This window comes from Neisseria sp. P0024.S006, from assembly GCF_051956595.1.
Classification (GTDB): Bacteria; Pseudomonadota; Gammaproteobacteria; order Burkholderiales; family Neisseriaceae; genus Neisseria.
This window is the reverse complement of sequence record NZ_JBQCXH010000003.1, coordinates 224,449-282,119: the sequence shown is the minus strand read 5'-3', so window position 1 is coordinate 282,119 and position 57,671 is coordinate 224,449. Positions and strand designations below refer to the sequence as shown.

Annotated in this window: 47 protein-coding genes and 3 tRNA genes (2 of these 50 only partly in view); 30 read left to right on the top strand and 20 right to left on the bottom strand. The window is 48.6% G+C overall.

Translation table 11 applies throughout. The features are described from left to right. Positions 1 to 562: the 5' portion of a glycoside hydrolase family 65 protein gene (locus ACTHUF_RS07410; protein WP_440407419.1), read on the bottom strand. Its footprint begins 1,697 nt before the window's first position; 562 of the gene's 2,259 nt are visible here — the first part of the coding sequence; the start codon lies at positions 560 to 562; the stop codon falls past the left edge of the window. Between the two features lie 74 nt (positions 563 to 636). Further along, on the bottom strand, positions 637 to 1,989 hold the full coding sequence (locus ACTHUF_RS07405) for an SLC45 family MFS transporter (protein ID WP_107810734.1): 1,353 nt from the start codon (positions 1,987 to 1,989) through the stop codon (positions 637 to 639). Between the two features lie 336 nt (positions 1,990 to 2,325). Between ACTHUF_RS07405 and ettA the strand changes: the two genes are divergently transcribed. Next, positions 2,326 to 4,002 carry an energy-dependent translational throttle protein EttA gene (gene ettA / locus ACTHUF_RS07400; protein WP_036493894.1) on the top strand — a complete coding sequence of 559 codons (1,677 nt, stop codon included), beginning with the start codon at positions 2,326 to 2,328 and terminating at the stop codon, positions 4,000 to 4,002. Between the two features lie 63 nt (positions 4,003 to 4,065). On the opposite strand, the gene mtrR is transcribed toward ettA, so the two are convergent. Next, complete coding sequence (gene mtrR, locus ACTHUF_RS07395) at positions 4,066 to 4,701, bottom strand: multidrug efflux system transcriptional repressor MtrR (RefSeq protein ID WP_440407418.1); 636 nt, start codon at positions 4,699 to 4,701, stop codon at positions 4,066 to 4,068. A 226-nt stretch (positions 4,702 to 4,927) separates the two neighbouring features. Between mtrR and ACTHUF_RS07390 the strand changes: the two genes are divergently transcribed. The 3 genes from ACTHUF_RS07390 to ACTHUF_RS07380 are packed head-to-tail and all read left to right on the top strand — an operon-like array spanning position 4,928 to position 10,883. After that, on the top strand, positions 4,928 to 6,196 hold the full coding sequence (locus tag ACTHUF_RS07390; RefSeq protein ID WP_440407417.1) for an efflux RND transporter periplasmic adaptor subunit: 1,269 nt from the start codon (positions 4,928 to 4,930) through the stop codon (positions 6,194 to 6,196). An 11-nt stretch (positions 6,197 to 6,207) separates the two neighbouring features. After that, the gene (locus ACTHUF_RS07385) at positions 6,208 to 9,420 is read left to right on the top strand and encodes an efflux RND transporter permease subunit (RefSeq protein ID WP_440407416.1); all 3,213 of its coding nucleotides are present in this window, start codon (positions 6,208 to 6,210) and stop codon (positions 9,418 to 9,420) included. A gap of 56 nt (positions 9,421 to 9,476) precedes the next feature. Next, positions 9,477 to 10,883 carry an efflux transporter outer membrane subunit gene (locus ACTHUF_RS07380; RefSeq protein WP_107791983.1) on the top strand — a complete coding sequence of 469 codons (1,407 nt, stop codon included), beginning with the start codon at positions 9,477 to 9,479 and terminating at the stop codon, positions 10,881 to 10,883. 70 nt (positions 10,884 to 10,953) lie between these two features. Here ACTHUF_RS07380 and ACTHUF_RS07375 read toward each other — a convergent pair whose 3' ends face one another. Next, positions 10,954 to 12,291: a GTPase/DUF3482 domain-containing protein gene (locus ACTHUF_RS07375; protein ID WP_049343940.1), complete on the bottom strand. Its 1,338-nt coding sequence runs from the start codon at positions 12,289 to 12,291 to the stop codon at positions 10,954 to 10,956. 572 nt (positions 12,292 to 12,863) lie between these two features. Then, entirely contained in the window at positions 12,864 to 13,325 is a 462-nt protein-coding gene (locus ACTHUF_RS07370) for a winged helix-turn-helix transcriptional regulator (RefSeq protein ID WP_003747450.1), read from the bottom strand. 216 nt (positions 13,326 to 13,541) lie between these two features. Here ACTHUF_RS07370 and alr point away from each other — a divergent pair, with 216 nt between their 5' ends. Then, positions 13,542 to 14,600, top strand: a complete 1,059-nt coding sequence (gene alr / locus ACTHUF_RS07365; protein ID WP_440407415.1) for an alanine racemase — start codon at positions 13,542 to 13,544, stop codon at positions 14,598 to 14,600. 59 nt (positions 14,601 to 14,659) lie between these two features. Here alr and ACTHUF_RS07360 read toward each other — a convergent pair whose 3' ends face one another. Beyond that, a complete protein-coding gene (locus ACTHUF_RS07360) occupies positions 14,660 to 15,403 on the bottom strand; it encodes a pseudouridine synthase (protein ID WP_004520512.1) in 744 nt (247 codons plus the stop codon). 330 nt (positions 15,404 to 15,733) lie between these two features. Between ACTHUF_RS07360 and ACTHUF_RS07355 the strand changes: the two genes are divergently transcribed. After that, positions 15,734 to 17,815 carry a carbon starvation CstA family protein gene (locus ACTHUF_RS07355; RefSeq protein ID WP_440407414.1) on the top strand — a complete coding sequence of 694 codons (2,082 nt, stop codon included), beginning with the start codon at positions 15,734 to 15,736 and terminating at the stop codon, positions 17,813 to 17,815. Continuing rightward, on the top strand, positions 17,805 to 17,999 hold the full coding sequence (locus ACTHUF_RS07350) for a YbdD/YjiX family protein (RefSeq protein WP_003747442.1): 195 nt from the start codon (positions 17,805 to 17,807) through the stop codon (positions 17,997 to 17,999). The genes ACTHUF_RS07355 and ACTHUF_RS07350 overlap by 11 nt, the downstream gene beginning before the upstream one ends. A 117-nt stretch (positions 18,000 to 18,116) precedes the next feature. Here ACTHUF_RS07350 and ACTHUF_RS07345 read toward each other — a convergent pair whose 3' ends face one another. From ACTHUF_RS07345 to ppsA, 5 genes are all read right to left on the bottom strand, one after another. Then, entirely contained in the window at positions 18,117 to 18,407 is a 291-nt protein-coding gene (locus tag ACTHUF_RS07345) for a chaperone modulator CbpM (RefSeq protein ID WP_003747441.1), read from the bottom strand. 15 nt (positions 18,408 to 18,422) lie between these two features. Beyond that, entirely contained in the window at positions 18,423 to 19,382 is a 960-nt protein-coding gene (locus ACTHUF_RS07340; RefSeq protein ID WP_039862375.1) for a DnaJ C-terminal domain-containing protein, read from the bottom strand. Positions 19,383 to 19,588: 206 nt separating this feature from the next. After that, on the bottom strand, positions 19,589 to 20,071 hold the full coding sequence (locus ACTHUF_RS07335) for a hypothetical protein (protein WP_003747439.1): 483 nt from the start codon (positions 20,069 to 20,071) through the stop codon (positions 19,589 to 19,591). Positions 20,072 to 20,242: 171 nt separating this feature from the next. After that, positions 20,243 to 20,947: a peptidoglycan DD-metalloendopeptidase family protein gene (locus tag ACTHUF_RS07330; protein ID WP_315094579.1), complete on the bottom strand. Its 705-nt coding sequence runs from the start codon at positions 20,945 to 20,947 to the stop codon at positions 20,243 to 20,245. 270 nt (positions 20,948 to 21,217) lie between these two features. After that, positions 21,218 to 23,602, bottom strand: coding sequence for a phosphoenolpyruvate synthase (ppsA, locus tag ACTHUF_RS07325; protein ID WP_440407413.1), 2,385 nt, complete (start codon positions 23,600 to 23,602; stop codon positions 21,218 to 21,220). Positions 23,603 to 24,018: 416 nt separating this feature from the next. Between ppsA and ppsR the strand changes: the two genes are divergently transcribed. After that, positions 24,019 to 24,840, top strand: a complete 822-nt coding sequence (gene ppsR, locus ACTHUF_RS07320) for a posphoenolpyruvate synthetase regulatory kinase/phosphorylase PpsR (RefSeq protein ID WP_049323052.1) — start codon at positions 24,019 to 24,021, stop codon at positions 24,838 to 24,840. 58 nt (positions 24,841 to 24,898) lie between these two features. Here the strand turns inward: ppsR and dcd are convergent, their stop codons facing one another. From dcd to ACTHUF_RS07300, 4 genes are all read right to left on the bottom strand, one after another. Beyond that, positions 24,899 to 25,465, bottom strand: a complete 567-nt coding sequence (dcd, locus tag ACTHUF_RS07315) for a dCTP deaminase (RefSeq protein ID WP_003680541.1) — start codon at positions 25,463 to 25,465, stop codon at positions 24,899 to 24,901. Between the two features lie 125 nt (positions 25,466 to 25,590). Further along, complete coding sequence (locus tag ACTHUF_RS07310; protein WP_314594217.1) at positions 25,591 to 26,022, bottom strand: hypothetical protein; 432 nt, start codon at positions 26,020 to 26,022, stop codon at positions 25,591 to 25,593. A gap of 22 nt (positions 26,023 to 26,044) precedes the next feature. Further along, entirely contained in the window at positions 26,045 to 26,827 is a 783-nt protein-coding gene (locus tag ACTHUF_RS07305; RefSeq protein ID WP_440407445.1) for an ADP-ribosylglycohydrolase family protein, read from the bottom strand. 77 nt (positions 26,828 to 26,904) lie between these two features. Continuing rightward, complete coding sequence (locus ACTHUF_RS07300) at positions 26,905 to 27,804, bottom strand: recombination-associated protein RdgC (protein WP_440407412.1); 900 nt, start codon at positions 27,802 to 27,804, stop codon at positions 26,905 to 26,907. 133 nt (positions 27,805 to 27,937) lie between these two features. On the opposite strand from ACTHUF_RS07300, the gene ACTHUF_RS07295 reads away from it, so the two are divergent. From ACTHUF_RS07295 to serS, 4 genes are all read left to right on the top strand, one after another. Continuing rightward, positions 27,938 to 28,013 (top strand) — tRNA-Glu (locus tag ACTHUF_RS07295). Positions 28,014 to 28,515: 502 nt separating this feature from the next. Continuing rightward, positions 28,516 to 31,863 (top strand): STY4851/ECs_5259 family protein, encoded by a 3,348-nt coding sequence (locus ACTHUF_RS07290; RefSeq protein WP_315094589.1) that lies wholly within the window; start codon positions 28,516 to 28,518, stop codon positions 31,861 to 31,863. Further along, a complete protein-coding gene (locus ACTHUF_RS07285; RefSeq protein ID WP_440407411.1) occupies positions 31,863 to 36,950 on the top strand; it encodes a DEAD/DEAH box helicase in 5,088 nt (1,695 codons plus the stop codon). Before ACTHUF_RS07290 ends, ACTHUF_RS07285 begins: the two co-directional genes overlap by 1 nt. 164 nt (positions 36,951 to 37,114) lie before the next feature. Further along, positions 37,115 to 38,410, top strand: coding sequence for a serine--tRNA ligase (serS, locus tag ACTHUF_RS07280; RefSeq protein WP_049323048.1), 1,296 nt, complete (start codon positions 37,115 to 37,117; stop codon positions 38,408 to 38,410). A 68-nt stretch (positions 38,411 to 38,478) separates the two neighbouring features. Here the strand turns inward: serS and ACTHUF_RS07275 are convergent, their stop codons facing one another. The 3 genes from ACTHUF_RS07275 to ACTHUF_RS07265 all read right to left on the bottom strand — a co-directional run bounded on the left by ACTHUF_RS07275 (position 38,479) and on the right by ACTHUF_RS07265 (position 39,979). Beyond that, on the bottom strand, positions 38,479 to 38,718 hold the full coding sequence (locus tag ACTHUF_RS07275; protein WP_315094594.1) for a DUF333 domain-containing protein: 240 nt from the start codon (positions 38,716 to 38,718) through the stop codon (positions 38,479 to 38,481). Between the two features lie 129 nt (positions 38,719 to 38,847). Then, positions 38,848 to 39,651: a basic amino acid ABC transporter substrate-binding protein gene (locus ACTHUF_RS07270; protein ID WP_070822408.1), complete on the bottom strand. Its 804-nt coding sequence runs from the start codon at positions 39,649 to 39,651 to the stop codon at positions 38,848 to 38,850. Between the two features lie 76 nt (positions 39,652 to 39,727). Next, positions 39,728 to 39,979: an NGO1151 family protein gene (locus tag ACTHUF_RS07265; protein ID WP_070588139.1), complete on the bottom strand. Its 252-nt coding sequence runs from the start codon at positions 39,977 to 39,979 to the stop codon at positions 39,728 to 39,730. A gap of 165 nt (positions 39,980 to 40,144) precedes the next feature. Between ACTHUF_RS07265 and ACTHUF_RS07260 the strand changes: the two genes are divergently transcribed. The 4 genes from ACTHUF_RS07260 to ACTHUF_RS07245 all read left to right on the top strand — a co-directional run bounded on the left by ACTHUF_RS07260 (position 40,145) and on the right by ACTHUF_RS07245 (position 43,242). Continuing rightward, entirely contained in the window at positions 40,145 to 40,951 is an 807-nt protein-coding gene (locus tag ACTHUF_RS07260) for a hypothetical protein (RefSeq protein ID WP_315094597.1), read from the top strand. Positions 40,952 to 41,072: 121 nt separating this feature from the next. Continuing rightward, complete coding sequence (locus ACTHUF_RS07255; protein ID WP_049347923.1) at positions 41,073 to 41,633, top strand: DUF3465 domain-containing protein; 561 nt, start codon at positions 41,073 to 41,075, stop codon at positions 41,631 to 41,633. Positions 41,634 to 41,777: 144 nt separating this feature from the next. Continuing rightward, positions 41,778 to 42,947 carry an O-succinylhomoserine sulfhydrylase gene (gene metZ / locus ACTHUF_RS07250; RefSeq protein WP_315094600.1) on the top strand — a complete coding sequence of 390 codons (1,170 nt, stop codon included), beginning with the start codon at positions 41,778 to 41,780 and terminating at the stop codon, positions 42,945 to 42,947. Between the two features lie 88 nt (positions 42,948 to 43,035). After that, complete coding sequence (locus tag ACTHUF_RS07245) at positions 43,036 to 43,242, top strand: DUF2788 domain-containing protein (RefSeq protein ID WP_003747401.1); 207 nt, start codon at positions 43,036 to 43,038, stop codon at positions 43,240 to 43,242. Between the two features lie 66 nt (positions 43,243 to 43,308). Here ACTHUF_RS07245 and ACTHUF_RS07240 read toward each other — a convergent pair whose 3' ends face one another. Beyond that, on the bottom strand, positions 43,309 to 44,100 hold the full coding sequence (locus tag ACTHUF_RS07240; RefSeq protein ID WP_315094604.1) for a Cof-type HAD-IIB family hydrolase: 792 nt from the start codon (positions 44,098 to 44,100) through the stop codon (positions 43,309 to 43,311). A gap of 197 nt (positions 44,101 to 44,297) precedes the next feature. Next, on the bottom strand, positions 44,298 to 45,689 hold the full coding sequence (locus ACTHUF_RS07235; RefSeq protein WP_440407410.1) for an exonuclease domain-containing protein: 1,392 nt from the start codon (positions 45,687 to 45,689) through the stop codon (positions 44,298 to 44,300). 115 nt (positions 45,690 to 45,804) lie between these two features. Here ACTHUF_RS07235 and ACTHUF_RS07230 point away from each other — a divergent pair. The 14 genes from ACTHUF_RS07230 to hprK form a co-directional block, all read left to right on the top strand. Then, a tRNA-Arg gene (locus tag ACTHUF_RS07230) sits at positions 45,805 to 45,881 on the top strand. Between the two features lie 12 nt (positions 45,882 to 45,893). Further along, positions 45,894 to 45,968: transfer RNA gene (locus ACTHUF_RS07225), tRNA-Glu, on the top strand. Between the two features lie 168 nt (positions 45,969 to 46,136). Then, positions 46,137 to 48,362 carry a DNA internalization-related competence protein ComEC/Rec2 gene (locus ACTHUF_RS07220; protein WP_440407409.1) on the top strand — a complete coding sequence of 742 codons (2,226 nt, stop codon included), beginning with the start codon at positions 46,137 to 46,139 and terminating at the stop codon, positions 48,360 to 48,362. A 304-nt stretch (positions 48,363 to 48,666) separates the two neighbouring features. After that, entirely contained in the window at positions 48,667 to 49,287 is a 621-nt protein-coding gene (locus ACTHUF_RS07215; RefSeq protein WP_440407408.1) for a phosphoribosylanthranilate isomerase, read from the top strand. A 36-nt stretch (positions 49,288 to 49,323) separates the two neighbouring features. Continuing rightward, on the top strand, positions 49,324 to 49,926 hold the full coding sequence (locus ACTHUF_RS07210) for a DNA glycosylase (RefSeq protein WP_440407407.1): 603 nt from the start codon (positions 49,324 to 49,326) through the stop codon (positions 49,924 to 49,926). A gap of 4 nt (positions 49,927 to 49,930) precedes the next feature. Next, a complete protein-coding gene (locus tag ACTHUF_RS07205) occupies positions 49,931 to 50,341 on the top strand; it encodes a hypothetical protein (protein WP_440407406.1) in 411 nt (136 codons plus the stop codon). A gap of 112 nt (positions 50,342 to 50,453) precedes the next feature. Then, positions 50,454 to 51,656, top strand: coding sequence for a tryptophan synthase subunit beta (gene trpB, locus ACTHUF_RS07200; protein WP_440407405.1), 1,203 nt, complete (start codon positions 50,454 to 50,456; stop codon positions 51,654 to 51,656). A 127-nt stretch (positions 51,657 to 51,783) separates the two neighbouring features. Continuing rightward, positions 51,784 to 52,689, top strand: a complete 906-nt coding sequence (locus ACTHUF_RS07195) for a DMT family transporter (RefSeq protein ID WP_293192970.1) — start codon at positions 51,784 to 51,786, stop codon at positions 52,687 to 52,689. A 55-nt stretch (positions 52,690 to 52,744) separates the two neighbouring features. Beyond that, positions 52,745 to 54,034, top strand: a complete 1,290-nt coding sequence (gene bioA / locus ACTHUF_RS07190) for an adenosylmethionine--8-amino-7-oxononanoate transaminase (RefSeq protein WP_440407404.1) — start codon at positions 52,745 to 52,747, stop codon at positions 54,032 to 54,034. Next, positions 54,031 to 54,687, top strand: coding sequence for a dethiobiotin synthase (gene bioD, locus ACTHUF_RS07185; protein WP_440407403.1), 657 nt, complete (start codon positions 54,031 to 54,033; stop codon positions 54,685 to 54,687). The genes bioA and bioD overlap by 4 nt, the downstream gene beginning before the upstream one ends. Next, the gene (locus ACTHUF_RS07180) at positions 54,677 to 55,171 is read left to right on the top strand and encodes a chorismate--pyruvate lyase (protein ID WP_315094618.1); all 495 of its coding nucleotides are present in this window, start codon (positions 54,677 to 54,679) and stop codon (positions 55,169 to 55,171) included. Before bioD ends, ACTHUF_RS07180 begins: the two co-directional genes overlap by 11 nt. A 173-nt stretch (positions 55,172 to 55,344) precedes the next feature. Then, positions 55,345 to 56,265, top strand: coding sequence for a 4-hydroxybenzoate octaprenyltransferase (gene ubiA, locus ACTHUF_RS07175; RefSeq protein WP_070837489.1), 921 nt, complete (start codon positions 55,345 to 55,347; stop codon positions 56,263 to 56,265). Positions 56,266 to 56,533: 268 nt separating this feature from the next. Continuing rightward, positions 56,534 to 56,983 (top strand): PTS IIA-like nitrogen regulatory protein PtsN, encoded by a 450-nt coding sequence (gene ptsN / locus ACTHUF_RS07170; protein WP_003747374.1) that lies wholly within the window; start codon positions 56,534 to 56,536, stop codon positions 56,981 to 56,983. A 3-nt stretch (positions 56,984 to 56,986) separates the two neighbouring features. Continuing rightward, on the top strand, positions 56,987 to 57,671 hold the 5' portion of the coding sequence (gene hprK, locus ACTHUF_RS07165; RefSeq protein WP_440407402.1) for an HPr(Ser) kinase/phosphatase. Its footprint extends 278 nt past the window's final position; 685 of the gene's 963 nt are visible here — the first part of the coding sequence; its start codon is at positions 56,987 to 56,989; the stop codon falls past the right edge of the window.

Here is a 57,671-nt window from a genome sequence, read left to right as displayed (position 1 = left end):
CCAATACCTGCCAGAATTTTTCTTCATAGTTGGAGTCTTCGTTTTTCACATCGGCGTCGATGATGGAATCGATGCGGACTTGGTGGGTTTTGCCGTCAACGGATACGGCTTCCCAGCGGATAACCGCCAGCTCTTTTTGCGCGACGGACAGGAATTTGCACACATCGAAACGCACGCCGAATACGGTGAACGAGCGGCGCAACACGCCGTGCTGCATATCGAGTTCGATGGAGAAGTCGGCAACGTCGTTTTTCGCCAAGTCCACTTCCTGATTGTCGACAAAGATTTTGACTTTGCTGAAATTGAGCGCATTGATGGCTTTGCCGAAATATTTAGGATAGCCGTTTTTCCACCAACCGACGCGGGTTTTGTCGGGGAACCACACGCCGGCGATGTAGGTACCCAAGTGGCTGTCGGCGGAGTAGGTTTCTTCAAAGTTGCCGCGCATGCCCATATAGCCGTTGCCCAAGCTGGTCAGGCTCTCTTGCAGCCGTTTGTGCTCTTTTTCCAGTTTTGTCGAACGCAGTGTCCAAGGGCTGACTTCCATGATTCTCGTGTACATTTATGAAGCTCCTGTTATTAAAATTGTAAGTTCGGCAAAGGTTTCAGACGGCCTTTGCCGATGGTATTGATGGATTATTCGCCGTGGGTCTCTTTAATCAGACATACTGAGAAGGCTCCCAGCAGCAAGACCGCGCCTGCAACCAAGAACATGGTTGCCTGATGGCTGCCCAGCATAGGGAAGAGGATAAAGCTCAGCAGGGAGGCGACGATTTGAGGCATACAGATAGAGCCGTTGAACAGACCCAAATAAGTACCCATGTGTTTGCCGGAGAGGGCATTGGTTACAATCGTCAAAGGATAGGTAATGATACCTGCCCATGCGATACCGATTAAGGTATAAGACAGAATGAGTGCGTATTGATTGTGGATGAAGAAGATAGAGAAGAAACCGAGCGCGCCTAAAGCCAAGCAACCGAAATAACCGACTTTATGGTATTGATTCGGTACTTTTGCCAGAATAAACGAGCAGATAACGGCAGCAATGGATTGTACCGCCGCCAAAACGCCGTACCAGTTGCCTGCTTCTTGGTAGCCTACGGAGGAGGCATCAGTTGTCTGCCAAACATTTTCCGCAATCGCGCCTGCCGAGTAAGTCCACATATATTGGAAGGCAAACCAGCAGAAGAATTGTACCAAAGTAACCGTCCAAAACGCTTTAGGCGCGGTTTTTAAGAGTTCGAACCAGTTGGCTTTTTCCTGATTTGCGGCTACGTCGATGCCGTGGTAGCGGGCGTAGGTTTCCGGATCATACTCTTTGACTTTGAAGATGGTGAACGCACTGGTAATAATCAGTAAGGCTGCGCCCACATAGAATGCTACGACCACGGTCTGCGGCACGACGCCTTTTTCGGCCGTGTTCGCCAAACCGATATACGCAAACACAAACGGCAGAATCGCCGCCACAACCGCGCCCGTATTCGCTAAGAAACTTTGAATCCCGTAGGCGTAGCTTTTCTGCTCCTCGTTGACCATGTCGCCGACCATCATTTTAAACGGCTGCATTGCCATATTGGAGGATACGTCCAACAGCGCAATCATCAGCGCGCCAAACGACAAAGCCGCCAAAGAAGCGTAGCCAAAACCGAAGCTGCCCGAGTTCGGCATCAGAATCATGACGATAACCGCAATCAGCGTACCGTAAAGCAGATAGGGAAGACGGCGGCCGCCCAAGCGAGGCATCCAAGTGCGGTCTGAGTAGTAGCCTACAATCGGCTGAACCAACATACCGGCCAATGGCGGCAGAATGAAAAACCAGCCCAAATTGTGTGGGTCGGCGCCTAAAGTTTGAAAAATTCGGCTCATTTGTGAGCTTTGCAGGGTAAAGGCCGTCTGAACGCCGAGATAGCCGAAGCTCAGCATCCAAATCGTACTTTTTGCTAGTGACGGCAAACCTTGTTTTGCTGTTTTTTGCGTATTTTCCGACATGAGGTAAATCCTTTTTTTAAAAAGTATTTTTATTGAGAAATCTGAAAGGTTCCTTGGTGTGGTGTTCTCTGTCGTTATTGTTTGTGTGCGTACTTTCAAGGATATAGGTGCATTTTATGAAGCGCGCCGGATATTGGCAATGCCAGTTCAAGGATAAACTGGCTTAAATCAAATTTTTTGCGGTTTGGCATTGATACCGTCGGGCAATGAGGGTATCGGTTCGCGGTGTATATTTTGATCTTATTTCTATTTTCAGACGGCATTTGAACAAGCAAGTATTGGGGCAATAGGTTAAAATGGGCCGTCTGAAATTTGTTTGATGAAAACGAGAAAACTATGTCCCAACAATACGTCTATTCTATGCTGCGCGTGAGCAAGGTTGTGCCGCCGCAAAAAACCATTATTAAAGACATTTCCCTTTCATTCTTTCCTGGTGCAAAAATCGGTTTGCTCGGTTTGAACGGCGCGGGTAAGTCCACCGTGCTGCGGATTATGGCGGGTGTGGATAAGGAATTCGAGGGCGAAGCCGTGCCGATGGGCGGCATCAAAATCGGCTATCTGCCGCAAGAGCCGGAGCTTGATCCTGAAAAAACCGTGCGTGAGGAAGTGGAAAGCGGTTTGGGCGAAGTGGCCGCCGCGCAGAAACGTTTGGAAGAAGTGTATGCCGAGTACGCCAATCCTGATGCGGATTTTGATGCGCTGGCGGAAGAGCAGGGCCGCTTGGAAGCGATTATTGCGGCTGGTTCATCTACCGGCGGCGGTGCAGAGCACGAATTGGAAATTGCTGCCGATGCGCTGCGCCTGCCGGAATGGGATGCCAAAATCGGCAATCTGTCCGGCGGTGAAAAACGCCGCGTCGCTTTGTGCAAACTCCTGTTGAGCAAGCCCGACATGCTGCTGCTGGACGAGCCGACCAACCACTTGGATGCGGAATCGGTCGAATGGCTGGAGCAATTCCTCGTGCGCTTCCCCGGCACAGTGGTCGCGGTAACGCATGACCGCTATTTCCTCGACAATGCCGCCGAATGGATTTTGGAACTTGACCGCGGCCACGGTATCCCGTGGAAAGGCAATTACTCGTCTTGGCTGGAGCAGAAAGAAAAACGCTTGGAAAACGAGGCGAAATCCGAAGCTGCGCGTGTGAAAGCGATGAAGCAGGAATTGGAATGGGTGCGCCAAAATGCCAAAGGTCGCCAAGCCAAGTCTAAAGCGCGTTTGGCTCGTTTTGAAGAAATGAGCAACTATGAATACCAAAAACGCAACGAAACTCAGGAAATCTTTATCCCTGTTGCCGAGCGTTTGGGTAATGAAGTAATTGAATTTGTGAATGTTTCCAAATCGTTTGGCGATAAAGTGCTGATTGACGATTTGAGCTTCAAAGTGCCTGCTGGCGCGATTGTCGGCATCATCGGCCCGAACGGCGCGGGTAAATCGACGCTGTTCAAAATGATTGCGGGCAAAGAGCAGCCCGATTCGGGTGAAGTGAAAATCGGCCAAACCGTGAAAATGAGCCTGATTGACCAAAGCCGCGAAGGTTTGCAAAACGACAAAACCGTGTTCGACAACATCGCCGAAGGCCGCGACATTTTGCAGGTCGGACAGTTTGAAATTCCTGCCCGCCAATATTTGGGACGTTTCAATTTCAAAGGCAGCGACCAAAGCAAAATCGCAGGTCAATTGTCAGGCGGCGAACGCGGACGTTTGCACTTGGCAAAAACCTTGTTGAGCGGCGGCAATGTGTTGCTGTTGGACGAACCGTCCAACGACCTTGACGTGGAGACCTTGCGCGCGCTGGAAGACGCATTGCTGGAATTTGCCGGCAGCGTAATGGTGATTTCGCACGACCGCTGGTTCCTCGACCGCATCGCTACGCATATCTTGGCTTGTGAAGGCGATTCAAAATGGGTGTTCTTCGACGGCAACTATCAGGAATACGAAGCCGATAAGAAACGCCGTTTGGGTGAAGAGGGTGCGAAACCGAAACGTATCCGTTATAAACCGGTAACACGTTAAGCAGGTTTGAATGAAAAGGCCGTCTGAAACTTCAAAGTTTCAGACGGCCTTTAGTTTTAATGTTTAGGATTGTTTTCTTAATTGCGGATGGTTTTCCAATGTATCAATGATGATTTCAATCATGCGGGGGGCGGTTTGCGCCAAATCGAATCCTTGCCCGGAAGAGAGCCAACGCCAAATCAAGCCGTCTAATGAAGACTTAATGAAGATGACCGCCATGTCGATGTCTAAGTTATCCGCCAGGGCTTTTTGTTGTACCGCATCGGTCAGTACCGCAACGATTTTTTCACGCCATAAGGATTGGTGTTTTTTAGCGATGGCAATGACTGCTTCGTTTTGATCGGTGTGTTCGTATTTTAAAAACAAAATGCTGTGGAATTTATAGTGAAGCTCGTTGTGTTGCAGTCGCTCGAAAAAACGGGTCAGGGTCAGTCGGAAGCTTGGCCAGGCCTGTTCGTTATTGTTGTTCGAGTCTTCTTTCATGCAGCTTTCGATGTCGTCGCAAATCCGTTGGAACAAGGCGTCAAACAAATCTTCTTTGTTTTTGAAATGCCAATACAGCGCGCCGCGCGTTACGCCTGCGGCTTGGGCGATTTCGTTGAGCGAGGTGCGGGCAATGCCTTTCTGATAAAACGTATCCAATGCGGCAAGCATGAGATATTCTTTGGTTTTTAAGGCTTCGGTTTTGGTTCTTCTCATAGTTGTTTTGTAGGAAATGTAAATTTATGGTTCGGATTATAAAAAATTACTTCTGAACATGCAAGAATGTATGTATAATTCAATTCAATACTTGATAGTGTTTCTCAACACTATATAATCAGCCTGTTTTTCATAAAAGCAGGCAATTTCTGTTTGCGAAATATGAGATTAAAGTAATCAATTTTTAATTAGTCAAACCCTTATTTATCATAGAGATAGGAAAATTATGGCTCTTTATGCTTCTAAAATGATGCGTGTCGCGGCAATTGCAGCAGCTACTGCGTTGGCGCTTTCCGCTTGTGGCAAAGGCGATGAAAAAGCAGCCGGTCAACAGGCGCAAGGCAGTCAGCAACAGCAAAAACAACCTGCGCCTGAAGTCCGCGTGGTCACTGTGCATCCGGAAACCGTTGCATTAACAACCGAGTTGCCAGGCCGTCTGGAATCATTGCGTACTGCCGAAGTTCGCGCCCAAGTCGGCGGTATTCTGCAAAAACGTCTGTTTCAAGAGGGCAGCTATGTTAAAGCCGGTCAGCCTTTGTACCAAATCGACAGCTCGACTTATGAAGCAAACTTAGAAAGCGCACACGCCCAGTTGGCGAGTGCGCAAGCTACTTTGGCCAAAGCGAATGCCGACCTGGCCCGCTACAAACCGCTGGTTGCTGCCGATGCCATCAGCCAACAGGAATATGATGCGGCCGTAACGGCCAAGCGTTCAGCAGAGGCAGGCGTCAAATCCGCTCAAGCAGCCATCAAATCTGCCGGTATCAGTCTGAACCGTTCCCGCATTACTGCGCCGATTTCCGGCTTTATCGGTCAATCTAAAGTTTCTGAAGGTACGCTGTTGAATGCCGGCGATACCACCGTTTTAGCCACCATCCAACAAACCAATCCGATGTATGTCAACGTTACCCAATCTGCGAGTGAGGTCATGAAACTGCGTCAACAGGTTGCCGAAGGCAAATTGTTGGCGGCAAACGGCGCGATTGCAGTGGATATCAAATTTGACGACGGTACGGTTTACCCTGAAAAAGGCCGTCTGCTGTTTGCAGATCCGACTGTTAACGAAACGACCGGTCAAATTACCTTGCGCGCCGCCATTCCTAATGACAGAAATATCTTGATGCCGGGCTTGTATGTGCGCGTGTTGATGGAACAAGTTGCAGTGGATAATGCATTTGTAGTGCCGCAACAAGCAGTTACCCGCGGTTCGCAAGATACGGTGATGGTGGTGAATGACAAGAGCGAAATGGAAGCGCGTGTCGTGACCATTGCCCAACAGCAAGGTAGCAATTGGGTGATTACAGACGGCCTGAAAGACGGCGACAAAGTGATTGTTGAAGGCATCAGCATTGCCGCTATGTCGGGTGCTAAACAGGTAACGCCGAAAGAATGGACGCCGCCTGCAAGTGCTGCGGCAGCAGCACCGGCAGTTTCAGATGGCCAGGCTGCATCCGAGGCCAAGCCTGAAGCTAAAGCTGCATCTGAAGCTAAATAAGGAACGCGTGAATGTCTAAGTTTTTTATTGACCGCCCCATTTTTGCATGGGTTATTGCGATTTTTATCATCGCAGCGGGTATTTTCGGCATTCAAAAACTGCCGATTTCCCAATATCCGTCCGTTGCTGCACCGACCATTACTTTGCGCGCTACTTATCCGGGCGCTTCTGCTCAGGTAATGGAAGACAGCGTACTGGCCGTTATCGAACGTAATATGTACGGTGTGGAAGGTTTGGACTATATGACGACTTCTGCCAATTCCAGCGGCAGCGGCAGCGTCAGTCTGACGTTTACACCGGAAACCAATGAAGATTTGGCGCAGGTAGACGTGCAGAACAAATTGTCGGAAGTGTTGTCCACATTGCCCTCTACCGTACAGCAATATGGTGTAACCGTATCTAAAGCGCGTTCCAACTTCTTGCAAGTGGTCATGCTTTCTTCTGAAAAGCAATCCATTGAGGAAATGAACGATTACGCCCAGCGCAATATCATTCCTGAACTGCAGCGTATCGACGGGGTAGGGCAGGTACAATTGTTTGGTGCGCAACGCGCCATGCGTATTTGGGTTGACCCGAAAAAACTGCAAAACTACAACCTGTCTTTTGCAACGGTAACCAATGCGCTTGCGACACAAAATATTCAAATTTCAGCGGGCTCTATCGGTTCTTTGCCGGCGGCTGCAGGTCAGACTATTTCAGCAACTGTGACGGCGCAAGGTCAGCTGAGCACTGCTGAAGAGTTTGGCAACATCATTTTGGTATCCAATATCGATGGTTCTAATGTCTATCTGAAAGACGTTGCCAAAGTCAGCTTGGGTATGCAGGATTATTCTTCTTCCACCCGTTTGAACGGCGTCAACACTACCGGTATGGCAGTGATGCTGTCTAACAGCGGTAACGCTTTGGCAACGGCGACTGCCGTGAAAGAAAAAATGGCGGTTTTGCAGAAGTATTTTCCAGACGGCATGAGCTGGAAAGTTCCCTACGATACTTCCAAATTTGTGGAAATTTCGATTGAGAAAGTAATCCATACACTTTTGGAAGCCATCGTATTGGTATTCTTGGTGATGTATCTCTTCCTGCAAAACATCCGCTATACGCTGATTCCGACTATTGTTGTGCCGATTTCCCTGTTGGGCGGTTTTGCCTTTATCTCATACATGGGTATGTCGATTAACGTATTGACCATGTTTGCGATGGTATTAGTAATCGGTATTGTGGTCGATGACGCGATTGTGGTCGTTGAAAACGTTGAGCGTATTATGGCGAGCGAAGGTCTGTCGCCTAAGGCTGCAACCAAAAAAGCGATGGGTCAGATTTCCGGCGCGGTTATCGGTATCACTGCCGTTTTGATGTCCGTATTTGTGCCGCTGGCAATGTTTAGCGGTGCAACCGGTAACATTTACAAACAGTTTGCCTTGACCATGGCGGCATCGATCGGCTTCTCCGCATTCCTTGCCTTGACGCTGACTCCGGCATTGTGTGCCACTATGCTCAAACCGATTCAGAAGGGTCATCACGAAGAGAAAAAAGGTTTCTTCGGTTGGTTTAACAAAAAATTCGACAGCTGGACACACGGCTACGAAGGCTGGGTTGCCAAAGTCTTGCGTAAGACTTTGCGCATGATGGTTGTCTATATTGGTTTGACTGTTGTGGGCGTATTCCTGTTTATGCGTCTGCCGACTTCCTTCTTGCCGACTGAAGACCAAGGTAACTTGATGTTGAGCGTGCAGCTGCCTGCCGGCGCAACCAAAGAGCGTACCGATGCAACTTTGGCTCAAATCACTCAACTGGCGAAATCTGTACCTGAGATCGAGAACATTATTACCGTTTCCGGCTTTAGTTTTAGCGGTTCCGGCCAAAACATGGCTTTGGGCTTTGTCATTCTGAAAGACTGGAGCGAACGTACTGCTCCGGGCAGCGATGCGACTTCTATTTCCGGTAAGTTGACCGGCATGATGATGAGTACGCTGAAAGACGGTTTCGGTTTGGCGATTGTGCCTCCTGCCATTATGGAATTGGGTACAGGCTCCGGCTTGACGATTTACCTGCAAGACCGTAACAACAGCGGCCATGCCGCATTATTGGCCAAACGCAATGAGTTGATTGACAAAATGCGTAAAAGCGGTTTGTTTAACCCAAGTACCGTTCGTGCGAGTGGTTTGGAAGATGCGCCGCAGTTGAAAATCGACATCAACCGCTCTGCAGCAGCCGCACAAGGTATTTCGTTCTCTGATATCCGTACTGCTTTGGCTTCTTCTTTGGGTTCCTCTTATGTAAACGACTTCCCGAATCAAGGCCGTCTGCAACGCGTGATGGTACAAGCTGATGCGAGTGCCCGTATGCAGCCTGCCGATATTCTGAACCTGACTGTACCGAACAAATCCGGCGTGGCCGTACCGCTTTCTACCATTGCTACTGTTTCTTGGGAAAACGGTATGGAACAAAGCGTCCGCTTCAATGGTTATCCGGCAATGGAGCTTTCCGGCTCGCCTGTTAATGGCGTATCTTCCGGTCAAGCCATGGCTGCGGTACAGCAAATGGTTGATGAAATGGGCGGCGGTTACAGTCTGGAGTGGGGCGGTCAGTCTCGTGAAGAGGCTAAAGGCGGCTCGCAAACTGTCGTGTTGTACGCATTGGCCGCTGCCGCTGTATTCTTGGTATTGGCTGCTTTGTATGAAAGCTGGTCTATCCCGTTGGCGGTTATCCTTGTGATTCCGTTGGGCTTGATTGGCGCGGCATTGGGCGTAACCGGACGTAACATGTTTGAAGCACTGCTGGGCAGCATTCCGGCATACGCCAACGATATCTACTTCCAAGTCGGTTTCGTTACGGTGATGGGTTTGAGTGCGAAAAACGCGATTTTGATTATCGAGTTTGCCAAAGACCTGCAAGCGCAAGGCAAGAGCGCGCTTGAAGCTGCGCTTGCCGCCGCACACCTGCGTTTCCGTCCGATTATCATGACTTCGTTCGCCTTCATCTTGGGTGTGGTACCGCTCTATGTTGCCAGCGGTGCCAGCTCCGCCAGCCAACGTGCGATTGGTACGACCGTGTTCTGGGGGATGTTGATCGGTACGATTCTGTCTGTGTTCCTTGTGCCTTTGTTCTATGTGGTTGTGCGCAAATTCTTTAAAGAAACTGCACACGAGCATGAGATGGCCGCCAAACACGCCGCTGAAGCCGGCATGATTGAAGACGGTAAACACGATTCAGACAAGCACTAAAGCAAAGGCCGTCTGAAAAATTTTCAGACGGCCTCAAAATGCTAAAGGATTCTAAAATGAAGAAGATTACATTCAAACCTGTACTGACCGCTGTTGCCGCTGCCGTGGCTTTGTCGGCCTGTACCATGATGCCGAAATATGAGCAGCCTCAAGTTGCCGTGGCCGATACGTTTAAATACGACACTGTTGACGACGGTATCCGTGCCGCTGAATTGGGTTGGCAAGATTACTTTGCCGATCCGCGCCTTCACCGCCTGATCGACATCGCATTGGAACGCAATACCGATTTGCGTACAGCCGCGCTGAATGCGGAAATCTATCGCAAGCAATATATGATTGCGCGTAATAATTTGTTGCCAACCGTCAATGCCAGCGGTACAGGTTCGCGTCAAGGCAGCTTGAGCGGCGGCAGCGTCAGCAGCCAATACAGCGTGGGTTTGGGCGCAGCCTCTTATGAACTTGACCTTTTCGGCCGTGTCCGCAGCACCAGCGAAGCCGCGTTGCAAGGTTATTTCAATGTGGCCGCCAACCGCGATGCCGCGCATCTGACCCTGATTTCTACCGTTGCCAAAGCCTACTTTAATGAACGCTACGCTGAAGAAACCATGGCATTGGCACAACGCGTATTGCAAACCCGTGAAGCGACTTACAAGCTTTCACAATTACGCCATAAGGCCGGCGTGATTTCCGCCGTTGATTTGCACCAACAGGAAGCGCTGATTGAATCGGCCAAAGCCGATTACGCATCTGCGGTAAAAAACCGCGAGCAAGCGCGAAATTCCTTGGCTATGTTGATTAATCAACCTTTGCCTGAAGACTTGCCTGCCGGTTTGCCTTTGAACAAACAGTTCAAAATGACCAAACTGCCTGCCGGTTTGAGTTCGGACCTGTTGCTCAACCGTCCGGATATCCGTGCGGCCGAACACGCGCTCAAACAAGCCAATGCCAATATCGGTGCGGCACGTGCGGCGTTTTTCCCGCGCATCAGCCTGACCGGTTCTGTCGGTACCGCTTCCGGCGAGTTGAGCGGCCTGTTTAAGAGCGGCACGGGTATTTGGGCTTTTGCACCATCCATCACTCTGCCTATCTTTGATTGGGGCACAAACAAAGCCAATCTTGACGTAGCCAAACTGCGCCAACAGGCACAAATCGTTGCTTATGAAGCCGCTGTTCAATCCGCATTCAAAGACGTTTCCAATGCGTTGGTTGCACGCGAACAGCTGGATAAAAGCTATGCCGCTTTGAGCAAACAAAGCCGTGCCTACAACGACAGCCTGCGCCTCATCAGCCTGCGCTACAAACATGGCGTATCCAGTGCATTGGATTTGCTGGATGCCGAGCGCAGCAGTTACGGCGCAGAAACTGCTCTTTTGGCTAATCAGCTGACCCGTTTGGAAAACCTTGCCGATTTGTATAAAGCACTTGGCGGCGGTTTGAAACGCGAAACCAAAGCTGCTGAATAAGTATTTGCTAAGATTAAAAGGCCGTCTGAAACATTTAGGTTTCAGACGGCCTTTTTGTTATGCAGCAATTCTAAGCTTTTAATTTCTCACTTAAAGAACCGACATAGGCTGCGCGTTCGTTACGGCTGGCTTCGGGCTGGTGTGTGTTGAGCGAAGACCATTTGCGGTTGCTACGCGCTTTGTTGAGTTCGCTTGGCAATTTGGCCGTATTCCATGGCGCTTTGCGTTCTTTTAGCTCGATATGTGATTGAGCCGCGTGGCCGCGCGTTTGCAAGACGTGCAATAAATCCAGTGCGCGTGCGGCGAGCAGGGTAAGGGTTTCCGGATCAGTATGCAGGGTTTGTCGGCCGTTGATTTTGTCGGTGATGTCTTGGGCATTGGGCAAAATGCCGCCCAACAGGCCGCCGATGGCCGTACCCAAACCAAGTGAGCCGCCAAGCGTGGCAATATCCAAGCCTAAGCCGATGAGTGCACCTGCGGTTGCGCCGGTACCGGTACGGATGCCGTAATGTTTGAGCAATTCGCTGTCAAACGGATCTTGTTTGAAGGCTTTGGGCATCCATGTGCTGTCACTGCCGACTTCGTCGTGATAGAAGCGGTAAAGTGTGAACAGGCGTTGTTGCATTTGCCGCTCAAGTTGGCGGATTTCCGATTGCATGACTTCCAAAGTCGGGGCAGGGTCGTCGTTTTCGGCAATTTCTTGGGTAAATGCGGCGGCATCCAGCAGAAAATCGGCAATTTCACGACGCGCTTCCGTATCCAGCCGTTGCCACTCGCGCCGGCGCATATTGATGAGGCGGTCGAGGATGTCGCGCTTAGGTAACATGGTGGCAAGGTTGTCCCACAATCGGATTTCGCCTTCAAAGTCGAAGGCAACGGTATCGAAACCGGCGTAAACATGCAGGTTTCTGCGGGCGAGCATATTGGTCCAAGCGCTCAGGTCTTGATTTTGGGTGAAGTTGAACACGGGCATGATGGGCTTGGCGCACCAAGACAAAATGGTCAGCTCGTCTTTGTATTTGTCGAGGACGGGTTCCCGCGCATCGATGACGTACATGGCCATATCGCTTTGCATGACTTGGCGCAGCACTTTGGCCTCTTGGTTGAATTCGTGATGCGCTTCATGATTGCTGAGGAATTGCTGAATGCGCTCAATACCGTCATCGCGTGCAGATGTGTGGGTTTCCAGCCAATCCAACACGCCGCCGGCATCTTCAAGGCCGGGTGTATCGTAGAGGTAAACCAAGCTGTCGTCGCCGTCGTTGATAAGGGCTTCTTCGACATGGCGCGTGGTAGAGGGCGCGTTTTTCACTTCACCGAAGGTGCTGTCGCGCAAAAGCGTACGTAAGAGCGAGGTTTTGCCTGTGTTGGTATGGCCGACGACGGCAAGGGAAAGTGGGGTGGTCATGGTCTTTGGGTCGGGTTGATATGGACTATGAATGTGTGAGTATGGAGCCGTTTATCTTTAGTGGCAATATATGTTTCAGACGGCCCTAAATTTTTTATATATGGGCGAAAATAGCAAGAAAAAGAGGGGAATAGCGACTTTGTTGTTTTTTAGCAAAATACTTGAAAATAGATAGGAAAACAGTTGACAGGAGGGTAGAAGGATAGGATAATTCGCGCCGTTGAGTTGCTTGATGCAGCTTGATTTTTCTCCTCTATTTCTCCTTTGTAGACTTGGCGCATATCAAAACGGTATGCGCATTTTTTTATCTGCATTGAAACATGATTACATTTAAGATCTGTAAATCGAATAATTAAGAAACTTTACAAGAAAAATACTTGCGCGGTTGAAGCTCTTGTTGCATAATTCGTTTCGTTAGCTGGTTCGAGTAGTCAGTTAATAGTTTCTCCTCTATTTCTCCTTTGTAGACTTGGCACACATTCTGTCGGATGTGTGCATTTTTTTTGCCTATTTAAAATAAAGGCCGTTTGAATGTTGTAATCTTTCAGACGGCCTTTGTTTATCGAATAGAATTAGATGTCTAATACTACTTCTTCTTTGACTTCTTCCATGACAACATAGCTGCGGCTTTCGGCTGCAGCCGGCAGTTGCAGCAGGATATTGCCGAGCATATCGCGATAGGCGGACATATTGGGCAGGCGGACTTTGATAAGGTAGTCGTATTCGCCAGAGACCAAGTGGCATTCTAGAATTTGCGGAATCTTCAGCACTTCGCGTTTGAAGTCTTCAAAAATATTGCCGGATTTGGAGCGCAGTTTTAGCTCGACAAAGACCAAGAGGCTTTGGCCTAAAGCATGAGGATTCAGATGGGCGTGATAGCCGGTAATGAGGTTGTCGCGTTCCAAGCGACGGACGCGTTCGGTTACTGGCGTAGTGGAGAGGCCGACTTTTTCAGCCAATTCAGTCATGGGGATACGTGCATTTTGTTGTAGGAGCTTGAGGATTTTTAAGTCGGTTTTGTCGAGTTCTTTCATGGCCTTGATGTCTGTCGTTTTCATTTGGATTGAATCATAACCTTAAAACAGGCTGAGAAGAAGCATAAATGCCTAAAGGTGCGCATGAGTTCTAAAATATGAATAGATTATTCTTGTGTATTTCATGGAATCCTGTGTAGTTTTTGACCTATAATATTTACTTCAAAGTAATAGGGCAGGCCGTCTGAAACGGAATGCCGATAAGAGGAATACATTATGCGTCCGCTCAATGCGCAAATCCGTTTGGATAATTTACGTCAAAATTATCGTTTTCTCAAAGAGTTGCATGGCAATAAATTGTTGGCCGTGATTAAGGCCGATGCTTACGGGCATGGTGCGGTCAGATGTGCACACGCGTTGGCGGATATTGCCGACGGCTTTGCGGTGGCAACGGTAGATGAAGGCGTGGAATTGCGTCAAAACGGCATTAAAAATCCGATTGTTTTGTTGGAAGGCGTGTTTGAGGCTGCGGAATATGCGGATGTTGACCGTTATGATTTGTGGCCGGCAATCGGTAGCCAATGGCAGTTGGAGGCGTTTGTGCATCATGAGTGGCAACGTCCGACGACCGTATGGCTGAAAATGGACTCGGGTATGCACCGTGCCGGTTTCTTTCCGCATAACTATGCCGCCGCCTATACTGCATTGAAACAATCCGAATCGGTTGAAAACATTGTGAAATTCAGCCATTTTGCCTGCGCGGACGAACCGGAAAACGGCATGACCGAAATGCAGCTTGAAGCGTTTGATTTGGCGTGTGAGGGTTTGGAAGGCGAAGAGAGCTTGGCGAATTCCGCCGCGATTTTGAACGTGCCTGAAGCGCGGCGCGATTGGGGACGTGCCGGTCTGGCCTTGTATGGTATTTCGCCTTTCGGCGGCGTGGATGAGCGTTTGAAACCTGTTATGCGCCTGACTTCCCGTGTTTTCGGCGAGCGCGTGTTGCAGCCGCATTCTCCGATTGGTTACGGCGCAACGTTCTACACCAGCAAATCCACCCGTGTCGGTTTGATTGCCTGCGGTTATGCAGACGGCTATCCGCGTCGCGCTTCCACTAATTCTCCGGTTGCCATCGATGGCAAACGCAGCCGTATTATTGGCAGGGTGTCTATGGATATGATTACGGTTGAACTGGAAGCTTCGAAAGAGGGCTTGAGTGCGGAAGTCGAGCTTTGGGGCGATGTGATTAATATTAATGAAGTTGCCGAAGTTGCCGGTATGATTCCGTACGAAATTCTCTGCAATATCAAACGTGCGAAGTTTACTTATATCGAGTAAGCAGTAAAAGATGAGGCCGTCTGAAATGTGTTTTCAGACGGCCTTTTTATTAGCTGCAATTAAAACGATTCGTCAGCGCGTAGATAACGCCATTTGCCCGGCGGCAGTCTGCCGAGTTTGACTTTACCCATGCGGATGCGTTTCAAACCGACGACACGCAGGCCGACCAGTTCGCACATGCGGCGGATTTGGCGTTTTTTGCCTTGTCGCAAAATAAAGCGCAACTGGTCTTCGTTTTGCCATTCGACTTTGGCGGGGCGCAATTTTTCTCCGTCCAAACTCAAGCCGTGGTTGAGTAGGGCGAGGCCTTTATCGTCCAGTTTGCCACGGACGCGGACAAGGTATTCTTTTTCGCTGCTGCTGTTTTCACCAATCAGTTGTTTGGCAATGCGGCCGTCCTGAGTGAGTACTAACAATCCGACGGAGTCGATATCTAAGCGGCCGGCAGGGGCTAAGCCGAATTTGTGTTTTTCGCTGAAAGGGATACGGCTGTCATCGCCTTCCCAATGGTTTTCGGCGGTAATGAGTTCTGCGGCGGATTTATAGCCTTTTTCTGCCTGCGCGCTGACGTAGCCGACGGGTTTATTCAGAAGGATGGTTACGCGCGCTGCTTGTTTTTCATGGGCTTGTTTGTTGAGGTCGATGCGGTCGCGCTCGGTGACTTTTTGACCGAGTACGGCGGTTTGACCGTTGACTTTGACCCAGCCTTGCTCGATGTAACTGTCTGCCTCGCGGCGCGAGCATAAGCCCAATTGCGCCATGCGTTTGGAGAGGCGCATGGTTTCGGAATCGTTGTTTTGCATGGTATGGCAATATAGAGAAATGGGAATGTCGGATTATAGCATTGACTGTTTGTCAGGCCGTCTGAAAACTGAATTTTTGGGTTTTCAGACGGCCTTTCGTTTGTTATATGTTAAGGAATATTTAGTTTTGAAGTAAAAAATGAAGGGTATATTGTCTGTTTGTGTTAACCTTACGGACGAACTAATCATTTTGTTTTCAGTCGAATTTGGGTTGAAATGACATTTCACTCATGAAATCATGAAGACTATAATGACTGGTCTTTCTGAAGCGCATTAAGGCAGTTTGTCGCTAAAGCAAGCCTTGGTGCATCACGTTTTAAGGATAAATCAATGAAATCGCTCAAATCATTTTTGATCTGGGGCATTGTGGTTTTGGTAGGCTTGGCCTCCTTTACTACTTTAGCTCTCAGCCGTGGCGAGCAAGTCAGTGCGATTTGGATGGTTACGGCCGCCATTTCGGTATACTGCATTGCCTACCGTTTCTACAGTCTTTACATTGCCAACCGTGTGATGCAGCTTGATCCTAACCGTCTGACTCCGGCAGAACGCCACAATGACGGCTTGGACTATGTTCCCACACATAAAGGCGTACTGTTCGGCCACCACTTTGCCGCTATTGCCGGCGCAGGCCCTCTGGTTGGTCCTGTATTGGCAGCACAAATGGGTTATCTGCCCGGTACTTTGTGGATTATCTTCGGCGTGGTATTTGCCGGTGCCGTACAGGATATGATGGTACTGTTTGTTTCTATGCGCCGTGACGGTAAGTCTTTGGGTGATATCGTGAAACAAGAACTCGGTACCGTTCCCGGCGTGATTGCATCCATCGGTATTTTGATGATTATGGTCATCATCATGGCGGTGTTGGCGCTGATCGTTGTGAAAGCATTGGTTCACAGCCCTTGGGGTACGTTCACCATCGCAGCAACTATGCCGATCGCTCTGTTTATGGGTCTTTACACCCGTTATATCCGTCCGGGCAAAATTGGTGAGATTTCCATCGTCGGCTTTATTTTGCTGATGTTGGCCGTGATTTACGGTGAAGATGTTGCCCGCAGTTCCTTTGGTCACTGGTTCGACCTTGACGGCATTCAGCTGACTTGGGCGATTATGATTTACGGTTTCGTGGCTTCCGTACTGCCGGTTTGGCTCTTGCTGACCCCGCGCGACTATCTGTCCACCTTCCTGAAAATCGGTACGATTGCAGCTTTGGCTTTGGGTATCGTTATTGTTAACCCAACCCTGCAAATGCCTGCGGTTACCCACTTTATCGATGGTTCAGGCCCGGTATTCTCCGGTGCATTGTTCCCGTTCTTGTTCATTACCATTGCTTGTGGTGCGGTTTCAGGCTTCCATGCGCTGATTTCTTCCGGTACTACGCCAAAAATGGTGGAAAACGAAACCCACGTCCGCATGATCGGTTACGGCGGCATGATTATGGAAAGCTTTGTGGCCATTATGGCGCTGGCTGCCGCCGCTTCGCTTGAGCCAGGCGTGTACTTCGCGATGAACAGCCCGGCTGCGCTGATTGGTACAGATGCCAACACTGCTGCTGAAGTCATCACCACTAAACTGAACTTCCCTGTTGATGCCGCAACCTTGTTGCACACTGCTAAAGAAGTGGGCGAAAACACCATTCTGTCCCGCGCAGGCGGCGCGCCAACCCTCGCAGTCGGTATGGCGCACATCATGAGCCGTCTGATTCCGGGCGAAGCTATGATGGCGTTCTGGTATCACTTTGCCCTGCTGTTTGAAGCCTTGTTCATCCTGACCGCGGTTGACGCCGGTACACGCGTTGCCCGTTTCATGATTCAAGACTTGGGCAGTATCTTCTACAAACCATTCGGTAACACCGACTCTATCCCTGCCAACCTGGTTGCAACATTCTTTGCTGTGGCATTGTGGGGTTACTTCCTCTATACCGGCGTAACCGACCCTCTGGGCGGCATTAACTCGCTCTGGCCTCTGTTCGGTATCGCCAACCAAATGCTGGCAGGCGTAGCGTTGATTATGTGTACCGTTGTCTTGGTGAAAATGAAACGCGACCGCTATGTTTGGGTAACCTTGGTTCCTGCTGTCGGCGTATTGTTTGTAACCTGCTATGCCGGTTTGCAAAAACTGTTCCACAGCGACCCGCGCGTCAGCTTCTTGGCGCACGCAGGCAAATACCGCGATGCCTTGGCTTCAGGCGAAGTCCTTGCCCCGGCTAAAGACATCGGCGAAATGTCACAAATCATCTTCAACGACCAAATCAATGCCGGCCTGACCGCTTTGTTCCTGGCAGTTGTCGTGATTGTCGCCGTGTACGGTTTGCGTACCGCCATGAAAGCCCGCAAAGTCGGCTGGCCAACTGCTAAAGAAATTCCGGCAGTGTATCGCGACGGTAAACAGCCGGAGGCTCAGCATGAAGCATAAGCTCGCATCTTGGTGGAAAACCATCAAGTTGACAGCAAACTTGATGGCCGGTGTCCCGGATTATGAAAACTACGTTGCCCGCCAGCGCAAACATAATCCCAATGCGCCGGTCATGACCGAGCTGCAATTCCAAGACTACTGCCGCAAACGCCGTTGCGGCGGCAACGGCGGACGCTGTTGTTAATGAAGGCATAAAAAGGCCGTCTGAAAATACTTTCAGACGGCCTTTTATTATGGAATATCAATAAACATCAAAGATTTTGTCTTGCCATCAATATTTAAGCAAACAACTTGCCAATATTTACTCTTCTTCGAGCAGTACCAGCGGACGCTGTATTTTTCTGAGTTCTTCCACCTCGTCCAACAGCCGCATAATCAACCCCAATGCGGGAATACCGGCTTCAAAATCACGGCTTAAGCGTTGTGCGCGACGGATGCGGGCAAGATGAAAACCACTGAAGGTGCTTTTTTCGGGTGCACCATCGATGCTGATGATGTCTTCTGCTATAAGTTCCAACAGCCAATCGCGACGGCAGCGGCTGGCTGCAACGATTTCTTCAAAAGTAAGGGTAACATCGGAGGACTGAATCATAATTTATCCTTTCTCTTATGCTTGTTTCGCGGCAAAGTGTTCGGCCAATTTTTCCCATGCGGCACGGTCGGCTTCGCTCTCTACTGGCGGAACATTAATGCGGATATTGAGATAAAGGTCTCCGGCTTCTTTTGCAGGAATACCTTTGCCTTTGAGGCGGATGCTTTTACCGCTTTGGCTGTTGGCAGGCAGATTGACCTGTAAGCGGCCTGAAGCGGTAGGGACGATGATTTTGCCGCCCAATACGGCTTCCCAAGGTTTGACATCTATTGTTTGATATACGTCTTTCCTGTTTTTGACGTATAAATCAGGTTGGTCGTGGAACTTGATTTTTAAGTACAAGTCACCGTTTTCACCGCCGTTATATCCCGGCAAACCTTGACCGGCCAAACGGATTTGTTGGCCTTCTGCAATGCCTTTGGGGATTTTGACGTTGAGGGTTTTATTTTGATAAACCGCACGTCCGTATTCGTCTAGAGTCGGCACATTCAAAGTCATGCTACGTTCTGCGCCAACATACGCTGCGTAAATATCAATACTCAATTCAGCATGTTGATCCTCGCCTTTTATTGGGCCGCGGGGTTGCTCGGAACGAGTGTGGGATTGGCGGAATGATGAAAACAGATCTTCAAAATTGAAGTCTCCCGCTCCGAACGGTTCACCTTCATGACGTTCATAGCGGAAGCCGCCGCCGTTAAATCCATTGCCAAACGGATTGCCGCCTTGACCGAACGGATTGCCTCCGGCGCTGCGTCCGTAAGGATTAGCCAACATTTCATCGTATTCGGCCCGCTTTTCTTTGTCGGAAAGCGTTTCGTAGGCACGGTTGATTTCTACCGTACGTTCGGCTGCGTCAGGTTCTTTGCTGACATCGGGGTGGTATTTGCGCACCAGTTTTCGGTAGGCTTTTTTGATTTCGGCCTCATCCGCATCTTTGGCAACGCCCAGTATTTCATAATAGTTTTTTTCTGCCATGTTATTCCTTTGACTGCTCATATACAAAATTCTTATAGTTTTAATAATTGAGGGTAGATATTCTAAAATCAAGGGCTTTGGAAATAAAATTCTCTATTTCTGACAATGATTAATGGATAATTTATTTCTTTGTTTCTAGAGAAATAGAAAATATAAAGGCCGTCTGAAATACTGCTATTTCAGACGGCCTTTATCAAATTGGGGTTTTATTTGTCTTGAGCATTTTTTTGTTCGCGGACCACCCATTGGGCAATATCTGAACCCAATACTTTAGAAGTGCGGTTCAAGACGGCGCAAGAGCTTTTATAAGCGCCAAACATGCCGCCGGAAGAGTTGCGGGTAAAGGTTTTTTTGCCGACTTGTTTACCGTCAACATACAAAGTGGCAGAAACAGCCATCCCTTTGGCGTGGCCGATAAAGGCATTGCCTGCACTCATGGCGGAAGTAATGGCGATATCTGCGTATGTACCTTGTTTTTTACCGTCACGGACAACCGTTACATCGCTTTTGGCTGCAGTTTCTTGCAAAGATTTGGACATGATGCTGCCCACTTCTAAACACTCGGAAACAATACGGGTATCGATTTCTTCTTTATCGCGGTAAGGAATGCTTTCATCAATATGGACATCCGCGCTGGCAAATGCAGATGCAAACAAGAATGCGGTTGCAAGGATACGGTTAGGAGACATAGTAGGACACCTGAAATGGAATGTTAAAAAGAGTTGTTATTGTATAACGGCGTTTACACTCAATCAACATAAGTTAAATAGGAAAAGATTTTGTTGAAATAGCTGTTATAGCAAGATAATCAAAAGGCCGTCTGAAATACTGTTATTTCAGACGGCCTTTTGATTGGGACATTAATTTGTTCTGGTCAAATAAGGCAGGGGATCGACTGCTTTGCCGTTTAGACGAACTTCAAAATGCAGCTTGACGCTGTCTGTATCGCTGCTGCCCATGGTGGCGATAACTTGGCCGGCTTGGACTTTTTGATCTTTTTGTACTAAAAGCGTGTCGTTGTGGGCGTAGGCGGTAATGGTGTAGTCGTTGTGGCTGATCAAAATCAGCTTGCCGTAGCCGCGGACTTCTTCGCCAACGTAGATGACGGTACCGGCTGCGGCAGAACGGATTTGTTGGCCTTGTGTGCCTGCAATATCTATGCCTTTGCTGGTTGTGCCGTTGTAGCTTTGGATAATGGAGGATGAGGCGTTATCGGTCGGCCATTGCAAGCTTAACCGGTTGATTGGGGTAACGGCGGTTGCTTGGCGTTGCTGCGTAGCAGTATTGCGGGAGGCAACATGACGGCGGACGCGCAATACTTGGCCAACTTCGATTTGTGAGGCGTTGGGAAGGTTGTTCCATGCAACCAGTGTATTGACGTTTTGTCCGTAGCGTTTGGCGATTTGGGTCAGAGTATCGCCGGGACGGACTTTGTAGTAGCCGTCGGGTACGGCGCGGTTGGAAGAAGTGTTGTTGCCGGCGCAGGCTGCTAAGACGGCAATGGTGCTGATGAATGCCAGACGTTTTAAGGTCGTCTGAAAGGTGGAAATAAAATTTGTATTCATGAGTTGTTTCTAAAGGTATCGTTATGCTGTGTATGATAGATAGGAAGAGTGAAAAAAGGTTCACTCAAAAGGCATGGGATAAAATGCGGAAAGGCAATATAGTACCATTGAGAATTTGTAGATATGGCTGAATATTTCTATATCTTTTTGATGCAAGGGGACTTTTTTGAAAAGGTAAAAGAACGTGAAAGTTCTTTCAGACGGCATTGAATAAGGCAATAAAAATCCCCTGCCGAGATAAACGGGCAGGGGATTTTTGTATTATCGAACTTATTTGTTCAATTCGTTAGCCAGATACAGCCAAGTTTCAATCACGGTATCAGGGTTGAGCGATACGCTTTCGATACCTTCTTGAACCAGCCATTTGGCAAAGTCCGGATGGTCTGACGGGCCTTGACCGCAAATACCGACGTATTTGTTTTGTTTGCGGCAGGCAGAGATTGCCAAGTGCAACATCACTTTAACGGCAGGATTACGTTCGTCAAAGGAGTCGGATACCAAGCCACTGTCACGGTCGAGGCCGAGGGTCAGCTGGGTCATGTCGTTAGAGCCGATGGAGAAGCCGTCGAAGTATTGCAGGAATTGTTCTGCCAATACAGCGTTGCTTGGCAACTCGCACATCATGATCAGGCGCAGGCCGTTTTTGCCGCGTTCCAAACCGTTTTCTTTCAGGGCTTTGACAACAGCTTCGGCTTCACCCAAAGTGCGGACGAATGGAATCATGATTTCGACGTTGGTCAAACCCATTTCGTCACGGACACGTTTCAAGGCTTTGCACTCGAGTGCGAAGCAGTCTTTGAAGCTGTCAGCGACATAACGCGCTGCACCGCGGAAGCCCAACATTGGGTTTTCTTCGTGCGGTTCGTAGATGCTGCCGCCCACCAAGTTGGCGTACTCGTTGGATTTGAAGTCAGACATGCGGACGATGGTTTTGCGTGGGTAAACCGAAGCAGCCAAAGTTGCTACGCCTTCTGCGATTTTATCGACATAGAAGTCAACAGGAGAAGCGTAGCCGGCGATGCGGCGGGTAATTTCCGCTTTCAATTCATCGTCTTGTTTGTCAAATTCCAACAAGGCTTTCGGGTGGATACCGATTTGGCGGTTGATGATGAATTCCATGCGTGCCAAGCCGATGCCTTCGCTAGGCAGGTTGGCGAAGCTGAATGCCAATTCAGGGTTACCAACGTTCATCATCACTTTGACAGGGGCTTTAGGCATGTTGTCCAAAGCAACATCGGTAATTTGTACGTCCAACAGGCCGGAATAGATGAAGCCGGTATCGCCTTCGGCACAAGATACGGTAACTTCTTGGCCGTCTGAAAGCAGATCGGTTGCGTCGCCGCAGCCGACCACGGCCGGAATACCCAATTCACGCGCGATAATCGCTGCGTGGCAGGTACGGCCGCCGCGGTTGGTCACGATGGCGGAAGCACGTTTCATCACCGGTTCCCAATCCGGGTCGGTCATGTCGGTAACGAGTACATCGCCTGCTTCAACGGAATCCATCTCGGAAGCGTCTTTCACCAGGCGTACTTTGCCTTGGCCGACTTTTTGACCGATGGCACGGCCTTCGCACAAGACAACTTTTTCGCCGTTGATGGAGAAGCGGCGCAGATTGCGGCTGCTGTCTTCTTGGGATTTTACAGTCTCAGGACGGGCTTGCAGGATGTAGAGTTTGCCGTCCAAACCGTCGCGGCCCCATTCGATGTCCATTGGGCGACCGTAGTGTTTTTCGATGGTCAGCGCGTAATGGGCCAACTCGGTAACTTCGGCGTCGGTAATGGAGAAGCGTTGACGGTCTTCTTCAGGTACATCGACGTTGGTGACAGATTTACCGGCTTCGGCTTTGTCGGTAAAGATCATTTTGATTTGTTTCGAACCCATGGTTTTACGCAGGATAGCCGGTTTGCCTGCTTTCAAAGTAGGTTTGAATACATAGAATTCGTCAGGGTTGACCGCGCCTTGTACGACGTTTTCGCCCAGGCCGTAAGAAGAGGTAACGAAAACGACTTGGTCGTAACCGGACTCGGTATCGATGGTGAACATCACACCGGACGCGCCGCTGTCGGAGCGCACCATGCGTTGTACGCCTGCGGAAAGGGCAACGATGTCGTGTTCGAAGCCTTTGTGGACACGGTAAGAAATGGCACGGTCGTTGTACAGGGAAGCGAATACATGGCGCATGGCTTCTTTAACGTTTTCCAAGCCGTTGATGTTCAAGAAGGTTTCTTGTTGACCGGCAAAAGAAGCGTCCGGCAGGTCTTCTGCTGTTGCGGAAGAACGTACGGCAACGGAAATGTCCGCACCGCCGGCATCGGCAACCATTTTGTTCCAGGCTGTTTCGATTTCAGCATCCAGCTGCTCAGGGAACGGAGTATCCAAAATCCATTGACGGATTTCTTTACCCACGCGCGCCAACTCGGCAACGTCTTCAACATCCAGTTGTTTCAGGGCTTCGGAAATACGCTCGCTCAGACCATTGTGAGCCAGGAAAGCGCGATAGGCTTCGGCAGTGGTCGCAAAACCACCGGGAACGCGTACGCCTTTTTCAGTCAGTTGGCTGATCATTTCGCCCAAAGAGGCATTTTTACCGCCCACTCGCTCAACGTCAGTCATACGCAGGTTTTCAAACCAAATAACGTAGTTTTCGGCCATTTGTGTGTCCAATCCAATCCAAAAATGTTAAAAAAGAAACAAATCCGCCTGCTTATTGTAGCCATTCGTTTGATGGCTGTCATGTGTTTTATCTTTTTTAAAATCACAAATTCGTTTGTGATACTGTGCTTTTCAAGCGTGTAGTCTTCTGAAATGTGAATATCAGATTCATGTTTTTGTGAGTTATCCTATTGTTAAATATGGAAAACAAAATAAGTTAATAAATTTGATAAATAAGATTTATTTTGCAATTTTAGAATAAAATTCTACAAAAAATTGAAAAATAAAATATTATGCTAATTTAAAAATTGTTCAAATTTGTTGTAATCCTGTGTAATCTGTCGGGAGGCGCTTTATTGCAAAGGCTGTAACTGCTATGATTGCCGTCTGAAACGTTACCCTCAAGAGGATTCATTATGACTGATCCACGCCAAGTCTTCTATATTTCCGACCGAACCGGCCTGACCGCCGAAAATATCGGTGAAGCCTTGCTGAACCAATTTGGCAATGTTGAGTTCAAACGCCATACCTATCCGTTTATCGATACGCCTGAAAAAGCGCGTGCTGTTGTAGATAAAGTCAACCAGTCCGCCGAAAAATTCGGCGTGCGCCCGATTGCTTTTGTCAGTGTGGTCAATGACGAAATCCGTGAAATCATCAAGAAAGCCAATGCGTTCCATATTAATTTCTTTGAAACTTTTCTCGGTCTTTTGGAAAAGGAACTCAATACGGAGGCGGTTGCCGCCCAGCAGGGGCACCACAGTATCGGCAATACCCAACGCTATGATGCGCGTATGGAGGCGGTCAATTTCTCACTGAATCATGATGACGGTGTCAGTGATAAGAATTTGAAAGAAGCCGATGTGATTTTGATGGGGGTTTCTCGTTCCGGCAAAACGCCGACCTGTCTCTATCTGGCCTTACAATACGGTATCCGTGCCGCCAACTATCCGCTGATTCCCGATGATTTGGAATCGACCGATTTGCCGCGTATGGTCAAGCCTTATAAAGACAAGCTGTTCGGTTTGACCATTCAGCCTGAACGCTTGCAGGCAATCCGTCAGGAACGTCGCCCTAATTCGACTTATGCCAAAATCGATACTTGCCGCAGCGAGATTGCCGATGCGCAAAATATGTTTAAACGCCACGGTATTCCGTTTACCAATACTACGGACAAATCTGTGGAAGAACTTGCCGTCCATATCTTGCAGGCTTGCAAGCTGAAACGCCGTTTTTAACTGAAATGACAAAAGGCCGTCTGAAAGTTTCAGACGGCCTTTTGTTTGGTCTTTGATATTAGGTTTTGGGCAGGGTAACACCGGTTTGCCCCATGTATTTGCCGTTGCGGTCTTTGTATGAAGTTTCGCAGACTTCATCGCTTTCAAAGAACAAGACTTGGGCCACGCCTTCGCCTGCATAGATTTTGGCAGGCAGGGGGGTGGTGTTGGAAAACTCAAGCGTAACGTAGCCTTCCCACTCCGGCTCGAACGGGGTAACGTTAACGATGATGCCGCAGCGTGCGTAGGTGGATTTGCCCAAGCAGACGGTCAGGACGTTGCGCGGGATGCGGAAATATTCGACTGTGCGCGCCAGGGCAAAGGAGTTGGGTGGAATGATGCAGCAGTCGTCTTCGACGGTTACGAAGTTTTTCGGGTCGAAATTTTTCGGGTCGACGATGGTGCTGTTGATATTGGTGAAGATTTTGAATTCATTGGCACAACGGATGTCGTAGCCGTAGCTGGATGTGCCGTAGGAAATGATGCGCTGGCCGTTGGCCTCTTTGATTTGGTTGGGCTCGAACGGCTCAATCATGCCGTGTTCTTCGGCCATGCGGCGTATCCATTTGTCGGATTTAATGCTCATGGTGGTTGTCCTGGGGTAAGGGTTGTTTGGAAATTCTTTGAAATCAACACAACAGCCTTTAGACAGGCTTGTCAATTGATGTTTCAGACGGCCTAAAAGCCGGGTAAGGCCGTCTGAAAGGCTGTTTATTTGGTTTTGGAAGCAGATTTCTTAGCCAGTTTGACTTCTTTAATCATACCGTCTTCGCATTTCATGATGAAGACGGGTGTACCGTTTTGGGAGGCGGTAAAGTTTCCGTGCGCCCTGCCTTTTTTAAACACGCCCTCCAGCGTCATATTGCGTAATTTGGCGCTGTTGGAGGAGAAAGGTTCGATAAAGGTTTCGCTGTTGCCGGAAACGGTATATACGCCTTTGCCGTCAAATTTGCCGTTTTTAAAGGCGCCGACGTAGCTGCGGCCGTCTTGGCATTTCCATGTGCCTTTGCCGGATGGTTTACCATCTTTGCCGACATCGCCATCGTAAATGCAACCTTTTTCCTGATAAGGATTGATGGTTTCGGCAATGGCAGGCGTACCCAGCATGAAGGCGACGGGAAGTAGGGCGAGGTATTTCATCATTCATTCCTTTTTGCAGGCGGTTTCAGACGGCCTGATATTGGGATTCAAAAGTCAGCAGGGTTTCAGCAATGCGGCGTGGCAATATGGCTAAAGCGTGTTCGCGCATGGATGCAGGGATACCGTAGTAGGCTTCGGCAATACTGCCGGTAATGGCCGCCAAGGTATCGCTGTCTCCGCCCAGGGAAACCGCCAGTCGGATGGCGTGTTCAAAATCATCGCTTTCAAGAAAGGCGGTAACTGCTTGAGGCACGGTGTCCTGACAGCTTTCGTTGAAATGATAATGCGGGCGGATTTGGTCGCAACTTTGGCTCAAGTCGTAGCCGAATTGTCGTGTAATGTTTTCTTTGATTTGCGCTTTGCCCATACCGGTACGCGCCCAAAAGACGGCGGCGGCTACGGCTTGCGCGCCTTTAATGCCTTCCGGGTGGTTGTGCGTTACGGCGGCGGATTGTTCGGCAAAATGCAGGGTTTCTTCCAATGTGGCAAATGCCCAACCAACGGCAGAAACACGCATGGCAGAGCCGTTGCCCCAGCTATTATAAGGTGCAGGATCTTTCCATTCTATCCATTGTGAGAAGCGGCCGCCATATGCGCCTTTGGGGCAGGGATATGCCCTACACCAGCCTTGTAAAATAGAGGCCAAATTATTGTTGCAGCCTTGTAAAACCCAATCGGCAATGGCAACAGTGCAAATCGTGTCATCGGTAAAGTCGCTGTCGGGGCTGAAAATATCGAAATCGGTATGATGGTAGTTGTCAAACTCAAATCGTGATCCGGCAATATCGCCGATGACTGCGCCCAACATCATGACATCCTTTCTGATACTTCTATTTATATTTCAGACGGCCTTTGATATTCCCAATCGAAAGGCCGTCTGAAAAATTACTCTTGCCAACCACCCAAATAAGAAACCAGTTCTTCCAACATGGTGCTGATAGCTTCGGTCATCAGGATTTGCGAGGCAAAGGCGAGGCTGGCGGCATCGTCGCCGTTGCTTTCCGCTTCTTCTTGCAAAACGTCCAGATACTGGATGCGTTTGAGCGTAAAGTCTTGGGTGAGGATAAATGCGATTTGTTCGCGCCATACCAAGCCCAGTTGGGTAACGGTTTTGCCGTTTTTGACGTGTTGTACCACTTCGTCGGCGGTCAGGTCTTGTTTGGAAACTTTGACGACCGGAACAACATCGCCTACGCCTTTGAGTTCGCAATCGCTGTCCAATTCAAAACCGCCCTCGCAGTGGCCTTGCAGCAGCCAGCTAGTCATCAGGGAAGAGGGCGATTGTTTGGTGTTGGGCAGCGAGGCTTCCAAACAGCCCAAGGCTTCGCGCAGTTTGGTCAAGATGTTTTCCGCTTTGGCAGATGTGGCATTGTTGACCAAAAGATACCCGTGGCGCGTGTCGAAAATCGCCTGTGTGCGGCTGCTGCGCGTAAAGGCACGAGGCAACAGGTCGTCAGTAATCTGTTCTTTCAGCTCTTGTTTTTCCTTGCGGCCGACATTGCGTGCTTCATTGTTTTGGATTTCCAAAACCTTTTCATCCAAAATATCGCGGATTACGCCGGCGGGCAGGACTTTTTCTTCTTTTTTCAGGGCAACGCGCCAAGTGTAATCGGCAGGGAAAACCAGCTCGGGCGAAAAGGAAACCGGTGTGGCAAAGCCTTCGCTAAACCAGTCCAAACCCTGACAATGGGCAAATTCGGATTGCGCCAATTTGTCGACAAGGACTTCCAATTCGGGCAATTTGTCTTTGTTGAGCGGATAAAAACTGATTTGCTTAAACCACATGGCGAGTTTTCCTTTTTATTAAAACCGGCATTATACAGGGAAAATAACATACGGAAATCGGCAGCATCTTTAAAAATGCAGTAAAGGCGTTGACAGAAGAAAAGGCTTTCTGTATAGTTCGCGCTTCGGTTACGCGCCCATCGTCTAGAGGCCTAGGACACTGCCCTTTCACGGCGGCAACCGGGGTTCGAATCCCCGTGGGCGTGCCATATTTTGAATAAACCCTTACTAAAAAATAGTAAGGGTTTATTTTTTGTCACTATGGTACTGCTTGTACATCTTTAAACTCTACTGTAAACGTGGGCTAGGAGCAAAATACTCGGCCTATTCGACAATTCTGGGTGTTCTACATTAACTAAAAATAATGTATCGATGACTGGTGGATGGGTACCATCATTCAGAAAAGGCAAAAGAGTGTCTCATTGATGTAATTGATGGTCATTAAACTTAGAAGATAAATAGGGGAAGAAATTGTGAAAACGAAAATCATGTTGAAAGTACTGAAAAAAGAATAGATTAATTTCCCTTCTATGAAATCCATTGAGGAGGTGTATATTTAATAAGCCTATCTGTAAGTTTTTGGGTTGTAGGCGTCTGATATGCTATTTTTTATATTAGGTTTGTAAGATTGGTCTAGGTGCTGCACTTAAAATCCAAATGTTTTTTATATGCTGATATAATTTCGATCTAAGTCAACTGCCAATTTTTATTATGAAAAATCTTACAAACCCGTTTAAGAGTTGGTTATCACATTTCTTTTTTAATCGTGATCCACTTAATCCTATTCCGAATGGTGGGCCACTGTATACTTATGCAGTTAATGAAAATGAATACCGTGAACTGTGTGCGCTGTTTTATCGTAAGCCTTTTTTGATATCGGGTTCTGTTTGTCAGGAGGAATGGTGTGCCTGTTACTGTCTGGCAGTTAGTGAAACTTATCGGCGTGAGTATTCGGGTGGTGAATGGAGTTGGGCATTTTTCGATAATGTAATAGGTACGCAATTTGATAATGAACAGCAACGTTACAAATATTTGAAAAAAGGGTTGGCATATTGGCGGCGAGAATGGAAATATGACGCTGCTAAAAATACGCGTTATCTTGGTACATTAGTTGCTGAAGGTGGATTACCACTGAAAATGCTTGCAGCTGATGATAATGCTATTCGCAATATTATTGATTATGGCTTGAAAAAATATCAGGAGAGTATGGAAACTTTCCGCCCTTTAGAAGAATATATTGCTGAAAGAGTGTATAGACTGGCACAAGTATTTCGTGATACTGCGGCTGTTATTCTATTTGCCGATACAGTCAGAGCGCTAGTCAAGCTCGCTGAGCGGTTTGACTTGAAGAATAAACGTAATTTGGTCGAATACCTAGATCAGGCAGATAGTGGTTGGCGCAGTGAGTTTCCTTTTGCTTTGGATGGTAAACAGGTGGATGCAGTTATCAACCGCTGGTTGGGTAATGCAGCAGACGAACGTCAAAAATTGGAAAAGCAAGAGTTCTCCTGTCGGCATTATGTAAAGGAGGGAGGTTGGTGCTTGCATGCTAAAATCGGGTTACCTGAAAAATTTAGTTTCCCTATTCAGAATTATCAGGGTAAAACGGTTTTACAATGGCAAATTTTTGAAGGAGAAGAGCCAGTTGCCCAAATGGGAGCAACAGTATTTGCTTCTCTTAGTGATACAGGCGGAGAGCTAACATTCAAACTTCCTTTTGGGAAACAGCTTGATTTTGTCCGAGAGAAACCTAGTCTACCTTTGTCTGTGCGAGTGTTTGCTGGCGGGCGACTGCTCTATACCAAGTTGTTTGGAGATACTGGATTTGATGAAGATGCACCGCTGGTGTTTCACTCTGCTCAAGATCAACGTTGGCAACTGTTCTCTACTAATGAATACACGCGCAGTAAAGATAGGGATATTTTGATTCATCTACCAGACGGTTTTAGGTTGTCTGAAAATGAAAATGTCTCCTATTTGGGCGGGCAGTGGTTTAAGTGTTCGGACGGACTGACTGCTCGTCATGCGGATGGGCGAGAAATAGTTGTTGTGCAAGCTAATCAGACAGAACAGAGTATTTTGCATGGGAGACTGTTTTATCACTGCCAAAATACTGATGGTTTACCTGTGTATCGTGGTTTTCCTACTCTGCTAACGCCCCCTGACTTATCTCCGACGCACATCAAAATCAACGGCGAGGTCCAATCAAATATCTGCCCGAGCTATTATGGTACATTTCAGGTGGCTTTCTATAAGGGTGCAATTTGTTTGTTGCGGCGTAAAATTACTGTCCTGCCTGAAGATTTTTCCTATACTTGGCAAGCAGCAAGCAACAAAGATCCCGCCATTTTAAATGTTAATACTTCCGAAAAGGTTTTCATAGATGTCTTTGCCAAGCATCTAGATATCACACAAATCCATTCCCGATTTAGATTTATCTGCCAAACTGAGGATAGTAATTATCCATCTCATATTATTCTTGCAGTTGGAAGTAACCCTGTTCAAGCTGCACGATTAAGACTACCTCTACCGTTTAATGGTGCGTATCTATATGATGAAAAAGGTAGAATTGATGATTGCCGTCTGAATATCAATCAGTTGCTAGGCAAGTGGATAATGGTATATTCCTCCGCATCGACCGATATGAGGCTGGTATTTAAATTATCGGATAATGTGCATGGTCGCCCCATTTCTATCAGCGAACGTTTGTCAGCAGATGGTTCGGTGCAGCAGTTTTTCTTAGATCAATGGAAACCGCAACTTTTGCAGCTTTTATCGTGCAGCAGTAGTCAAGATGCCCAGGTAGAAATTACAGTGTGCCATATGGGTTCAGAGAACCCTTTGATACGGCTTATCTTGTCTCGTTATAATGGTCTAGTTATGTGGAATAATCAGTTTTACCGTTTCGGTATTCTGGCAGTGACAGATGCATTACGAAAAAGCTTCGTCATCAAACGGCAGGCAGAAGACGAATTGACTTGCCGAGAAGCGGTAGTAAACATCATGCGCTTGGATGCACCTGAAAAAGGTGCACAAAGGCTGCCTGAAAGCGCAATGAGGATAAATGGGCATTATCAACTGTCGTCCGAACAATATGATGAAGGATTGTGGTTGATTTACCCTGCGCCTGAATCACCAGTTCAATTCCGTCCTGCTATATTTGACAACAGCAGTGAAAAATTTATCGAACCATTTCAACATCATTCCCTGCATATTGCTGCACGCGCTTTCCATCCAAACCACAATCCCGAAGCTATTAGCCGTATCATTACGGAAATGGTGGGTAATCCTGAGCATTCTGGTTGGCTGTATTTTGAGAGCCTGAAGCAGCATTTTTCTCATCTGCCATTGTCAGTATTTGAAACATGGAAAGCCTTGGTACAACAGCCCAAAGCCTTGGCTTTGGCGGTATTACGCTTAAGGTTGGATGGTGTATTTTGCGAGCGGATGCGTAACGAATTGGCTGTGGTATGGGAGTGGTTGGCTCTACAAGATTGGTTTACTGCCATAAGTGCGTACAAACCATACATTCGTACCAAAATTGTAGCTCAAGGCTTGAATCCTGATGATTTCCCCCTGCCTGAAAACTGTATTCCTACAAGCGTGTTGTGCCATGACGAGATTTTACGCAATCATGTATTTAAAGGATTTCTTTCAGAAATAGAAATGATAGTGGTGGAAAAAACGCTTGGGGAAATTTTCGACAAGAAGCACGATTCACGTTATAACCGCCATTACAATGCATTGCGTCAGAATAACAACCAACGCATTCCTGAAACGCTTTCAGATGGTCTGCAAAAATGGTTGGAAAAACAACAGGATGTATTTTTCAATAAAGTACGCTGTCTGTCCAAAGTTCCTTTTGACCGTGCAGTTGTCTGGCTACCAGTATTTACTGCCTGTGTTAAAGCCGGCAATGCGCAGCCTTCAGATATCATGCCATTAGAAATGACTGCTGCACAGTTTGCTGATGCTTTTTATCGTATTTACGCTTTGGATGCAGAATGGTTTGATTACGTCTGCGCTTCCTTGAGCTGCTACCTAGTGAGTGAACCATAATGAATACCGATACCACGCAAACTCTTTCCGGATTGATAGAGCAAAGTCTGAACCGTATCAAGGAAGCTACTATTGGCGTATTGGATATTACAGATAATAAATTGCGTAGTCACCTGCGACAATTGATTAGCAATGAATTGGGTAATGAAAACTGTTTCCTCGCTGCCCCTGTCGTTGAACATACCTTTGGTTGGAAAAGTGCGGACTGCACCTTTGCAGATTTGGTAAGACAAAACCTGTTTTCTACAAAACTTACAGATGTGTTGGCAGATGCAGACAGATATGGTTTTCCCAAAACTGCCCGCCCCTATACCCATCAGTTGCAGGTATGGAAGCACCTTCTGGAGGATGATCCAAAATCTGCCATCATTACCAGTGGTACAGGATCAGGTAAAACTGAATGTTTTATGATTCCGATATTGGAAGATCTGATACGTCGCCAAACGTTAGAAAAAACAGCGCTTATCGGTGTTCAGGCTCTGTTTCTCTACCCACTTAATGCTTTAATCAATTCTCAAAAGGAACGTTTGGATGCATGGACGAAACCTTTTGGTAACAAAATCCGCTTTTGTCTTTACAACGGTAACACAAAAGAAAGTGCTGAACCACGTGACAAAGACCGGCCCAACCAAATCTTGTCGCGGGAATTGCTACGTAAAGAACCTCCGCCTATCCTACTTACTAATGCCACTATGTTGGAATATATGCTGGTGCGCCAAGTAGATGCCCCTATTTTGGAAAAATCTCGCCAAACAGGTTCATTGCGCTGGATAGTATTAGACGAGGCACATAGTTATATCGGATCGCAGGCGGCAGAAATTGCACTGTTATTACGCCGTGTAGTACACGCTTTCGGCAAAAAGCCCGAGGACATACGCTTTGTTGCTACATCTGCCACCATTGCTTCCGACAAAGCAGCAGAGGAACTTCGCTGCTATCTTGCTGATTTGGCTGGGGTACCAAAGGAACAGGTCCTAGTAGTTTCTGGAAGCCGCGACTTTTTGCCGATTAGTGTTGCCGATGGTAGACAGAGCCTCGCAGATATCACATCTATTAAGGACGAAACCGAACGCTTTGCAGCCCTTTGTCAAAGTGTAATAGCCACAACCCTGCGTAATTGTCTGACAGCCAATACCCAACCTTACACGCTGAACCAATTGATACAGGCAACGCAAGCATATTTGCTTTCTGATAGCCTTTATGAACAGCAGCGTGAAGTTTTAGACTGGCTGGATGTTATGACTCAGACAAAGCCGTCTGAAAATGCTGAACCATTTTTAAAACTGCGTTTGCATTTATTTCAATCAATGCTGCACGGGTTATGGGCGTGTGCTGACCGTCATTGCAGCAAAAAAGAAGGTTACCTTAAAGACTGGCTATTTGGACAGGTTTATCTTAACCGCAGAACTAAATGTGATTGTGGTGCTCCTGTGTACGAATTAGTGTTGTGCCAAGATTGCGGTACACCGCACTTGATGGCGCAGGAGCATGACGGTATTTTGCAGCAGTGCGATACCTACATCACCGATGAGTTTGCACTCAATCCTGAGCCTGCAGCTAATGACGAAGAAGACAGTGGTGACGACGCAAACCCAATTTCAGATGGTCTACAATTCATATCCCGCAATAAAGTGCTTGCAGCCCCAGTCGATATGCAGTCTGAAAACTATACGGTACAAAAAATCGATAAAGAAACTGCGCAAATCGGCGTACAGCAAGGTAAAACTTTTGAGTTGGCTTTGGATTACTCCCAGCATGCCTGCTGTTCCGCCTGTGGCAAAGAAAACCGAAGAATGCCGTTTTATCGTGGACAATATTTGGGTGCACCGTTTTATGTAACCCACGCTGTTCCGACCGTATTGGAATTTTGTAGTGATGCTGAAAATGATCCGCAATCGTTACCCGCTCGTGGACGGCGCTTGATTACTTTTACTGACAGCCGTCAAGGCACAGCGAGAATGGCGGTAAAAATGCAGCAGGAAGCAGAGTATTCCAAACTGCGTGGTATGGTGTTTGATGTATTGGTGCAGGAAACTGAAAAACCTGTTAATAACGTCCTAATGCCTGAAATGGCAGCAAAAATCGAACAATTGAAACAAACCGATCCCACTTTGGCGGAAATGTTGTTGGAAGTAGCAAAAAGTAAAGCACAAAAAAGTGACAAAAAAGCCTACCTCACTTGGGATGATATGTACCGTACACTGCGCGACAAAGCTGAAATGACGCAAGATTTACTGCCTTACAATCGAGAAACTAATCCCAGTATGTTTAATGATCCTAGTGGCAACGGAGCAGAAAAGCTGGCAGAGTTACTACTGGCACGCGAATTTATCAGACGCCCAAGAAATGCCAATAGTTTGGAAACTTTAGGTTTGACAATGATTTGTTATCCTGGTCTGGATAAAATCAGCACAGTGCCTGATGGTTGGGTAGAGACACGTGTTTTAAATCAGGCAGACAATCCAAACAAGCTGCTGGATTTGGATGATTGGAAAGCATTTTTAAAAATGATTTTGGATTTTCATATCCGTGAAAATTCCTTTACCAATTTAGATGAGCAGAAAAAACGATGGTTAGGCAAACGCTTTTCGGGAAAATCCCTGCTGCCGCCCGATACCAGAGAAAAGCAAACTTTGCGCAAACGAGCTTGGCCGCAAGTTCGAGATAAAGGCCAACAGCCTCGAGCAGTCAAAATTTTGCAGGCGGTTACAGGTCTTGATATTCAAAACCCTTTGGCTAAACACAAAATTAATTCGTGGCTGCAAACTGCGTGGAAACAATTGACTACTGATAGCAATATCCTGCATCCCGATAATGATGCTTGGAAAATGCCGCTTTCAGCAATAGCGTTTAAGTTACCTGAAAAAGAAATGTGGTTGTGTCCGCAAAGTCACCGCCTGATTGACACTACTTTGCGCGGTGTGTCTCCTTATTTGCCTGGTAACTGGCAGGAAATACCGTCTGAAAAACTGTTTTGCAGCAAAATTGAGATTCCAGATTATTATCGTTTTAAACAGGATGCCACTGCTGAACCTCGTCGTAGCCAAATGCGTCGTTTGCTGAAGCAAGATAAAGATGTAGGCCACTTGCGCCAAGAAGGTTTGTGGAGCAATTTGAACGATAAAATCGTAGAAGGAGGTTTCTACTATCGTGCGGCGGAACATTCAGCACAAATTGCATCTACACAATTAAACAGATACGAACAGATGTTCAAAGAAGGGAAAATTAATGTATTGAGCTGCTCTACTACAATGGAAATGGGTGTGGATATCGGCGGTATGGCAGCAGTGGTAATGAATAATGTACCACCACACCCTGCTAATTACCTGCAACGTGCCGGTCGTGCAGGCCGTCGTAGCGAAGCAGCTGCAATAGCTTATACACTATGCAAAAATGATCCTCATAATCGCCGTGTATTTACCAATCCAAAATGGGCGTTCACTACTGCTATTGCTGCTCCGAAAGTATCGTTAAGCTCTGAAAAAATCGTCAGCCGCCATATGCATTCGCTCTTATTGGCAGCATTTCTTGCCAAGCGCAGCGATACAGGCAAAGACCGTACTAAGCTGAATACTGCTTGGTTTTTCAATCCAACCCAATCTGTTTGGCAGCAGTTTTGCGACTGGATGAACTCACCAGAATGCTCTGCTATTGACCAAGCTTTGGGTAAACTGGCGGCAGGTACTGCTTTGGAAGGAGTACCATTGACACGTATCAAAGCAAGTGCTAAACAGCGGCTGCTGGAATTGGCAGAGAATTGGCAGGCTGATTTTCACAATATCAACCATAAAATTAAGCAAACTAACAACGATTCATACAAGAAAGCCTTAAATCGCGAGAAACAACTACATGAAGATGAGAACCTGCTTGGCTATCTGGCGGTAAACGCATTTCTACCTGGTTATGGTTTCCCTACTGGCATAGTAGAAATGAAAATCCGTAAAATGGAAGACTTACGCCGTGAACGAGAGGAGCGAGAAGATAATCTGTTCATCCGCAAAGAAAACCCAAGTCGTAGTTTGGATATTGCACTGCGTGAATACGCACCTGGTTCGGATGTTGTATTAGATGGGCGCGTATACCGTTCTGCTGGCATCAATCTACGGGTAAAATCGGATGAACGAGGTAAAAACGAAGACCAACGCTTCGATACTGCGTGGCGCTGTAAAAACTGCGGTACATCTGGCGTGACGCGTTACAAATATAGCTGTAATGATATCCAATGTTCTCACTGCGGTGAAAATATTCCTTTTGATGAACAATGTACGGTACTAACCCCAACAGGTTTTTTGACTGACTTTTTTGAAAAAAGTAGCAACGATGTTTCCTTCCAAACATTCGTTCCTATCCAGCCTCCTAGAGTACAATTGGATGATGAAACTGTAGCCTTTCTAAAACATGAGTGTGGTGAAATTAGATATGGTAGTGACGGTAGAGTACTGTTTCGCTCTAGTGGCAAGCATGAAAAAGGTTTTGCGGTTTGCATGAGATGTGGTAGGGCTGATTCCATGACTGACGCAGGTGAACTGCCTAATGTATTTTTGGGTGAGTATCATAAAACCTTGGGTGGTGGTTTGGATCTTAGCAGTAATAGTAAAGATTGTCCTAATAGTAATGTTCAGATCAATATCCATCTGGGCCATCATATCTCAACCGATGTATTGGAAATTGCTCTGAAAAATCCACAAACCAAGGCATGGCTAGGCAGTGGAGATAAAACTACCGCCCGCACGATTGCCGTTGCTGTACGCGATGAAATTGCTGCTTTTTTGGGGATAGAAACTACTGAAATGGGCTATGCCGTGCGAGCAGATAGAGATTTGGAAACAAGTGCCGTTCGCTGTTTGATTCAGATTTACGACAAAGCCGAAGGGGGCGCAGGTTTCGTTTTATCTGCTGTAGATGACATCAACGGTATCATAAGTCGCGCTTTAGACCGTTTGAATTGTCCAGCTGATTGTGGTAGCGTTTGTCAGCATTGCCTGGCGGGTAGTGATAGCAATGTGGAGCGAGAAGAACTGGACCGTCATCATGCTTTACGATGGCTTGAGGAAGCTCAATTGAAGCAACATTTGAACTACCAGTAAGTATTTTGTGTGCCGATAGTTATACTTGTGGGCGTGCCAGAATTCTTAAAAAACGCTCCTGCTTTTCGCAGGGGCGTTTTTTGTTTTCAGACGGCCTGTTGCTGTGAAAATATCTTTAAATTGGTTTACAATAATGCCATTCTGAATCTTAACGAGAGAAAACAATGTTAGACATCCAATTGCTCCGCAGCAATACCGCCGCAGTTGCCGAACGTTTGGCCGCCCGCGGTTACGAGTTTGATACCGCGCGTTTCAACGCTTTGGAAGAGCAACGCAAAGCCGTTCAAGTGAAAACAGAAGAGTTGCAGGCTTCGCGCAACAGTATTTCCAAGCAGATCGGTGCGTTGAAAGGCCAAGGCAAACATGAAGAGGCTCAAGCTGCGATGGATCAGGTTGCCCAAATCAAGGCGGATTTGGAGCAGGCTGCCGCTGATTTGGATGCCGTTCAGAAGGAATTGGATGCTTGGTTGCTGAGCATTCCGAACCTGCCGCACGAAAGCGTACCTGTCGGTAAAGACGAAACTGAAAACGTTGAAGTCCGCAAAGTCGGCACGCCGCGCGAATTTGACTTTGAAATCAAAGACCATGTTGATTTGGGCGAGCCTTTGGGTTTGGATTTTGAAGGCGGTGCGAAACTGTCCGGCGCACGCTTTACCGTGATGAAAGGTCAAATCGCCCGCCTGCACCGTGCACTGGCGCAATTCATGCTCGATACGCACACGCTGAAACACGGCTATACCGAGCATTACACGCCTTACATCGTGGATGACACTACCCTGCAAGGCACAGGCCAACTGCCTAAATTTGCAGAAGATTTGTTCCACGTTACCCGCGGCGGCGACGAGAGCAAGAAAACGCAATATCTGATTCCGACTGCCGAAGTAACGCTGACCAATACCGTTGCTGACAGCATCGTGGCAGGCAGCGATTTGCCGTTGAAATTGACCGCGCATTCTCCATGTTTCCGTTCCGAAGCGGGCGCATACGGCAAAGACGTGCGCGGTTTGATTCGCCAACACCAATTCGACAAAGTGGAAATGGTGCAAATCGTTCATCCGGAAAAATCATACGAAGCGCTGGAAGAAATGGTCGGCCATGCCGAAAACATCCTGAAGGCCTTAGAACTGCCCTACCGCGTGATTACTTTGTGTACCGGTGACATGGGTTTCGGTGCAACCAAAACCTACGACTTGGAAGTCTGGGTTCCCGCGCAAAATACCTACCGCGAAATTTCCAGCTGCTCCAACTGCGAAGATTTCCAAGCTCGCCGCATGAAAGCGCGTTTCAAAGATGAAAACGGTAAAAACCGTTTGGTACATACTTTGAACGGCTCAGGCTTGGCAGTCGGCCGTACTTTGGTGGCGGTTTTGGAAAACCATCAAAATGCCGACGGCAGCATTAATGTTCCTGCCGCGTTGCAACCGTATATGGGCGGCGTGACCAAACTGGAAGTAAAATAATCGCTGTTTAAATGAAAAGGCCGTCTGAAACTTGGGTTCAGACGGCCTTTTTTTATATGATTGGGCAATTATTTGTTGTGTTGACGGAAATATTCCCATTCTTCAACGACTTTACCGTCAGGCAAGTGGCACACGCCGTATTCGTTGCCGTCTTTGTCTTTTTTGATTTCGGATTTGCCGCCTTGTTTGACGCAGAACTCGGAAGCCGGATTGGCTACGTTGACGTTGGAGGGTTCTTGTTTTTCAGAAGCGGAGCAGGCGGCCAAAGCAGTGGCGGCAGCGAGGCTGAGGATAAGGGGTTTGATCATGGCGTGTCTTTCATTTGAAGGATAAAAACAAGCGGATTATAGGGGAGGCTTGCGTTTAATGGCGTTAACCAGATTAAAGGCCGTCTGAAAAGTTTTCAGACGGCCTTGAGTTTAAGAAGTCAAACCGGATTATTTGGCTGCTTCGGTTTTTTCGCCTTCTTTAGCAAAGTATTTGGCGTAAATTTTGTCGTATTCGCCACTTTCGCGTACTTTTTTCAGCGCATCGTTCAACATTTTGATGGTGGCTTCGTCGCCTTTGCGTGCAGCGATGCCGTAGTTTTCGATGGTAAAGTCAGGCAGGGAGATGAAATCCAGGCCTTTGGTCGGGTTGTTTTTCACATAGTTGGCAATAACCGCGCTGTCGCTGACGACGGAATCCAAACCGCCGTTTTCCAATTCTTTGATAATCAGGGGAACGCTTTCAAAGCGGGCGATTTTCGGATTGTCGTTGCCCAAGAGTTTGGAAACGGAGAAGTCGCCGGTGTAGCCGGTTACCACGCCGACTTTGGCCATGTTTTTCAGGTCTTCGGAAGAAGTTACTTTTTTGCCTTTCGGAACGAGGACGACTTGGGTAATTTCAAAGTATGGGTCGCTGAAGAGCATGCTTTGTTTGCGGTCGTCAGTGATGGTTACGCCGGACATAACGATGTCCACATCGCCGTTGTTCAGGGATGGGAAGAGGCTTTCCCATGGCTGGTGTTTGAATTCGACTTTGAAGTTGCCGGCTTTGGCCATGGCATTCATCAAGTCAACGTCAAAACCTTCCACTTTGCCGGCAGAATCCAAAGATTCAAATGGGGCAAACTCGGCATTGGAGCCGACGCGGTACACTTTATCGGCAGGGGCTGAGGCATTGTTGCTTTGACCGCCGCAGGCAGTCAGGGCAAGGGCGGAACAAGCGAGGGCGGTGGCCAGCCATTTTTTCATGTTCATGGGATGTGCTTTCTTAATAAAATGTTAACGGATAAAATCTTAGTTTAGCATAATTTTGTGAACAAACTAGCCGAAATCAGTGGTCTTTTTCTCGGAAAAATGCGTAGGTTACGTCATGGAAGAGGTCGGTGTGCGGGCTGTCTTCGTAGCTCAATTCCGCCAATGCGTCTTCAAAGGCAAGCTGGATGGATTCTACGGCATCGTTGGCCATGTCGGAGGGCAGAGAACGGATAAGGCCTTTGAGGGCGGTGGCGAGGACGTGGTTTTGCATACGCAAAACGTCGTTGGCTTCTTCCAAGTATTCGAGGCGTTGTTCGATGCTGCTCATGATGTATCCTTGAGGGTTTATTAAATAAAATAGTGATTATATAGTGAATTAATATTAAAATGTGACGCTTGCGCCGGCTTGCCGGATATGTCCAACCATCGGCCGCAGTTCAAGCGTTTTTTGTTTGAATGCGGTTCACAATAAAAATGAAAAAACGAGATTATTATGGAAAACAACCGTCTTGACCCCACAGCCCTTGAGGAAGAAGATCTGAATTGGGAAAAACGCTTGGAAAGATTGCGTCAGGCACGACAATTCAATACTGCGCCGACTCATGCGCCATTGGTCAAAAAATCGGACGACGCTGTCGATGTTGCGCCCAAAACCGCGCCTAAAAAAGAATATAAATTAGATGCGGACAATCGTGAAAAAGTATTGGAAGAATATTTGTACCGCTGGCAGTTGGAACACAATACTGCCCTTGCCGACGAGGGCGAGGCAGTGGAAACTGATGCGATGGTGGTTTTGCAGGACAACTGGTTGAGCGCGCAATCGGCGTTGCAGGCTGCGGCTTCAGACCGTCATATCGAATCGACGCGCACCGTCAGACTAAATCCGAAATCAGGTGCCGTAGATTTTGATGTGCCTGAAGTGGAAGAAACTGAAAAATCGGAAAATGATAATGGGGAAGCGGCTGAAGGAGCGGTTTTAGACGGCCTTGAACCTGAAAAAGAACCGGCCGTCAATGTCCATATCAATGTTTTGAACCCGCAGGCGATTGGCCGTCGGGAAGTGTTCTGCGTTTCTGAAAAAGATTTGACCGAGCGTCTGATTAAACGTTTGCGCCCCCATGTGGCCGATGCGGTCAACGGCATGATTCGGATTGCCGTGCAAAAACAAATGGCCGTGTTCACTTACCAGTTGCAGCAAATGCTCAACGAGCAGGCGCCGGGTTTGGTGGAAGATGTATTGGAACACAATGTCAAACGTATTCTGGACGATATGAAGGTTGAAATGAAATACCGCCGCTGAGCATCCGGGCTGTCTGAAAAGTTTCAGACGGCCTTTGGCATAAATTTCCCTTAAAATTTTGCGAAGCGTGTATAATGGCGGCTCACGTTTTCGTGATAAATATCCTTTCTAAATAGTTGATATGCCCGATGCAGAATCGGGCATTTTTTTTGAGATTGTTATGAATAAAAACAAAATCATTGTATTGCTGATTGCTCTGGTTGCCGTATTTGCCTATCAAAAAATGCAAAACAAGCAGCCGCTACAATCGCAGCATCAGCAGAAAATAGAAGCCGTTCAAAAACAAAACAATGCGGGCGGAGAAAATGCCGATACGGCTCAACAGCAAACCGATTCGGGCAAACAATCGGCAGAAGCGGTTTTGAAACAGGCGTTTGAAAACGAACAAAGCGATATTCAGGTTGAGGGCGAGGGCACGGTATGGAAAACCCTGCCGGATGACAACAAAGGCACGCGCCACCAACGCTTTATCTTGAAGCTCTCCAGCGGCCAGACGCTTTTGGTGGCCCACAATATCGACCTTGCCGATAAGATTAAAGGCTTGAAAAAAGGCGATAAAGTAGCGTTTTACGGTGAATATGAATGGTCGGAGCAGGGCGGCGTTATCCATTGGACGCACCATGACCCGTCAGGCCGGCATACTGACGGCTGGTTGAAACACGACGGCCGCCTTTATCAGTAAAAACGGTTTTTCTGTTTTTTCAGACGGCCTGAAACACGGCCTTCGGCTTGAAAGATGGTAGAAATCGGCGCAAAATGTTAACAAGTTAAACAGACGGAAAAATATTGTTCCGTCCATTGGAATACACAGTAGATTGGAGAATAAATGAACAAAAAACTTCATCCGCAAACGCTGGCCATCCGGGGCGGCAAAGAGCAGACCGAATATCGCGAACACAATCAGGCGCTGTTTTTGACCAGCAGCTTCATGTGGGAAAGCGCGCAACATGCGGCAGATTTGTTTTCCAAAAAAATTAAAGGCTTTACCTATACCCGTACAGCCAATCCGACTACTGCCGCTTTTGAAAAACGCATTGCCGCATTGGAAGGCGCAGAGCGCGCGGTAGCCACTTCGACCGGTATGTCCGCAATTCAGGCGGCGTTTTTTACCTTCTTGCAAGCAGGTGACCACGTTGTTTCCAGCCGCAGCCTGTTCGGCACGACCGTCGGTTTCATCAACAACATCGTTACCAAGTTCGGCATCGAAGTCAGCCATGTATCGCCGGTTGATGTAGATGAATGGAAAGCGGCCATCAAGCCCAATACCAAACTGTTTTTCTTGGAAACTCCGTCCAACCCATTGGGCGAAGTTGCCGATTTGGAAGCGCTGGCCGAACTGGCGCACAGCATCGGCGCGCTTTTGGTGGTGGACAACAGCCTCTTGTCGCCCGTCGGTTCGCAGCCTTTGAAACACGGTGCGGATATTTCCGTTTCTTCCGCAACCAAAGCCATCGACGGCCACGGCCGCGTGATGGGCGGCGTATTGGCCGGTTCGGAAGAGCTGATGACGCAAGTTGCCATATATTGCAATTCTTGCGGGCTGGCGATGTCGCCGTTTAACGCATGGCAGTTGTTGAGCGGCGTGGAAACCCTGTCGCTGCGTATGGAAAAACAATTCGACAACGCCCTGAAAATCGCCCAATGGCTGCAACAACAGCCGCAAGTCCAAACCGTGTACTACACCGGTTTGCCCGACCATCCGCAGGCAGAGCTTATCCGCAAGCAACAAAACGGCGGCGGCATCGTCATCGGCTTTGAAGTCGCCGACCAAGAAGCCGCATGGAAGGTCGTGGACGGTGTGGCGCTTTTCTCCCGTACTGCCAACCTCGGCGACGTGCGCTCGACCATCACCCATCCGTGGACAACCACGCACGGCCGGATGCAGCCTGAAGAAAAACTCGCCGCCAATATCCGCCCGGGCTTGATCCGCCTCTCTGTCGGTTTGGAACACATCGACGATTTGATTGATGATTTGCAACAAGCATTGAACAAATAATCTAAAAACAAATTTCAGACGGCCTTAAAATTTAATAGGCCGTCTGAAAGCAATCAAACACACATCTTAAGAATAAAAGGAAAAAATAATGTCTGAAGCAGAATTCGCCTCGTGGGCAATGAAAATCCTCCTCACCGGCCTGATTATCTTTTTGGGCTTTATCGTTTGGAACTTGGGTAAAGAATCCAAGGCCGGCAAATTCGGCATTGCCATGCTCTTCTTGGTTTTGGGCTTGGGCGTGTTTGGATTTGTATTCAAAGAATTGCTGATTAGCTTTTTGGTATTGCCGAAATAAGCAGGTAGTTTATAGATAGAACAAGGCCGTCTGAACATTTTTTCAGACGGCCTTTTGATTTGATAATTAAATTACGCCCAAGTCTTGCAAGCCGCGCAATACGCCGTCTTCATCGACGCTTGGGCAGACGAATTGTGCAGCGGCTTTGGCAGCTTCTTCGCCATTGCCCATGGCAACGCCGAAGCCGACGGTTGACAGCATTTCCAAGTCGTTGAAGCTGTCGCCGAATGCCATCACTTTGCTCATATCAATCCCCAGTTTTTCCACTGCGTGGGCGATGCCGCGTGCTTTTGAACCTTCCTGTTTGAGGAGGTCCATGGCATGTTTGTGCCAGCGGACGGATTTGAAGCCGTGTTGCTGGGTTAGCGGTTGCAGGATTTTTTCTTCTTCTTCATCCACAAAGACCAACATTTGATAGACGGGTCGTTTGCGGAAATATTCTTTGTCGGTTAAAAAGTTGGGCAGGATATGCGATAAACCTTCGACAACGCGCGGAGAGCTGGAGGAAACGGCAATTTCTCGGTTGTTGACGAATGCGTAGTCTATTTTGTGTTGCTCAAGCAGGTTGATGGCGGTTTCGATGTCGGCAATATCCAAGGGATAGCTTTGCAGGGGTTCGCCGCGAAAGGAAATATATTGGCCGTTGATGGTAACGAGCATGTCGATGCCGCATTCTTGAATCAAGGCTTTGACTTTGGCGGGAATGGCGGCTTCCGGACGGCCGGTGGCAATGGCAGTCAAAATGCCTTTGGCTTTCAATGCGCGCATGGCTTGGGCAACCGAAGGGCGTAAGGTATCCGTGTATTTGCGGTAGAGGGTGTCGTCGATGTCAAAGAAGATGATTGCAGGATTGTTCATGGTTCACTCGTCGGGCCGGGTATACACAGCTTTCATTGAAAATTGTGTGAACAGCTTGTGTATAAATTGGTTTAGTATTTGATTGCTATTACAAAAATAAGTTCTGATTAAAATTTAGGCAGTTTTTGTGTTGAGAATAAAGCGGAAAGTTATCCACATCAGGCCGTCTGAAAATTTGGTTTTCAGACGGCCTTGTTTTAAGCAATCAGACGGATATTTTCTTTGTCTTGCCTGAATTTGTTTTTGATCACGAGAGGCAGGCTGCTGTCGAAATACCAGCTGCCGTCAGGCAATGCCAACGCGCCGCCGGCGCAGAGCAGGGTAATGCTGTTTCCGGTCAGGGGATCGGTTTCGGTAATTTCAATTTCATGCGCTTTGCCCCAATCGGTTACGGGGAGTAGATGGGCAAGCTCGGTAATGCGTTGGTTTTGATGTTTGATGCCGTCGGGTTGGCGGCAGTCGCCGTTGCATTTTCCGACGGCCTCAACAGGGCAGGGTTCGCCCTTTGCGTAACCGGTCGGCAAAATATTGAGCGAATCCGGGCAGAGCCTGTGTTCTTGCGACCATTGCGCCAAAGCGCGTTTGGCTGCTTTTTTGTGGGCAAACAAACCGTAAGGACGCCAGTTTCTTGTACCGCTGTTTAACAAGACAATGCGTGCTTGAAGGCTGCCGTGTTCGTCAGCGATAAAGCGGACGGTAGAAAACGATGTGGACTTTTCAGACGGCATCAGTTGGTATTCCTGCATGGTCTGGGCTTTGAGCCATAATGTATGGAGCTGCCCGACTGCCGGAATAAAACGGATGGAGGCCGCGGCTTTGATGTGCGGCGGCAGTTTTTTGCTGTGCAGCAGGGTGGCGGTTTCACTGTATGCGCGTTCGTGTGCTTCAATGGCTTGGGCTTTGCCGAAATGGTCAAACCAAACCAATACGCCGTAACTGTCGGGCAGGGCATAGAGCTGTTGGGTAAGCGAATCAGGCAGCCAAGTGGGCAACATTTTCGGATTCATCAACACACGGACGTGTTCGTCCCATTGTTGGTGATTTTTTTCTGCCAGACTTAATTCGAGATAATCACACAATGCGGCAACATCAGTCATGGCGCGGTGGCGGTTGGCCGTCTGAATGCCGGTGCGTTCGATAATGCTGTCGAGGCTGTGTTTGTAAAACTCAGGATAGAGGCGGCGCGACAGTTGAACCGTACAGAGCGAGGGTGCGGCAAAGTCAGTATGGATACGGGCAAATTCGTGGCGCAGGAAGGTGTAGTCAAAGCGGCTGTTGTGGGCAACAACCACAGCACCTTGCAACAGCGGCAATAAATCGGCCGCAATATCGGCAAAGACAGGCGCGTTTTTCACCGTTTCATCATGAATTCCGGTCAGCCTGGCAACAAATTCGGGAATGCTGCGGCAAGGATTAACCAATTGCTCGTAATGTGTGGCGCGTCCTTGCTCAAAACGAACAAGGGCGACTTCCGTTATCCTGTCTTGATAGAAATTTCCACCGGTCGTCTCCAAATCCACCACGACCACAGGCCGTCCCAAACGGGAAAATGCTTCGGATAAGAGCGGCCAGCGTGCGAAATCTGACATTTTATTCTCTGTAAATTCAATAGCAAATGCGCATTTTACACGCTGTCTGCAAGTTTTCCAAATAAAACGCTTGACAGGAAACAGCATACTCTCTATAATTCGAATCTTTCTTGATGCACCCGTAGCTCAGTTGGATAGAGTATCTGGCTACGAACCAGAGGGTCGGGCGTTCGAATCGCTCCGGGTGCGCCACAGAAAATCTCCGCGCCCATCGTCTAGCGGTTAGGACATCGCCCTTTCACGGCGGTAACCGGGGTTCGATTCCCCGTGGGCGTGCCAGTTTATAAAAAAGCGCAATCTGTTTCAGGTTGCGCTTTTTTGCGTCTATCGGCTTTGAAATAATTTAAGCATATCTTTTATCTGATAACGGTTAATCGACATTTGTCATAATCTACTAAAAGCATTTATTATTACATATCTAATAATCATAATTTAAGGGAAACGTTCATGGCGTGGCGGTTTGTATTGCCTGCTTGGGTGGTTGGGGTAGTGCTTTCGTTTGCGTTGCCGTTTGTGCCGCCATGGTGGGTTTGGTTGTCTGTAATCATTGGCGCGCTTGCGTTGTGTCGAAGATTTGCTGTGGCTTGGTTGGTGCTGGCTGTTTGCGTGGGCATGGCGTTTGGTGTGTGGCGGACCGGGTTGGTGTTGGCCAGTCAATGGCCTGTAGGGGAGGTGGCGGCTAAAGTTTTGACGGTTGAAGTGGCGGATATGCCGCGTGATGATGGTCGGCGCGTGCAGTTTGCGGCAAGGGCTTGGGATGAGCGTGGGCAGACTTTTGATTTGATGTTGTCGGATTATCAGCGGCGCGATTGGACGGTGGGCAGTCGGTGGTCTGTATCGGCGCGGGTAAGGCCGGTGATCGGTGAAGTGAATGTGCGCGGTTTGAACCGTGAAACATGGGCTTTGGCCAATGGTATCGATGGTATGGGTACTTTGGGGCGCGACAGGAAACTCGTGCGTCAAGGCGGCGGTTTCGGTTTGGCTAATATGCGTGATGCGGTAAGCCGAAGTTGGCAGGGAACGGCGGACAAATATCCTGAGTTTTCAGACGGCATAGGGCTGATGCGTGCTTTGAGTATTGGTGAGCAATCGGCGTTGCGGCCGCCTTTGTGGCAGGCATTCCGGCCTTTGGGGCTGACACACTTGGTCAGTATTTCGGGCTTGCATGTGACGATGGTGGCGGTATTGTTTGCCTGGCTGATTAAGCGAATTTTTCGTTATTCGCCGTGGATTCCGGCGCAACCGCGTGTGTGGATATTGGCCGGTGGTGTTGCGGGGGCTTTGTTTTATGCGCTTTTGGCCGGTTTTTCCGTACCGACGCAACGCAGTGTGTTGATGTTGGCTGCGTTTGCGTGGGCATGGTGGCGCGGCAGTGGCGGCTCGGGTTGGACGGCATGGTGGCAGGCTTTGGCCGTTGTTTTGTTGTTGGACCCGTTGGCCGTATTGGGCGTGGGAACGTGGTTATCTTTCGGCTTGGTTGCTGCTTTGATTTGGGCGTCATCAGGCCGTCTGAAAGAGTCGGGCTGGCGTTTGGCTGTACGGGGGCAATGGGCGGCAACGGTATTGTCGGTGGTATTGTTGGGCTATTTGTTTGCTTCGTTACCTTTGCTCAGTCCGTTGGTCAATACGCTGGCTATTCCTTGGTTTTCTTGGGTGTTGACGCCGTTGGCTTTGCTGGGTTCGGTTTTCCCGTTTGAACTTGTCCAGTTGGTAGCGGCATTTTTGGCGGAATATACTTTACGCGGTTTGGTATGGCTGGCTACGGTATCGCCTGAATTTGCCGTCGCAGCGGCGCCTGTGCCTTTGCTGGTGTTGGCGATGATGGCGGCTTTGCTGTTATTGCTGCCTAAAGGAATGGGCTTGAAACCTTGGGCATGTTTGGTTTTATTGGGCTTTGTGTTTTACCGTCCTGCCAAGTTGGAGGAGGGGGTGGCAAGAGTTACGGTGATGGATGCAGGACAAGGTTTGTCGGTGTTGATACAAACGCGCAACCGCAATCTTTTGTTTGATACGGGAACGGAGCAAGTGGCGCAAACAGGTATTGTGCCGAGTTTGAACGCGATGGGTGTGCGCCGTTTGGACAGCCTGATTTTGTCGCACCATGATATTGACCATGACGGCGGTTTTCACAGTGTGGCGGCTGTCGGTACCGATAAATTGCTTGCCGGACAACCTGAGTTTTATCCGAATGCAGAGTTTTGCCAAGAAGACAAATGGCAATGGGACGGCGTAGATTTCGAGTTGCTCCGGCCGTCTGAAAATACGGGCAAGGAAGATAACGACCAAAGCTGCGTATTGCGTGTCGTGGCAAACGGCAAAGCCTTGTTGATAACCGGCGATTTGGGCGTGAAGGGCGAGGCCGGTTTAATTGAGAAATACGGCAATGCGCTGTATAGCCAAGTGTTGGTATTGGGACATCACGGCAGCAGCACGGCTTCGTCGGGCAGCTTTCTGCATACGGTTTCACCACAATATGCCGTGGCATCCAGCGGCTATGCCAATGCCTACAAACATCCGACCGTTGCCGTACAAAATCGTGTCCGCGCGCACGGCATTACTCTGTTGAGAACGGATTTGTCAGGCGCGTTGGTGTTTGCTTTGGGACAGGGCGATATATTTCAAGGCCGTCTGAAAAAGGATAAGTTTTATTGGCAGAAGAAACCGTTTGAGTAAAAAGGCTAAAAGGCCGTCTGAAAGACTTTTTCAGACGGCCTTAATATTTTTTATTGACGGGCATTATCCAAATTTTGTGTGAATCCAATTGTGGATAGTTTGGTTTGATATTTGATAATAAAGAATAAATTAATCGTGATGAAAAAATAGGCAGTTTTAAGATAGGGTAATAATTACAAAGTTATTAGTAATTATCGGCTGATGGTTGTTTTAAAGTTTAAGGCCGTTTGAACCTGATATTTCATGTTCAGACGGCCTTAAACTTATATAATATCCGACCCATCTGTTTAAAAAGGCAATTCCCATGAATACCATACGCACCAAAATTTGTGGCATTACCCGACCTGAAGACGCGCTGGCCGCGGCCGAATTGGGCGCGGATGCCATCGGGCTGGTGTTTTACGTCAAGAGTAAACGGGCAGTGAGTATTGAGCAGGCGCAGGCGGTTGTGAAAAACCTGCCGCCGTTTGTATCGGTGGTGGCCTTGTTTGTGAATGAAAACGAGCAAACCATCCGCGAGATTTTTCGTCAGGTGCCGATAGATATGATTCAGTTTCACGGCGATGAAGACGATGATTTTTGCCGTCGGTTTGACCGCCCGTATTTGAAGGCCGTACGTGTACAGTCTGTTGCCGATATTCAGACGGCCTGTGCCAAATTTCCGAATGCCCGCGCCTTGTTGTTTGATGCCTATCATCCGATCGAATACGGCGGTACGGGACAAAGTTTCGACTGGACCATGTTGCACGGCAATATCGGCAAACCGTGGATACTTGCCGGCGGATTGACTGCGGAAAACGTTGCCGAAGCGGTAAAAATCAGTGGCGCTGCGGCGGTGGATGTGTCCGGTGGCGTGGAAATCTCCGGCGGAATTAAGAGCAGGGAGAAAATGGCGGCGTTTATTCAGGCAGTAAAGGCCGTCTGAAATTTTGTTTGAATTCAAAGCAACCGGAATACATATATGCAAGAGCCAATCGTTGAATCCCACCCCTTCGCAGCCTTGTTGCCGCCGCAGGCAACGGTCATGATGATGGGGACGTTTCCGCCTAAAGAAGAAAAACACGCGATGCAGTTTCATTATCCGAATTTTCAAAACGATATGTGGCGCGTGTACGGGCTGGTGTTTTTCGGCGATGCGGCGCATTTTCAAAGGCAGGGCGAAAAGGCGTTTGATGCCGATAAAATCAAAGCGTTTTTAAGTGAGAAGGGGATTGCATCCTGTCCGACCGTGTTGAAGGCCATACGCGAACATGGCAATGCTTCGGATAAGTTTTTAAAAGTGATAGAAACCGTCGATTTGGCAGCAGTATTGGCACAAATGCCCGAGTGCCGCCATCTTTGCACCACCGGCGGTAAGGCAACCGAAGTTTTGTTGGAGATTCAAGGCAGCGGCATGAAGATGCCGAAGACCGGCGAAACAGTACCGTTCCCCTATGCTGGACGTGAGTTGACCCTGACACGTCTGCCTTCGACTTCGCGTGCCTATCCTTTGAGTTTGGCGAAAAAAGCGGCGGCGTATCGGGCTTTTTTTGAAATGGCTGGATTGACTGTTTTTCAGGAGTAGGGTGATGGACCGTTATGAAATCTCTTTAATGACGTTTATGGCTTTGTGGTGGCTTTTTAATGTCGTCTCAGTGTGGCTGAAGGCCAAACAATGGCATATCAAGGTATTGTTGGGTGGAACGCTTTTGTATGTAATACAAATATCTGCAGTCATTATGTCTGTTAACGGCCTTAATTGGATATTTTTGAACGTAAGCACTATAAATACCAATGAGTTGATTATTGCTTTGCTTGTGCTTAACTTTTTGGGTTGTTGGTTGCTGGCACTGTGGCTGGGGATGTTGGCATTGAAACTATGTCTGAGAAACAAAAACGAAGAAAAATATATCGCGCCACCGTTGGGTACGGCATTGATTGCAACATCGAGCAGTACGCTGTTGTTCCTATTTTGGCTGCTGAAATTATTATTCAATTAGTTGCCGACAAGATGAATGGAAAACGGCTATAATTGCTGACAATTTTTACTTTCAGACGGCCTTTTACTGAATCAGGTCGTCTGAAACCATAAAACGAACAAGGAAAAATCCCATGAAAAATTATTACGCTCCCGACGAGAACGGCTTTTTCGGCGAACACGGCGGCCTGTACGTTTCCGAAACCCTGATTCCTGCTTTGCAAGAATTGGCAGAAGCCTATAAAGTAGCGAAAGAAGATCCTTCATTTTGGGAAGAGTTCCGCCATGATTTGAAACACTATGTCGGCCGTCCCAGCCCTGTTTACCATGCCGCGCGATTGTCCGAGCATTTGGGCGGCGCACAAATCTGGCTGAAGCGTGAAGATTTGAACCATACCGGCGCGCACAAAGTCAACAACACCATCGGTCAGGCATTGCTCGCCCGCCGTATGGGCAAAAAACGCGTGATTGCCGAGACCGGTGCGGGCCAGCACGGCGTGGCTTCTGCCACTGTTGCCGCACGCTTCGGCATGACTTGCGATGTGTACATGGGTGCGGACGATATCCAACGTCAAATGCCCAACGTGTTCCGCATGAAATTGTTGGGTGCGAACGTGGTCAGTGTTGACGGCGGTAGCCGCACGCTGAAAGACGCGATGAACGAAGCCATGCGCGAATGGGTGGCTCGTGTGGACGATACGTTCTACATCATCGGCACTGCCGCAGGCCCTGCGCCGTATCCGGAAATGGTACGCGATTTCCAATGCGTGATCGGTAATGAAGCCAAAGAACAAATGCTGGAAGTCATCGGCCGCCAACCTGATGTTGCCGTTGCCTGCGTGGGAGGCGGCTCCAACGCCATCGGTTTGTTCTACCCTTATATCGAAGAAGAAAACGTGCGTTTGGTCGGCGTAGAAGCCGGCGGTTTGGGCGTGGATACGCCTGACCACGCTGCACCGATTACCAGCAAAGCCCCTATCGGCGTATTGCATGGTTTCCGCAGCTATTTGATGCAGGACGAAAACGGTCAAGTCTTGGGTACGCACTCCGTTTCCGCAGGCTTGGACTACCCAGGCATCGGCCCGGAACACAGCCATTTGAATGACATCAACCGCGTGGAATATACCGTTGCTAAAGATGACGAAGCACTCGAAGCCTTTGATTTGCTCTGCCGTTTTGAGGGCATTATTCCTGCGCTGGAGTCCAGCCATGCCGTTGCTTGGGCGGTAAAAAACGCACCGAAAATGAGCAAAGACCAAGTGATTTTGGTCAACCTCTCCGGTCGCGGCGACAAAGACATTAATACTGTGGCGAAACTCAAAGGCATTGAGTTGTAAGCCTTATTGATTGAGCAGTAAAGGCCGTCTGAAAAAGCTGGATTTCAGTCTTTCAGACGGCCTTTGTTTCCGTGATGGTTGGCGCAAGCTTAAAACCGATTATCCAAGTTATCCATTTATTGTGATTATGAAACATTTGGCAATCCATCTAAAACTATTGGGCATGGCGGCGTTTTGGGGCGCATCTTGGCCGATGGGGCGGATGTTGGGACAGGCGCTGCCGCCTTTAACGGGCGGTATGCTGCGCTTTTTGACGGCGGCAATCTTGCTTTTGGGCTGGCTGTTTGCACGGTATCGGTTGCGTACTTTGGCGGTTTTGTCGCGTAAGCAATGGCTTGGATTGGCGCTGGCGGCGGCATTCGGCGTATTTGGTTTTACCGTATTGTCTATGCTGGGTTTGCAGCGGATTCCTGCTTCGAGGGCAACGGTATTGGTCACGTTTAATCCTGTGCTGACGATGTTTTTTGCGGCTTTGCTGTTTGGCGAAAAACTCAACGGCAAGATTGTGTCGGGTATGCTGTTGGCAGTGGCAGGCTCGATATGGGCGGTTACGCATGGCGAGATTGCGGCATTTTTGTCGGGCGGCGGCGTAGGGTGGGGCGAAGTGCTGGTATTTTTCAGCCTTTGCTGCTTGGTCACTTATACGATGATAGGCCGGGCGGTGTTGCAGGGGATTGACGCGCTGACGGTCACCGTGGCCACCGCTTGGCTGGGTGCAATGATGTTGCTGCCGCCTGCGCTGATTTCAGACGGCCTGCCGTTTGGTATGCTTGCCGAAATGGACGGCAGGGGCTGGTTTGCTTTGATTGGCTTGTCTGTCGGTGCAACGGTCTTGAGCTATGCGTGGTATTTCGAGGGCGTAAAGACTTTGGGCGCAGGCAGCGCGGCGGCGTACATCACTTTGGTGCCGGTATTCGGCATTTTGTGTTCCGCTTGGTTTTTGGGTGAGGCATTGCATGTTTCCTTGGTTGCCGGCTGTTTGGCGGCCGTAATCGGATTGGCGCTGATGCAATATGGAAGACGCGCCGTCTGAAAAGGTAAAGATGTTATATAATAACGAAAATTGTCAATCTGTCTTTAAAAAGAATATGTCCGAACCGTCCTCCCTGCTCGATTTCGACCGCACCCATCTGCTCCATCCCTATACGTCCATGACCGACCCGTTGCCTGTTTATCCGGTGCGCCGTGCGGAGGGCGTGCATATTGAATTGGCGGACGGCACGCGGCTGATTGACGGGATGTCGTCTTGGTGGTGTGCGATACATGGCTACAATCATCCCGTTTTGAATCAGGCGGTTGAGGCGCAGATTAAGCAAATGTCGCATGTGATGTTCGGCGGTTTGACGCACGGGCCGGCGGTGGAATTAGGCAAATTATTGGTCGGGATTTTGCCGCAGGGTTTGGACCGTATTTTTTATGCGGATTCGGGTTCGGTTTCGGTAGAAGTTGCGCTGAAGATGGCAGTGCAATACCAGCAGGCACGGGGTTTAACGGCGAAGCAGAATATTGCGACGGTGCGGCGTGGGTATCACGGCGATACTTGGAACGCGATGTCCGTCTGCGATCCGGAAACGGGGATGCACCATATTTTCGGCAGCGCTCTGCCGCAGCGTTATTTTGTCGATAATCCGAAAAGCCGTTTTAACGATGAGTGGGACGAGGCGGATTTGCAGCCTGTCCGCGCCTTGTTTGAAGCGCATCATGCGGATATTGCCGCCTTTATTTTGGAACCGGTCGTGCAGGGCGCGGGCGGCATGTATTTTTATCATCCGCAGTATCTTCGCGGTTTGCGCGATTTGTGCGACGAATTTGATATCGTGTTGATTTTTGACGAAATCGCCACCGGATTCGGGCGCACGGGCAAGATGTTTGCCTGCGAACACGCGGAGGTCGTGCCGGATATTATGTGTATCGGCAAGGGCTTGAGCGGCGGCTATATGACGCTGGCGGCGGCAATCACTTCGCAAAAAGTCACCGAAACGATTTCGCGCGGCGAAGCGGGTGTGTTTATGCACGGACCGACGTTTATGGCAAATCCGCTGGCGTGTGCCGTTGCCTGCGCTTCGGTCAGGCTGCTTTTGTCCCAAGATTGGCAGGCAAATATCCGCCGCATCGAAAGCATCCTGAAAGGTCGTCTGAAAGCTGCATGGGGCATTCGTGGCGTGAAAGACGTACGCGTTTTGGGTGCCATCGGCGTGATCGAGCTGGAAAAAGGCGTGGATATGGCGCGTTTTCAAGCGGACTGCGTGGCGCAGGGCATTTGGGTGCGCCCATTCGGCAGGCTGGTGTACCTTATGCCGCCTTACATCATTTCAGACGGCCTCTTGACCGAACTCGCCGACAAAACCGTACAAATCTTGAAGGAACACAGCAAATGAAAGGCGTTTACTTCGTCAGCGGCATAGACACGGACATCGGCAAAACCGTCGCCACCGGCGTGTTGGCAAAACAATTGTTGCAGCAGGGCAAAAGCGTGATCACGCAAAAGCCCGTGCAAACCGGTTGCCAAAACATCGCCGACGACATCGCCGTCCACCGCAACATCATGGGCATATCCTTGCAGGAAGCCGACAAACAGCGGCTGACCATGCCCGAAATCTTCAGCTATCCCGCCTCGCCCCACTTCGCCGCCCGTCTGGACGGCAGGGCTTTGGACTTAGACAAAATCCGCACTGCCACGCAGCAACTGGCGGCACAATACGAAATCGTATTGGTCGAAGGCGCGGGCGGATTGATGGTTCCTCTGACGGAAAACCTGTTAACCATTGATTATATTCAGCAACAGGCTTATCCCGTCATTCTCGTTACCAGCGGGCGGCTCGGCAGCATCAACCATACCCTGCTCAGCTTCTCCGCGCTCAAACAATACGGCATCCGGTTACACAGCCTGATTTTCAACCATATCCATGACAACAAAGATAAAATCGTTGCCGGCGACACCTTGGAATATCTTAAAGGCCATCTGAAAGATGAATTTCCTGAAGCCCAATGGCAGGAGTTGGCTAAAGCAGAGGTGTTCAATGGCGTTTGATATACCGCGTAGCACGCTTTGTTCACATGCCGAAGCTTCAAGTCTTCTGCCGTCTAAAGCCGAACATTTGCTGACCGTTTCTTCGCTAACCGCTGCGTTGCGCGCTTCCGGTAAGGATTTTTCAGTCGAGCCGGTGTATTTGGGTTTGACGGAGGGAGAGGAAAACGGAGAAGAAATCTTTGTGCGCGATGTTTTGCTCAAACTGGACGGCGAAACAGTGATACAAGCCAGAAGCGCGTGCCGGCCGGATAGCCGTCTATGGACTGAATTATTGGATTGCGGAACGCAGCCTTTGGGCGAGCGTCTGTTTGACGGTACATTACCATTGAAACGTTCGGATTTTGAGTTTCTTCGTTTTGAAGATGCCGATCATCCGTCTTTCAGACGGCCTGTTACCGCGCGCCGTTCGTATTTCGATTGGAACGGCGAAATATTGGAATTAACAGAATATTTCTTATTGAAATTAATGGATTTATACCGATAAGGCCGTCTGAAAAGAAAACCGATTGCCGATATTTGTCATAATTCTGTTATAATACAACAAATTAAATCGTTAAGATTCGTTTGATTTCAGACGGCAATAAATTATAATAAGAGTTAGGGCTCTAAAATGCCTTTCCTTCAGCATCAATACATATACAACGACACATTACACCAATGAACATACGGCGCTTTTTCCTACAATTTTTACCGCGTTACGCTGTCGGACGGATGGTGATATACGCCAAACTGATGCGCATCGACAAACCCATCGGCACCCTGCTTTTGCTGTGGCCGACTTATTGGGCATTGTGGATTGCGTCTAAAGGCGTTCCCGACGCGGATATTTTTATTGCCTTTACTGCAGGCACGTTTTTAATGCGCAGCGCAGGTTGCGTCGTGAACGACTTTGCCGACCGCAATTTTGACGGCGCAGTAGAGCGCACCAAAAACCGCCCGTTTGCCAAAGGTTTGGTTTCCAAAACCGAAGCGCTGCTTTTGACCGTCATGCTGTGTCTGATGGCGGCCTTGTGTCTGGTGCCGCTCAACCGCTTTACCTGGCTGATGAGCCTTCCGGCCTTGTTTCTGGCCGTCACATATCCCTTTACCAAACGCTTTTTCCCGTTGCCGCAGTTTTATTTGGGACTGGCATTTTCGTTCGGCATCCCCATGGCCTTTGCCGCCGTGCAAGGCCGAGTGCCTCCCGAAGCGTGGCTGATGTTTACCGCCAATGCCTTATGGACGCTGGCTTACGACACGATTTATGCCATGGCGGACAAAGAAGACGATTTGAAAATCGGCATTAAAACTTCGGCAATCACATTTGGCCATCACGACATTAGCGCAACCATGCTTTGCCATTTTTGGTTTACGGTATTGATGGTGGTGTTGGGTATCAAAATCGGCGCAACTTGGCCATATTGGCTGGTATTGCCGATAACCGCGTATTGGCAGTGCCAGCAATATGCCGCCATCCGTACACGCGACCGTCAGTTGTGCTTCCAAACATTTTTGGCAAACAACCGCATCGGCTTGGCGTGGTTTTGCGGATTGGTCTGCCATTATTTTTGGTTGTTTTTGGTTTCCAAACTGTTTTAAAAAACGAGGTTGGGCCGTCTGAAAAGAAAGGGAAAAGGAGTATGCCGGACATACTCCTTTTTATTTAAACCGCGATTTAGCCAATGATAGAATTTTTACTTTAAATCAATCATAATCAAATGGTTGGATTATTTTTAGCTCGTTAAAAAATATCAAAAACAACATGGAAAATGTTAGCGGGACGAGTGTAAATTACGCCTTCAGGATTGAGATTTGCACCGACAATCGGTACAATCCCATTGTTTTGCGACATTTAAAAGAGATACATATGAGCCTGATCGGCGAAATTTTACCTTTGTCCCATATCGTTTTGGATTTGGAAGTCAGCAGCAAAAAGCGTCTGTTTGAAGAGGCCGCACAGCTGCTGGAGAATGAAGCAGAATTACCGAATGCCAACGTGTTCGACTGCCTGTTTGCCCGTGAAAAACTCGGTTCGACCGGTTTGGGGCAGGGGGTGGCGATTCCCCACGGCCGTCACGCATGCGTGAAAAAAGCCACCGGTGCGTTTATCCGCACCAAAGAACCGGTCGCCTTTGATGCGCCCGACGGCAAACCCGTTTCCCTGATTTTTATCCTGCTTGTGCCTGAAAACGCTACCGGTGAACATTTGGAAGTCTTGTCCAAACTGGCCGGCAGATTCTCTCAAAAAGCCGTCCGTGAAGCATTGATGGCCGCGACTTCTGCCGAAGAAGTGCGTACACTCCTGACTGAAGAGTAATTCATGCCCAGCATATCCGTCCGCCGCCTGTTTTCCGACAATCAGCACAAACTCGAACTTGCTTGGGCTGCCGGCAATTCCGGCGCGGACAACCGTATCGGTGTCGAAGCCGATAAACCCGTCTTGGCCTTGGTCGGCCACTTAAACTTTATCCATCCAAACCAAATTCAAGTTGTCGGCGTAGCCGAAGCCGAATATTTACGCCGTCTGGAATCGGGCGAACTCAACTATGATTTCGGCGAGCTTTTCGACATTCCCATGTCTTTGGTCATTGTCGCCAACGGTTTGCCGGTTTCGCCCAAATTGCGCGATTATTGCCATACCAACAGTATCCCCCTGCTGACATCCAAACAGGAAAGCCCGCACTTGATGGACGTTTTGCGGATTTATCTGCAACGCACATTGGCGACTTCCATCATCAAGCACGGCGTATTTTTGGATGTATTTGAAGTGGGCGTACTCATTACCGGGCAGTCCGGCTTGGGTAAGAGCGAATTGGCATTGGAGCTGATTTCGCGTGGCCACAGCCTGATTGCCGATGATGCGGTCGAACTCTTCCGTACCGGCCCGGAAATGCTGGAAGGCCGTTGTCCGCCTATGCTGCGTGATTTCCTCGAAGTACGCGGTTTGGGCATACTCAATATCCGCCATATTTTTGGCGAAACCTCCATCCGTCCGAAAAAAATCC

Excerpts from the sequence above, each read along its gene's own strand:
- ACTHUF_RS07405 (WP_107810734.1), bottom strand. The coding sequence starts at position 1,989 with ATGTCGGAAAATACGCAAAAAACAGCAAAACAAGGTTTGCCGTCACTA.
- ettA (WP_036493894.1), top strand. The coding sequence starts at position 2,326 with ATGTCCCAACAATACGTCTATTCTATGCTGCGCGTGAGCAAGGTTGTG.
- mtrR (WP_440407418.1), bottom strand. The coding sequence starts at position 4,701 with ATGAGAAGAACCAAAACCGAAGCCTTAAAAACCAAAGAATATCTCATG.
- ACTHUF_RS07390 (WP_440407417.1), top strand. The coding sequence starts at position 4,928 with ATGGCTCTTTATGCTTCTAAAATGATGCGTGTCGCGGCAATTGCAGCA.
- ACTHUF_RS07385 (WP_440407416.1), top strand. The coding sequence starts at position 6,208 with ATGTCTAAGTTTTTTATTGACCGCCCCATTTTTGCATGGGTTATTGCG.
- ACTHUF_RS07380 (WP_107791983.1), top strand. The coding sequence starts at position 9,477 with ATGAAGAAGATTACATTCAAACCTGTACTGACCGCTGTTGCCGCTGCC.
- ACTHUF_RS07375 (WP_049343940.1), bottom strand. The coding sequence starts at position 12,291 with ATGACCACCCCACTTTCCCTTGCCGTCGTCGGCCATACCAACACAGGC.
- ACTHUF_RS07370 (WP_003747450.1), bottom strand. The coding sequence starts at position 13,325 with ATGAAAGAACTCGACAAAACCGACTTAAAAATCCTCAAGCTCCTACAA.
- alr (WP_440407415.1), top strand. The coding sequence starts at position 13,542 with ATGCGTCCGCTCAATGCGCAAATCCGTTTGGATAATTTACGTCAAAAT.
- ACTHUF_RS07360 (WP_004520512.1), bottom strand. The coding sequence starts at position 15,403 with ATGCAAAACAACGATTCCGAAACCATGCGCCTCTCCAAACGCATGGCG.
- ACTHUF_RS07355 (WP_440407414.1), top strand. The coding sequence starts at position 15,734 with ATGAAATCGCTCAAATCATTTTTGATCTGGGGCATTGTGGTTTTGGTA.
- ACTHUF_RS07350 (WP_003747442.1), top strand. The coding sequence starts at position 17,805 with ATGAAGCATAAGCTCGCATCTTGGTGGAAAACCATCAAGTTGACAGCA.
- ACTHUF_RS07345 (WP_003747441.1), bottom strand. The coding sequence starts at position 18,407 with ATGATTCAGTCCTCCGATGTTACCCTTACTTTTGAAGAAATCGTTGCA.
- ACTHUF_RS07340 (WP_039862375.1), bottom strand. The coding sequence starts at position 19,382 with ATGGCAGAAAAAAACTATTATGAAATACTGGGCGTTGCCAAAGATGCG.
- ACTHUF_RS07335 (WP_003747439.1), bottom strand. The coding sequence starts at position 20,071 with ATGTCTCCTAACCGTATCCTTGCAACCGCATTCTTGTTTGCATCTGCA.
- ACTHUF_RS07330 (WP_315094579.1), bottom strand. The coding sequence starts at position 20,947 with ATGAATACAAATTTTATTTCCACCTTTCAGACGACCTTAAAACGTCTG.
- ppsA (WP_440407413.1), bottom strand. The coding sequence starts at position 23,602 with ATGGCCGAAAACTACGTTATTTGGTTTGAAAACCTGCGTATGACTGAC.
- ppsR (WP_049323052.1), top strand. The coding sequence starts at position 24,019 with ATGACTGATCCACGCCAAGTCTTCTATATTTCCGACCGAACCGGCCTG.
- dcd (WP_003680541.1), bottom strand. The coding sequence starts at position 25,465 with ATGAGCATTAAATCCGACAAATGGATACGCCGCATGGCCGAAGAACAC.
- ACTHUF_RS07310 (WP_314594217.1), bottom strand. The coding sequence starts at position 26,022 with ATGATGAAATACCTCGCCCTACTTCCCGTCGCCTTCATGCTGGGTACG.
- ACTHUF_RS07305 (WP_440407445.1), bottom strand. The coding sequence starts at position 26,827 with ATGTTGGGCGCAGTCATCGGCGATATTGCCGGATCACGATTTGAGTTT.
- ACTHUF_RS07300 (WP_440407412.1), bottom strand. The coding sequence starts at position 27,804 with ATGTGGTTTAAGCAAATCAGTTTTTATCCGCTCAACAAAGACAAATTG.
- ACTHUF_RS07290 (WP_315094589.1), top strand. The coding sequence starts at position 28,516 with ATGAAAAATCTTACAAACCCGTTTAAGAGTTGGTTATCACATTTCTTT.
- ACTHUF_RS07285 (WP_440407411.1), top strand. The coding sequence starts at position 31,863 with ATGAATACCGATACCACGCAAACTCTTTCCGGATTGATAGAGCAAAGT.
- serS (WP_049323048.1), top strand. The coding sequence starts at position 37,115 with ATGTTAGACATCCAATTGCTCCGCAGCAATACCGCCGCAGTTGCCGAA.
- ACTHUF_RS07275 (WP_315094594.1), bottom strand. The coding sequence starts at position 38,718 with ATGATCAAACCCCTTATCCTCAGCCTCGCTGCCGCCACTGCTTTGGCC.
- ACTHUF_RS07270 (WP_070822408.1), bottom strand. The coding sequence starts at position 39,651 with ATGAACATGAAAAAATGGCTGGCCACCGCCCTCGCTTGTTCCGCCCTT.
- ACTHUF_RS07265 (WP_070588139.1), bottom strand. The coding sequence starts at position 39,979 with ATGAGCAGCATCGAACAACGCCTCGAATACTTGGAAGAAGCCAACGAC.
- ACTHUF_RS07260 (WP_315094597.1), top strand. The coding sequence starts at position 40,145 with ATGGAAAACAACCGTCTTGACCCCACAGCCCTTGAGGAAGAAGATCTG.
- ACTHUF_RS07255 (WP_049347923.1), top strand. The coding sequence starts at position 41,073 with ATGCCCGATGCAGAATCGGGCATTTTTTTTGAGATTGTTATGAATAAA.
- metZ (WP_315094600.1), top strand. The coding sequence starts at position 41,778 with ATGAACAAAAAACTTCATCCGCAAACGCTGGCCATCCGGGGCGGCAAA.
- ACTHUF_RS07245 (WP_003747401.1), top strand. The coding sequence starts at position 43,036 with ATGTCTGAAGCAGAATTCGCCTCGTGGGCAATGAAAATCCTCCTCACC.
- ACTHUF_RS07240 (WP_315094604.1), bottom strand. The coding sequence starts at position 44,100 with ATGAACAATCCTGCAATCATCTTCTTTGACATCGACGACACCCTCTAC.
- ACTHUF_RS07235 (WP_440407410.1), bottom strand. The coding sequence starts at position 45,689 with ATGTCAGATTTCGCACGCTGGCCGCTCTTATCCGAAGCATTTTCCCGT.
- ACTHUF_RS07220 (WP_440407409.1), top strand. The coding sequence starts at position 46,137 with ATGGCGTGGCGGTTTGTATTGCCTGCTTGGGTGGTTGGGGTAGTGCTT.
- ACTHUF_RS07215 (WP_440407408.1), top strand. The coding sequence starts at position 48,667 with ATGAATACCATACGCACCAAAATTTGTGGCATTACCCGACCTGAAGAC.
- ACTHUF_RS07210 (WP_440407407.1), top strand. The coding sequence starts at position 49,324 with ATGCAAGAGCCAATCGTTGAATCCCACCCCTTCGCAGCCTTGTTGCCG.
- ACTHUF_RS07205 (WP_440407406.1), top strand. The coding sequence starts at position 49,931 with ATGGACCGTTATGAAATCTCTTTAATGACGTTTATGGCTTTGTGGTGG.
- trpB (WP_440407405.1), top strand. The coding sequence starts at position 50,454 with ATGAAAAATTATTACGCTCCCGACGAGAACGGCTTTTTCGGCGAACAC.
- ACTHUF_RS07195 (WP_293192970.1), top strand. The coding sequence starts at position 51,784 with ATGAAACATTTGGCAATCCATCTAAAACTATTGGGCATGGCGGCGTTT.
- bioA (WP_440407404.1), top strand. The coding sequence starts at position 52,745 with ATGTCCGAACCGTCCTCCCTGCTCGATTTCGACCGCACCCATCTGCTC.
- bioD (WP_440407403.1), top strand. The coding sequence starts at position 54,031 with ATGAAAGGCGTTTACTTCGTCAGCGGCATAGACACGGACATCGGCAAA.
- ACTHUF_RS07180 (WP_315094618.1), top strand. The coding sequence starts at position 54,677 with ATGGCGTTTGATATACCGCGTAGCACGCTTTGTTCACATGCCGAAGCT.
- ubiA (WP_070837489.1), top strand. The coding sequence starts at position 55,345 with ATGAACATACGGCGCTTTTTCCTACAATTTTTACCGCGTTACGCTGTC.
- ptsN (WP_003747374.1), top strand. The coding sequence starts at position 56,534 with ATGAGCCTGATCGGCGAAATTTTACCTTTGTCCCATATCGTTTTGGAT.